The following is a 57,671-nucleotide window of genomic DNA, read 5'->3' as shown; positions in this document are numbered from 1 at the left end:
TTTTAGCTGGAAGGTATATCGTCAGTATTACCTCCAAACTTCTATGCAAGAAATCCCTGTGATCAAGTTTTTTACAGCTTCAAAAGACAGCGTAATCCTTCGAACAATCGATAGGCAAACTTCTGCAAAACGACTTTATCGTTATGTAATTGTTCCTTATGACGCCTTTGGGAATGAGGGTACTCCTAGTGATACTATTTTAGTAAAAAATGTAAAACCTTATAGTGATATTCCCATTCTTGAGCACTTTACTGCTGATAGTGATAATCAGCGTAGAGGTATTTTGTTAAAATGGAGTTTTGATAAAGCCACTGCCTTAAAAGACCTCCAGCTTTATCGAAGCAAAAGCTTCGAAGGTCCATATCAGTCAATTGCCACTTTACAACCAACCGACACAACGTACTTGGACAGCAAAGTTGAGCCAATTGAAACCTATTTTTATTACCTCAAAATGAATTCTCTTTATAACCAAGGTTACCCTTCGGTAAAAGTTGCGGGTATGTTACAAGGAATTGAACAGGCAGTATTATCTCCTAAAAACCTAACTATTAAACAACAAGGTACTACAGTGACACTTTCTTGGACTCGTTCAGAACGCAATACTCGTGGCTACTATGTATACCGAGGCGAAGGATACAAAGGCAAGCAGGTACAAGTATCCGACCTTGTTTATAGTAAAGATTCTTTAGTGTCCTATACCGACAATATTCAAAATCTTGATTCTACACAGGTTTATTCGTATTCTGTAGTATCTTTTAATACTAGCTATAATACGAGCCCAAATTCTAGTTCAGTTTATACAGTACCTTCGGCAGCATTGTCATTACCAACTCCTATTGGATTAGCAGCTTACCGACAAGCAAACAATAAGGTATTACTCATTTGGAAAGACATGACTGTTATTAGCCCTTATGTAGTTGGGTATGAATTATATCGACGAGAAGTAAACCCAACAAGTAACAAAGCGCTAGATGATTACAAAATCATCTTTCAAAATTCAGTGGCAAATATCCAAAACTCCTTCGTTGATTCGCTTGGCATAGCCGGCAAAAGTTATGAATATGCGGTAAAATCTATTGGTCACCACAACTTCCAAAGCGCCATGAGTGCATCCACTACGATTTTACTCAATAAGGTATTACCACCTCCCCCTGCAGGTCTAAAAGTAATCACTGATAATCAATCTATTATTGTAGAATGGGACAATCCAGCGATCAAAAATCTCAAGAATTATAAGGTCTACCGATTCGATTCTCAAAGCAGAACCCCCCTTTTAGTCCAAACTTTACCTGTAGGTATAAACACTTATAAAGATTCGGGATTACCTAAGGGAAAAGACTACTTCTATAAAGTTTCGGTCGTTGATTCACAAAACCAAGAAAGCATTCTTAGCGACGAAGTTGGAATAAGTTGGCAGTAGCGAATAGGGGCTTATCGTAAATATGAAGAAAAAATAATTATAAACAATTGAATAATAATACATTAAAAATCATTTAGATAAAAAAAATACCATTTTTATTTGAAGGTCAATAGCACTTTTCTAAGAAAAACTCCGTACCTTTGCACCCTCATTCAAGAGCTACGTTAATAGTTATTCGTGTTACAAAAGCAAAATGGCGATTAACGATTAGTAAATAACAGATAACATTCATCGAAGATGCAAAGCATTCGTAACATTGCAATTATAGCGCACGTTGACCACGGTAAAACGACCCTTGTTGACAAAATCATCCACGCATCGAAATTATTTCGTGATAACCAAGAATTCGGAGATTTGATTCTTGATAACAATGACTTGGAACGTGAACGTGGTATCACAATTGTATCTAAAAACGTATCAGTTCGCTACAAAGGCGTAAAAATTAATATCATTGATACTCCTGGTCACTCCGACTTTGGAGGAGAAGTGGAACGTGTATTGAAATTGGCTGATGGTGTTTGCCTTTTGGTGGATGCTTTCGAAGGTCCAATGCCTCAAACTCGTTTCGTATTAGGAAAAGCAATTGACTTAGGTCTTAAGCCAATCGTAATTATCAACAAAGTTGATAAAGAAAACTGTCGCCCTGACGAAGTACACGAGCAAGTATTTGACTTGATGTTCAACTTAGGTGCAACAGAAGATCAATTAGACTTCCAAACACTTTACGGTTCATCTAAACAAGGATGGATGAGTACTGACTGGAAACGCAAAACTGAAGATATTACTGAATTATTAGATGTAATCATCGATAATATCCCTGCTGCTCCAATCAATGAAGGTCCTGCTCAAATGCAAATCACTTCATTAGACTACTCTTCATTTGTTGGTCGTATTGCTATTGGTCGTGTTCACCGTGGTACTTTCAAAGAAGGACAACAAGTTGCTTTGATGAAGTCTGACGGTACTGTGAAGAAAATGAAAATCAAAGAACTTCAAACATTTGAAGGTCTTGGTAGAGCAAAAGCTGAGGAAGTTTCTTCTGGCGAAATTTGTGCAATGATGGGTATTGATGACTTCGAAATTGGTGATACTATTTCGGATGTTGAAGTTCAAGAAGCATTGCCACGTATTTCGATTGATGAGCCAACAATGAACATGTTGTTTACAATCAACAACTCTCCATTCTTTGGTAAAGAAGGTAAATTTGTAACATCTCGTCACTTACGTGATCGTTTGTTCAAAGAAACAGAGAAGAACTTAGCTCTACGTGTTGTTACAACAGATTCAGAAGATAAATTCTTAGTATTTGGTCGTGGTATCCTTCACTTGTCTGTATTAATCGAAACGATGCGTCGTGAAGGTTATGAATTACAAGTAGGACAACCTCAAGTAATTTTTAAAGAAGGCGAAAATGGTGAGCGTTTAGAACCAATCGAAACATTGGTAGTAGACGTTCCAGATGAGTCTGCAGGTAAAGTAATCGAATTAGCTACACAAGGTAAAGGTGAGTTATTGATTATGGAACCAAAAGGTGACTTACAACACTTAGAATTCAACATTCCTTCACGTGGTTTGATTGGTATGCGTTCTAAAGTATTGACTGCTACTTTTGGTGAGGCTATCATGGCACACCGTTTCAAAGCGTATGAGCCTTACAAAGGTCCAATCCCTGGTCGTATCAACGGTTCATTGATTTCGATGAACTCAGGTTCGGTTACCGCTTATGCAGTAGATAAATTACAAGACAGAGGGGTATTCTTTATCGATCCAGGTGAGGAGGTTTATGCAGGTATGGTAGTTGGAGAGCATAACCGTCAAAATGACATTGAAGTAAACCTTCAAAATGCGAAACAATTAACGAACATGCGTGCTTCTGGTACGGATACTAACGTTAAAATTGCTCCGAAAATCCAGTTCTCATTAGAAGAGTCAATGGAATATATCCAGAAAGATGAGTACTTAGAAGTAACTCCTCAATCGATTCGTATGCGTAAAATCTATTTAGATCCAAGTGTACGTAAACGTATGGAACAAAAAATGGAAATGGCTTAGTCATAAAAAACAAAACCCCTCTGATTCAAGTCGGAGGGGTTGTCCTTTTACCACTAATTGCTTTATAATTTCTATATATATAGACAGTAGTTTCTACAAAAGGGTTGTATGCCCAGTAAGATTTTTTTAATATTTTTTCAAAAAAATCTATTTCTTCTTGATAATCAAGGCAATAAAAAAACTCCCAGAAAAATTCCGAGAGCTTTCTAAATTCTCCATAAGCTTTGATAATTCCTTTATTACTTTCTTGAGTCTTTCTAAATCAATCATTAGGCTGCTTGCATTCTAATAATTGTAATGCCCTTTTCGCTCTTTGTCATTCCACTTCATCTGTATTAGGAATCCAAGATATTTGTGTTAATGTTTTGTTTAATCTATTCCATTCCCTTATAATTCAAGATGCTCACGTAGGCTCAATTCTCAAATAACATTTGAGGGTATTTCATAAACCTAAAATGGCAATAGTATTTCCTACTAGGAATTAGTAGCGTACAAAGGAATACAATTACCCATCCATTTCGGGTATCGGATGTTGGGTTTCGGAATTGTAATCTACTATTTTTTGTAAAAACAGGTATTTCCAATATTTCCGAAATCAGAAATCAGAAATCCCAAATCTGCAATACCTTCGTTACATTCCCTATTCCCTATTCCCTATTCCCTATTCCCTATTCCCTATTAAAGATATTATTAATCGTAAAAAGGTTGTAACGTATAAAAAATAAAAAGCCCCTGATTTTTCAATCAGGGGCTTTAATAATAATCCTTAGAAACTATTTTCTTTTTGGAGAATCAGGAATAATTCTGATATCATTTGGTTTCTTAGGATCAATATAGAATTTATATTTCGCTACTTGTCCAGTTGGCTTACAATCACCCGCACTCAAACGTTGAACTTCGTATTCATAAACCGCTGGCGATTTAGGAAGAGGAAGATCTTCTGGCCATTTGATATTTGGATTGGTAGCTACGTTTTCGTAGTTAACCACTGTACTGTATTTTTTCACACCTGTAGCTGTTCCAGCACTAGCTTTTTTACGTCTTGGAATAAGTTTTTTAGCAGGAGCAGCTGTTACTGTAGCTGGAGCTGCAGCTTTAGCAATCTTGCGAGGCTTACGCACTGGCTTACCTGTTCCGAAGTATTTAGTAGCAGTTGAACCACCGAAGATTTTAAAGATATATTGATCTTCTGTTTTTGCAACTGGAGCTATTGGAGCAGGTTTTGCTTTGTAGCCAAAACTAGCTGCATTAGCTTCAGACAAACACTTACCTTGTACACTTGATTGAATTGTATAGTAATAGAAGCTACACTCATCACCGTTTACAAGCGAAACATTATTAGGTAAATTTAACGTTGTAGACTTAGTAGTTTGCTGATACACTGGAATACCTGAGCCATCAGCTTTATACAACTTGAAAATATACTCTTCGTTTTCTGGAGTACCAGAAGTACTTTTCCAACGGAAAGTGGGTTTTTCAGTCGAACCATAGTCATACATTCTTCCACTTTCAGATTCAAGCGTTGGAACTGCACAAACTACTGGAGCTGGAGGAGGAGGCAACAATTCATAAACTGTTTGAGCACTACAAGTACCAAATGTGTGCGCTAATGCCAAACCAAAGTTACAACCACCATGAGTTCTTGTATCTTCTTTAGTCAACAAGATATTACCAGGAGCAGCATCTTGACCAATTGTCGTAAATGGAGTTTTTGTCACAAATCCAATCGCATTTAACCCTAGCGACCAATTTTTTGACAAATTATACAATAAATCAACACTTAAAACTCCACCCAACTGATTTTTTGATGCTGATGGAGTTAAACGAAATATTATCTGATCTACTCCTAAATTTGCAGGCATCGTAGCACCAAAACGAGGAGCAGAAGTATTCATTAAACCTCCTTTAGCATCGATATCTAGTGAGAATTTTGTTCCTAATGGCAAAGATACAGCTGGTCCAATCATTAAAAGGAAGTCTTCATAGCTACCTATTTTATCATAGTTTAAGGCGCTTGTAGGAATACCTCTTGTTGCAGCATTACGAGCAATCAAACCTTGCGGGCCTTTGTAGTCATCACTAACACCAAAATTTTGATAACCACCAAGGATACCAAAACCAACCTTTCCCCAGAAATGATTAACTGTTAAATAGTTATATGCACCTGGCTTAAGGAACATGGTAATATCTTCACCCTCTTTACAGAACGGAGTTGCAATACCTATACGATCAGTAATTTTCCAATATTGCTTTTGTTTAGTAGAAAGAACTACATTACTATTTTTATAAAAAGCAGTATCAAGATGATAACCATCTGCTACTGATTTTACAATTTTACCGTTAGAGTAGGTAGTAGTAGTAATTCCACTTTCTGTCACTGAACTAACAATCGACGGCTTGCTTTCGGTCTGTGCAGTTGCTACTTGACTAGCTAAAAGGCATGAAATAACCCCCATAGACAGTCGCTTAGAAACATTGACAGCGAAACTGGATGTTGAAAAACTTTGTTTCATAACTGCTTGTTTTATAATTATTAATATAGGATTTACTGGTAATGCTTTAGTTTAGACAAAAATATAGCCAAAAAGTCACTAACAGAAACAATATAAAGTAAAAAAGTCATATTGCCAAATTGCTAAACATTGGATTATCAAACCCTCTGCTAGAGTTTTTTGACAAGAATCCTGTAAATTTGCACAATTGAAATTTTACAAGCAAAGATACGTCTCATTATTTAATATTGAATACCGCTTAATAAACGGTTTTTAAGAAGAATTTCTTATTCGTATAATTAATCATTTGTTTTACAATGATTTAATTTTTGTTATTTCATCAATTCTTGATCTCAATTTTGAAATAAGTACCATTCGTTAGATAGAACTACCATGTCTGTACATAGTGAAATTAAGAGAATCACCACCCACATTTTGCAAGAAATGAAAAATCGTGGTGAAAAAATTAGTTGTTTGACTGCCTACGATTACTCGATGGCTCGTATTGTCGATGCAGCAGGTGTTGACCTGATTTTAGTTGGAGATTCAGCCTCCAATGTAATGGCAGGACACGAAACAACGCTCCCTATTACCCTCGACCAAATGATTTACCATGCCTCATCGGTTGTCAAAGGTGTTAAAAGAGCACTTGTAGTTGTTGACATTCCCTTTGGCTCTTACCAAGGAAATTCTTCGGAAGCACTTCGTTCGGCTATTCGAATAATGAAGGAATCGGGAGCGCATGCTGTTAAAATGGAGGGTGGTGCAGAAATCAAAGAATCGATTATTCGTGTGCTAAGTGCGGGTATTCCAGTAATGGGGCACTTGGGATTAACCCCACAATCTATTTACAAATTTGGTACTTACTCTGTACGTGCCAAAGAAGACGATGAAGCCACCAAACTCATCGAAGACGCTAAGATGCTTGAGCAATGTGGAGCATTTAGTGTTGTTCTTGAAAAAATTCCTGCGGCACTTACTAAAAAAGTGTCTGAACAACTCACTATTCCAACTGTAGGTATTGGAGCAGGTCCTGATGCTGATGGTCAAATTCTGGTGGTACACGATATGCTCGGTATCAATAAGGAATTTAAACCGCGCTTTTTGAGAAGATATGCCGACTTAGATACTATTATGCACGAAGCCATAGGGCAATACGTAGCAGATGTCAAAGCCGTCGACTTCCCTAATGCCAAAGAAAGTTATTAATCTTCAGGAGCTAACGCTCCTATTAATCAATTATTATTATGAAAGATTTCCATGTAGTTTACGAGGATAATCATATCATCATTGTAAGCAAAAGAGCTGGGATTCTCGTACAAGGAGACTCTACTGGCGACCGTACACTTACAGATGCTGTAAAAGAATATATCAAAAAGAAATATGATAAACCTGGTGATGTTTTCTTACATCCAGTTCATAGACTAGACCGTCCTGTAAGTGGATTGGTTATTTTTGCACGTACCTCAAAAGGTTTGGAGCGTATGATGGAAGTTTTCCGTAAACGTGAAATTCAAAAGACCTATTGGGCTGTAGTAAGAAAAAAACCAGCCAATGAGAAAGGCAAACTTACTCACTGGCTGGTTAAAGATGAAAAGCGTAATGTTGTAACAGCTCACGATACCGAAGTCAATGGTTCTCAAAAAGCTGAACTATATTATAAAGTTTTAGGTACGATTAATAAACATTATTTGCTTGAAGTTGAGCCTATCTCAGGACGTCCACATCAAATTCGAGTACAACTAGCAAGCATGGGGTGCCCAATCAGGGGTGACCTTAAATATGGTTACGATAGACCAAACGCTGATGGCAGTATTAACTTACATGCACGTCGTCTCTATTTTACCCATCCTATCAAAAAAGAGCCTATTATTTGTAAGGCTGCTGTGCCTCCGATTCCATTCTGGGAAGAGTTCTTAGAATTAGACCCTGAGGATATTAAGCAAAAAAATCTGGGTTTTCTTCATGAATAATCGGTGACGACACATCGGACCAAATTTGTAGTATCAGACTTGACACTGCTTGTTTGACTCCTTGCAAAATTCCGGATGCGATACTCAATGGAAGTATTAATGGTAAAAACACAAGCCATTGTAGAAGCATAAATTGATTTACCTTTTTCATAACTTTTAGATTTTAATGGTTGTAAACGATTTTATTGTACTTTAAGTGGTTAATTTTTGATTTAAGTGATATAAAGGTAATTTCTTTTAGCAAAGCATACAAATTAATTTTGTTAAAATTTTACAATTTTTTATTATTAAATTCACAAACTACATAACGTAGAAATCCAATAAAATATTTATAACACAATAAAAAAGCCTTTGCAAATCTATTGCAAAGGCTTTTTTATATATAAATTTCTGATTATTAAGCTAATTCAGCAATTACTGTTTCTCCTCCTACCGGACGGTCATCAAGATTGACTAATACCTTTGCATCTAAAGGCAAAAAGATATCAACACGTGAACCAAATTTAATAAAACCGAATTCAGAACCTTGTTCTACTTGCTTTCCTTCTTCTACATACCAACAAATACGTCTTGCTAAAGCACCTGCAATCTGACGGAACATTACCTCTGTGCCACTTTCATGACGAACAACAATAGTGGTGCGTTCATTTTCAGTACTTGCTTTTGGATGCCAAGCTACCAAATATTTTCCAGGATGATATTTAAAGAAAGAAACAATCCCTGAAAGTGGGTTAAAATTGATATGCACATTCACTGGAGACATGAAAATCGAAATCTGGCGACGACGACCTTTGAAGTATTCAGGTTCTTCTACTTCTTCAATTACCACAACCTTCCCATCGGCTGGAGCGATGATATGCTTTGGATTCTTTACAGTTACTCTTTTAGGAACTCTAAAAAACTGTAAGATAATGATTGAAAATAAGACGCTAAAAACTACCGCAATCTTACGAATTAGATCATTGTCTGGAAAGAAATAATAAACAGCTGAATTCAGTACAGCTAAAAAAACAACTGTTACCAAAATGGTACCTGTACCTTCTTTGTGAATTGTCATACTTTGCTTTAGGGAAATATGGTTTCTACAAAGGTAAGGATTTTTTTGATTGGTAAAGACCTGTCGTATTAGGAATCCGTGATATTTGTTGTGGGGAGAATGCAGAAGAACTCACTAAATAATATGCATAACTTGTTATTTGCAAAGTCTAAGAAGTCTTAAAAGACAAACTGTTTTACTTTTAAACCTTTGACTAGGTTATAGCTTGAATAACAAGTTATGCACATTAGATTAATAAACTACTTAGGACGAATTGGTAAAGGCTCTTTAATCGTAAGATGAATGAAATAATGACATCAACTTAGATATGGACAGTAAACTACTTAACTAGCCCATGAAATAAACATATTAGCTATAAGCTAAATGTCGAAAGTTTCAAGAAAGTCAGCTTGGGAAAAACAACCCCTGCCTGCGTTCAATAATTAAACTACTTATTAGCACATCAATAACTCTCATCAGAGTTGCATAGATGATTCATAGTAGGATATTCAATATATTTCGACGGCGGTTGTCTTATAAAGAGGGGCGGTAATTGAAAAAGACAAATGTTATAATTGAGCTCCTAAATAGACTCATAGGAATCTATGAATCTATAGCAAAACTAATCTTTTTTGGTTACTAGATGAAGTTAAGATATGAATGTTTTATAATCGATGAAAAACATATCTAAACGCCCATTTTTGCTATTAAAGACTCTACTGTCAATCCTGGACCAAAAGCACAACTTAAAATTCTACAGCCTTTATTTTCTTCATTTACCTGCCCTAAAATCTTATTTAACACAAAGAGGATTGTGGTGGAAGACATATTACCATAATCCCGTAAGACCTCATAAGCATATTGATTATCCAATGAACTTATCCCTAACGCTAGCTCTACGGACTCCAAGATTGCTCTTCCCCCTGGATGAATAGCATAATATTGTATTTCATCCCGACGGGTGCCGTTCGCTTCGAGAAGGCTCTCTACTAACTGATTGATACCATTTTTTATTAATTGAGGAACATAAGAAGTTAAGGTCATTTCAAAACCAAAATCAGCAATGTGCCACGCCATATCTGACTGTCCTTCAGTGAATAAGTCACAATAAAAAGATTCTAATTTCAAAACCTTTTCATGAGGAGCCTTAGGTTCAATAATCACGGCTGCTGCTCCATCAGAGAATAGTGCATTGGAAAGTAAAAAATCTAAATCTTTTTTCTTCTGAAAATGAAGCGTACACAGCTCGACACTAACTAATAAAACTTTGGCATCAGGATTGGCTAGACATATATCATTAGCGACTTTCAAGCCATTAAAAGCGCCATAACAACCCATAAAATTAATGGCAGTTCTTTTCGTATAGGTTGGCAACCCCAAGGCTTGTACTAACTCAATATCTAACCCAGGTGCATACATACCTGTACAACTTACTGTGATTAGGTGAGTAATCCCCTCAAGAGATAAGCCTTTCGTAGCCTCCACACAAAGTGGCAGAGCAGTTTGCTTATATACCTGCATTCGCTGGGCAACCGAAGGGAATGGTTCTAAATTTTGAGCATGAGGATAAAATTGATAAGCTTCAACAGGAAGGCCATAATCTGGTAAAACAGAGTGGCGATATTGGATTTTGGTACTTCTATAAAGCGCTATGAGCTTATGCTTTTCTATTTCGTCCAACTCTAATGACCGTGCCATGAAATCAGCGATTTCGAGTTGTGCAAAACGATTAGAAGGAACTGCTGTTCCGATAGCAGTAATATAGCTCATAGATTTTCGGTATAATGTGTGAATTACCTTTGTAGATTAAAGTAGACTTATTGGGTATAGTTACTTAATCATTCTATATACGATTATATCAACACAATTGTTCAGTTTTTTGAAGAAAAACCTTCTTTCTTTAAATAGGCTACAACCTTGTCAACCAATTTGGTATGGCCTGTATCAAGCAAAATAGTTTGTTGTTTCTGTAGATATTTACTTAAGGGTAAAATTTGTTGAGGAGGAAGTAGTTGATCATACTTTCCTACAAAAAAGCTAAACTTGGTCTGAAACCTTTGTGCAAGTTGTATCAACTTAGGGATGTCAAATTGTAGCTCTTTAAATCCTACCCAAGCATGGTAAATTTGCTTTTGTTTGAGTGGCGTACCTAACATAAAATCGGCCATACGAACCGTACTTTTAGATACTATTCCCAATTTTTGAAGAGAATTACCCATTTTCAAAAAAGTTGGCTGATGTGCAATGACTCGTCTAAAGCCCCATCTTCCCAATTTACTTCCTGTAGCCAGTCGATACAAAGGATTTACTTTTATACCATCTGGTGCTAAAAGCAGTACTTGATTTATTTTTTCAGCAAATGCTTCAAAAGTAGCTAGCACAAAACGCCCCCCTATGCTAAAACCTATTACATCAAATTCTTGAATATTTTCATTTTCAAAAAATTGAACTAGACTATCTTTCCATAGCTGCTTTGTCACCATAAACGGCGTTTGATGGATATTGCTTCCATGAAAAGGCAGGTCGAAAAGATAGGTTGTATATCTATCTGCAAAAGTTTGAGCAAAGGTCATGAAACACGAAAAATCCTGCCCGATTCCGTGGAATGCGAGCAGGATTTTAGGGCCATTTCCTATTTTATGATAATTCAACATCATGAGGAAGATTTGGCGATGAGTTAATAAATATAATTCTATGTAACACTTCTGTTTAAAACCAAGTTATCTCGCAAAATTATATTTAATCAATTTTAAATATAAGATATTGATAATTAAAATTTTACATTCACAATTCACAACTCATAATTCTACATTAATACCTAGTGTCCTTTACCTGTGTTTTTAACTACTTCTTTATCAAAGTCGATATTCTGTTTGCGCAATACGGCTTGAACACGAATACCAAAGAAGAATAAGTAACCAAAACAAGCTACCGCCAACAAATATGATAACTGGATACCAATGCTATCTGCTAGAATACCTTGAACAACTGGAATAACAGCACCACCCAAAATCATCATAATCAAGAAGGCTGCACCTTGGTTAGTGTATTTACCCAAACCAGCAGTGCCCAATGAGAAAATCGAAGGCCACAATACAGAACAGAATAAACCTCCGCTAATCAATAAGAACAAAGCAATTTTTCCTGTAAAAATTACACCTAATAACGATGTTACTGCGCCACAAGCTGTGTAAATCAACAAAGTTTTTACTGGTTTTTCTTGACTAGCAAAGAATGCAGCAATCATCATAACAACACAAAAACCATAAGGTAATAAGTCTTGAACAGCACTACCACCCAAGGCATTTACTCCTAACACTATGGCAAATGCGACGAACGGAACGATTACTTTTAGAATCGTTTGAGTGCTTTGGCTAAAATTAAAGTTTCCGATTGAAGCAGTCCAGCGACCTACCATCATACTTCCCCAGAAAAGAGATACGTATTTAGCAATTTGTGAAGACTCTAAGTTTTCGGTTACTTTCAAATATTCACCCAAGTTACTACCAATAGTCACCTCAACGCCTACGTATACGAAGATAGCCGACATACCCAACAACAATTGTGGATATTTCAAGGCACCCGTTCCAATTTCTACGTCTTCGTCATTGGTGATACGTGGAAGTTTTGAAAGTTTGAAAAATACTGCAAATAAGGCAAATACAACTCCTAATATCAAGTAAGGAGCTTTTACCGAATCAATCGAAGCATTTTTGGCAGCGTCAGCCGAAATCGAACCAAAGATAGCATAGCTAATCAAAGCTGGCCCAATGGTACCACCAAGGTTATTAACAGCACCTCCTAAGTTGATACGTTGTGCACCTGTGGCAGGGTCACCCAAAGCAATCATAAATGGCTGGGTAGCGGTCTGTTGTAATGAAAAGCCTAAGCCTACAATAAATAGTGCTGAAAGTAGAATTGGAAATGATTTTAGTTCGGCAGCTGGATAAAACAAAATTGTACCTACAGCCGAAATAATCAAGCCATAAATGATACCATTTTTGTATCCAATTCTGTTAAGCACATCACCTTTAATGATGCCAGAAACCACAAAATAGAGGATAGAACCTACGAAATAAGCAGCGTAAAAGGCAAAGTCTACTAATTGAGCTTGCCATTGTTGCAATTCGAATTTGTCTTTGAATAGTGGGATAAGAATACCGTTTGAAGCAGCTACAAAACTCCAAAAGAACCACACTGTTACCAGCGTGTAGAGCGCAGACTGATTACTTTGCGTTGAGGAATTAGACATAGTTTAGTACTTTTTAAAAAAGAGAATAGACAACTTTAGCTTAAAACTACTACTTTTTCTGGCAAAAATTATCTTTACTTTTTAAAATAACTTAAAAACTAAACCTCTGCTTTCATAATCAGCATTAAAATGCCGATTGTGTAGATTTATCACAATCGGCAAGTCTAAATATTTCTATTTTTAGCATAACCACACCTTGTGGCTATTTCCTCAAACTAGAGTGCTATTGAGTCATACACCACTACTTTTGACCACAAGTGTTTATGATCTTCAATAAATTTTTTGTGAAGCGGGTGCACTAAATATTTCTCCTCATCCTCTTTTGAAGCAAATAATAACAGTACTGAGAATGTATAGGAAGCATCCGTAACAGGTTTATCAAAATCATTGATTGATGCCTTTCCGATATGTGCTTGTTTGATTTGCTCAATCTTACCGAGTCCTTTCAAACCTGCAAGCAATTGGTCGTAAGCCTTTTTATCCTTGCTATCTTTCAACCAAAAAAATACGTGATGTGAAAAAATAGGAAGTGCTTTTGGTACAGCTGCTTCAGAATTGCTTTGTGTCATAACGGTTAGGGCTGTGCCAGCTGTGGCTACTTGGAGAGATTTTTCAATAAAATTTCTTCGAGATGTATTTTTCATTTTTGAATAGATTTTTGTGTTTGATTACAAGATAGCAAATCATTTGTAAGAATCTATGTCTTTATATCAGGCTTTGTAGTAGACATATATTTTTCATAAAAAACTACTTTTGTAAACTTATCCCTAGTGAGTTGAGTTACTTACTTAATAGTCAAAAATCTAACAATCAACTTTAATTTAACCTACAACCACGGTTATTGATAACTCATACAACCATGAATATTACGATTTTATCGACCTCACCCAGAAAAAACAGTAGTTCTCTTCGTTTTTCAAAATACTTAAAATCTCTTAGCCAAGAAGCAGGCTTTGACCAAATCGAAATTGTTGACTTCGAAAATTACGATGTACCATTTTTTGGTCAGGGTTTTATCAAAAAAGATAGCTTGAGTGCTTTTCAAGAAAAACTAATTGGCGCTTGGGCTAAAGCAGATTTAGTTTTTATAGTAATGCCCGAATACAACTGGTTTCCAGATGCAGAATTAATTAACTTATTGAATCAGTTGGGAGGAAAAGATTTTGCACATCTTTTTGGAGAAAAAACCTTTGCCTTAGCTGGCGTATCAAGTGGTCGTGGCGGTAAGCTACCAGCCATTGAAATGACGGTTATGTTGGGTAAACTCATCAATTTCTTGAATCAATACTCTGTGATTTCATCTCGTATTTATGAATCGCACGAGACACATATCAATCTCAACGAAAATGGCGAATTAGCCAATGACAATACGGTTTACGAAAATTCAGTAAAAGCTTTTGTAGATTATTCTATCCAAATAGCTCAGCGCTGGAATAGAGGGAAAGCATAATGTCGCGATTGAGTGGTTGAGTGAATGAGTGATTATTTTAAAATTTGTACTTAAATGCAAAGCATTGCGTCGCTACAAGTAAAATTCAAATCAAAATAATCACTCAATCACAAATCACACAATTAGTATTTGTACCTTAATAAAAACTCCGCATTCTACACTCCAAACTCAGCACTTAACTATATCTATCATTGCGCCAAGGATAAGCTGTATTTGAATATCCTCTTTCTTCCCAAAAACCTAGCTTATTAGCAGATAAAAATTCGATTCTTTTAATCCATTTTGACCCTTTCCAAGCATATAATTGTGGGGTAATCATACGCAAAGGCCCTCCATGTTCTAATGGTAGTGGTTCTCCTTCGACAGTATGTACGAGCATCACGTCGGGTTTGAGAGCCTCCTCCAACGATATATTGGTCGTATAGGTATCATAGCCATAACACATCAAATGCGTGGCAGTTTCTTTAGGTTGCACCAAAGCCGCCAAGTCCATCAAACGCACGCCACTCCAAGACATATCTAGTTTTGACCAAGTTGTCACACAATGAAAATCAGAAATATCGTCTGTTTGAGGAAGTGCCAAAAAGTCCTCCCATTTCAAGACCACAGGGTTTTCTACTTCGCCATCAATAATTAAGCGCCACTTGTCCATCGGAATTTGTGGATGATAACCCAAGTCAAGCACAGGCCACTTTTGTGTGATAGTTTGTCCTATGGGTGTTTGAGGCATTCCATGGCGATTGATTGGTCCTCGTCCCATCGGATTTGGATCAGCCATAGATGGAGTTTCCTTCATTTTCTCTTCAAAACGAGCTTTGAGTTTCATTCTCGCTTCAATGATTTTATCTAATTTTTCAGGATTTTGTTCGCCTGTCATACGCTTTGTTGGCTATAGGTAAAAATAGTTATCAGTTAATAGTGTATTCGTTATTAGAGGATATTTATCATCAAAAAATAACGTTTTAATATAACATAGAAAAAGTTATGTTTGGAGGATTCTTATTGACTGATTAGACTAATCAGCTCTTCGAGGATAAATTTATTCAATTGAAAAACAGAATCAAACTCAAAAAGTTTTTAAATTAAGTCAAAAAGAAAAGCAATATGTCCTTAATACGAAGCATAGGACTTCTTTTTCATTAATCTCTTCCTTTAAGTCACGACAGTCTTACGATATGTTTCAACAAACGATTAAATACAAAACCTATCAATTTGCCGACCTCAAAACGCTTATGGCAAAAGCTACCCCCAAAAGGTCGGGAGACGAACTGGCTGGTGTGGCTGCCAACAGTGCGGAAGAAAGAGTAGCCGCCCAAATGGCCTTGGCAGAAGTTCCATTGAAGGTTTTTCTCAACGAAGCACTTGTTCCCTACGAAAAAGATGAAGTTACTCGTCTGATTATCGATACACATGATCTATCAGCCTTCTCCCCTATAAGTCATTTGACGGTCGGTGATTTTCGAAATTTCCTTTTATCCGAAAATACCACGACGGAGGTTTTACAACAAATCAGTAAAGGCATAACTCCCGAAATGGCAGCAGCAGTATCTAAGCTGATGCGAGTACAAGATTTAATCAATGTTGCCTCCAAATGTAGTGTCGTTACCAAATTTAGAAATACCATTGGCCTGAAAGGGCATTTTTCGACTCGTTTACAGCCCAATCACCCCACCGACGATTATCGTGGCATAGCAGCCAGTATGATTGATGGTTTGTTTTATGGTAATGGCGATGCCGTCATTGGCATTAATCCTGCTACCGATAGCGTGCCTACCGTTATACAACTGGTTTCGATGCTGGATAGTGTCCGTCAAAAATTTGATATTCCTATTCAAACCTGTATTTTGAGCCATATTACCACAACGATAAAAGCCATAGAAAGAGGTGCCCCAATTGATTTGGTATTTCAATCTATTGGAGGTACAGAAGCAACCAATACTTCTTTTGGAATAAATCTAGACATACTAAAAGAAGGTTATGAAGCAGGTTTATCGCTCAATCGTGGCACAGTCGGTAATAATCTCATGTATTTTGAAACAGGGCAAGGCTCAGCCTTATCGGCCAATGCACACTGGGGGCTAGATCAGCAAACTTGCGAAACAAGAGCTTATGCGGTGGCTCGTCACTTTAATCCACTACTGGTAAATACTGTGGTGGGATTCATTGGACCTGAGTATTTATTTGATGGAAAACAGATTATTCGAGCAGGCTTGGAAGATCACTTTTGTGCCAAATTATTGGGCTTACCTATGGGTGTGGATGTTTGCTATACCAACCACGCCGAAGCCGACCAAGATGATATGGATTCGCTATTGACATTACTCGGTACGGCAGGTTGTAACTTTATTATGGGTGTTCCTGGTGCTGACGATGTGATGTTACATTACCAAAGTACATCATTTCACGATGCTCTCTATATTCGTCATTTATTAGGACTAAAACCAGCTCCAGAGTTTGAAGAATGGCTACTCAATATGAATATCGTTGATGATAATTTTAGATTAAAAAGTATCTCTAACGAACACCGTCTTTTACAACAATCAATATCTTAAGTTGTGTAAATTAGGCAACAGGCACTAGGCAAAGAGTTTTAATTCGGCAACCCAATGAATTCAAAAAAGCTTTGGGACTTAAAGCTTAAAGCGTATTAATGCAATTTTATGTGGCGAATTTACTTATGTTGATAATATTCTTCTGATTACGAACACTTTCCACTAACAGTTACACCAGTAACTTTTAACTTTATCTCATATTAGAATACTATTAGAATAGGGTAATCCACGGAGTTATTATTCCAAAATCAGTGTTAACAATATACGTTAAGCAGTCAAAATCTTTACATTGTATGAAAAGTCTCATTTCAAAAAGTCTTCTTGTGTTACTTAGCTTAGCTACTTTAAGCTGTGATCAAATTCAGGAAAAATCTTTAGAAAATGTCAAGAAAATGAAAGAATCCGTTCCTGAATACACCGTTGTGGTGATTGACGGATGCGAGTATCTTCGACTTGAACATACACATGGGTATGCCAGCTTAACGCATAAAGGAAACTGTAAAAACCCTATTCACATCTACAATGGTACAAAAAATTCTCCTCAAAACCCTAGGCATTAATGAATATAACCCTGCACAAAGCGTCAAGAACGTTTCTCTGATTGCCTTAGGTGTGTTACTCGCAGGAATTGGTCTCAAAGGATTTTTACTTCCCAATAGCTTTTTGGATGGGGGCGTAATGGGTATGTCTTTGTTGATTAACATCACAACCGACATTCCGCTTCCTTATTTAATTGTTATCGTAAACCTTCCGTTTATATTTTTGGCGTACAGCCAAGTATCTAAATTTTTTGCCATCAAAACACTTTTAGGCATTGTTGGGCTTGCGATCTGTATCGCTTTTATCGAAATCCCTCTCGTTACTTCTGACAAACTCCTGATTGCGATATTTGGAGGGTTCTTCCTAGGGGCTGGTATTGGTATGTCTATCAGAGGTGGTGGCGTATTGGACGGAACCGAAGTATTAGCCTTGTATATTAGCCGTAAAACGGTTTTATCGGTAGGTGACGTCATTATTATTATCAACGTGTTGATTTTCTCAGTTGCTGCTTTCTTAATTAATATCGAAACAGCTTTGTATGCCATGCTTACTTATTTATCGGCTTCAAAAACGATTGACTTTTTGATTCATGGTATTGAGGAATACACGGGTGTGACAATTATTTCTGAAAAAAGTGAAGAAATCAGAGTGATGATTATCGAACAACTCGGACGTGGTGTAACGATTTTTAAAGCGAAAAGAGGTTTTGGTAAAAGAGGGCGTAAAGATGAAGACTTGGATGTAGTTTATACGGTATTGACTCGTTTGGAAATCCAAAAACTCACCAACGAAATCGAAAATATTGACCCAACTGCCTTCGTCGTACAGCAAAGTCTCAACGACGTAAAAGGTGGTATGATTAAGAAATTACCATTGCATTAATTGAGTGAGTTGGTGATTTGTGACTGAGTGGTCAGAGCTTTTCAAACTATTGTAGATTGGGGATTTCTGATTTCGGAAATATAGAAAGATACCTTTATTTTTCACAAAATCTAACTACAAAAGTAAGTGCCACTTGTGAAACCCAATTCTCAAATATAAATAACCTATATTTATTGACGTTTCACTCTCGAAATCACTCATTCACAAATCACTAAATGAATTATGACAACAGAAAAACAACTGGTTCAGACTGATATTTGGGATTTTTTGCAAAGCTATACCTCTGCTCGTATCGCTCGCGGACGTGCTGGACATAGCTTACCTACCAAAGAACTCCTCCAGTTTCAGGCTGACCATGCTCAGGCGCGTGATGCTGTGTATTCTTCTTTAGACATACAAAATATTCAAGATAGAATTTTGCATGAGACTGTTGTATTACAAAGCAAGGCTAATACTCGTGCACAATATTTACAGCGTCCAGATTGGGGAAGGCAATTGTCTGAGCCGTCTAAACAAATATTAAAGGACATAATTGATACGCCTCAGGATATTGCTATTGTCGTGGCTGATGGTTTATCTGCCAATGCCGTAAATACTCATGCCATACCTGTGGTAAATGGTTTATTGAATGTATTGATTCAGCATCATTGGCGTATTGCTCCTATTGCTTTGGTAGAACAAGGCAGAGTAGCCGTGGCTGATGAAATAGCGAGTGCCTTCAAAGCTGAAATAGTACTTATTTTGATTGGTGAGCGCCCCGGACTGAGTTCTCCAGATAGTATGGGAGCTTATTTGACATATCAGCCGAGTGTAGGCATTACCGATGAAAGAAGAAACTGTGTATCTAATATTCGTCCTGAAGGGTTGAATTATCCTGCGGCTATCGAAAAAATACTCTATTTACTCACCGAAATGAAGACCCAACAAATCAGTGGGGTAAATTTGAAAGACGAAATGCAAGGGAAGCTTTTATATTGAGTGATTTAGTGGTTGAGCGAATGAGTGATTGTTTCATTAGAATTTTACTGGTAGAGACACAATGCTTTACGTCTTTACTGATAGTAATATAATTTTTAACATAATCGCTCGTTCACTCAACCACTAAATCACTCAATTCTCAATGTCTCATGTTTTATTTTACCACCTTTACCAAAAGGTTTTTAGCTACTTCATGACTCATAAATTGTGGATTGGCTTGGGCTATTTGTACAGATAAAGATTTATCAAAATCATTGATTTCTAAAATGTACAATTCCGAACCTAGACTTATGCCTAATTTGGCTACATACTGCAAAAACGCAGAAGAGTGCTCCGAAACACCCATCATCAACACGCGCTCTCCTTGTTTGACTTCCGATAAATTTTGATAAGTTAGTTTTGGCATTCTTCCATTAGGATCTGGAATAGGGTCGCCATGTGGGTCAAACTTAGGAAAACCCAAAAACTCATCTAACTTTTCAACTAACTCCTCTGAGTCTATATGCTCTAATTGCTCAGCAATATCGTGTACTTCATCCCAATTGAAACCCAATTTTTCTACCAGAAATACTTCCCATAAACGATGCTTACGAATCACTTTGAGTGCCACCTGTTCGCCAGCTTCTGTTAAACGCACCCCTTGGTATTTTTGATAATTAACCAAATGCTTTTCTGACAATTTACGAAGCATATCTGATACCGACGCCGCTTTAGTCTGTGTGAGTTCAGCTACAGCATTGGTACTAATATCTGCATCGGTTTCGGCAGAAAGTTTATAGATTATTTTCAGGTAGTTTTCTTCTGTGAACGAAGTGATTTGCATGAATTTTATAGTTATACTTCTTTGAAAAGGGTTCGTTGATGCGTTTTCCAAAGAAATGAGTAGTTGTCAAATAACAAAATTTAAAATTTAAGTAAAAAGTTAATAGTATATCAGTTATTGGAATGCACGCATAATTAGAAAGATACTGTCAAAGTATGCTACAGATATATCATTAATTTAATCCTTCCTTTTACTTGTAACACAGATACAATTACTTGATTTATGAAAAACAAATCCTTCTTTCAGTAAACTAAGCCTTTAACTATGCTTTTAATTTATGCAAAGGTAATTTTTTACTTGAACAAAAGTAAATTTTAGACTAATCTAAAAATTTGTTTTGAATTATAAAAAATACATTTTAAGTTTGTTAAGCATTTAGTAATAGCTTGGAGCTCAAAGTTTAGGATAACTACTTAGCCCTTGATTCAAAAGTAAGAAACAGTTTTCTGAAAGCTTAAAAGCCTCAAATGGATTGTAAAAACCCAATAGCTGTTTTTTTGAGATTTTAATCTTAGAAATCAGCTACTCAATACATAAACACTCTCAAAGATTAAAACCTAATATTACCAAAACTATGAGTTGGAAAAATGAACAAGTAACACCTTCTCTCCCTGAAGTATATGCCTCGATAGATGTACCCAAAACGGGTTCGTTCTGGCGTAAGCTTTGGGCATTTACAGGACCAGGATTAATGGTCGCCGTTGGCTATATGGACCCAGGCAACTGGGCTACTGACATAGCTGGTGGCTCCAAATTTGGATATACTCTTCTTTCAGTTATTCTCATTTCTAATTTGTTTGCGATGCTTTTACAACATTTATCGCTCAAATTAGGAATTGCCACAGGCAAAGATCTTGCTCAAGCGTGTCGTGATGCTTACTCAAAACCCACGGTTATCGCCTTGTGGTTACTGTGTGAAATTGCCATTGCTGCTTGTGACTTAGCCGAGGTAATTGGCTCTGCCATTGCTCTAAATCTGCTATTCGGAATGCCTCTAAGTATTGGAGTTGTAGTGACGGTATTAGACGTTTTAGTATTGTTATATTTCCAAAACAAAGGGTTCAGAATGCTGGAAAGTATTGTAGCGGCCTTGATATTCATGATTTTCCTTTGTTTTTCTTACGAAATAGCCGTTTCACATCCTTCGTTTTCTCAGATTGTAGGTAATCTTGTTCCAAAAAAGGAAATCATTTTAAACCCAGATATGCTCTATGTGGCCATTGGGATTTTGGGTGCTACGGTCATGCCACACAATTTGTACTTGCATTCAAGTATTGTACAAACACGTGATTTTGAAAAATCGGCTGAAGGAAAGCGTTCTGCAATCAAATTTGCTACGATTGATTCTACTATTTCACTTGGATTTGCCTTTTTTATCAACGCTGCTATTCTGATTGTATCGGCAGCTGCTTTTCATACTTCTGGCAACCAACAAGTGGCAGATATACATGATGCCTATCACTTACTTGACCCTGTATTGGGTGTAAAAATGGCAGGTATTTGTTTTGCCGTAGCCTTATTAGCCTCAGGACAAAATTCTACTTTGACAGGTACCTTGGCTGGACAAATTGTGATGGAAGGATTTTTGAATCTGCACTTAAAACCTTGGTTACGTCGCCTAATCACTCGTTTACTAGCAGTCATTCCAGCATTGATTGTCACCTTGATTTACGGAGAAAAAGGAACGGGAGAGTTATTGGTTTTGAGTCAGGTAATCCTATCGCTTCAATTGAGTTTTGCGGTAGTCCCACTTGTGATGTTTACAAGTTCTAAGAAGAAAATGGGAGAATTTGCCAACTCGAAATTGGTACAAATCACTTCGTGGGTAGTATCGATTATTATTATTGCTTTTAATATGTATTTACTTTGGGATACATTGATGTAATCAATGTTATTGTGTGAATGAGTGGTTGAGTGATTAATTTTCAATTTGTATTCACAGCAGAGACGCAATGCTTTGCGTCTTAAGCCGAGTCTGACATAGCATTTTAGCATGAAAAAAGGCGGTCGAAAATTGTTTTTCGACCGCCTTTTTTCATGCTAAAATTAGTTTGGAATTCAAGATATGGCATCTATACTGGCAATAACCACTCAATTAGCCATCATAATAAAATATACCTAACTCATTAAAGCACATTTAACCTAAACTGAAAATAGGTTTTTGCAAGCAAAGCAACCTTCTGAAAATCAGGCACTCTAATTCTTTCGTTTTGGATTTTTGAGGCTGGACAACCTTTTATTTTATCAAACAAACGAAGATAATATTTGTAAGCTAAGTACACGCCTGCTTTGGCACCTTTAGGCAAATTCATGATACCTCTGTAAGCAGCATCAAAATCGGCCTGAATATCATCCTCAATAAGTTGTTTATCCTTAAGAGTAAAATTGGTAAAATCTACATTAGGAAAATAAGTTCTACCTCTTTCCTGAAAATCTGATTTAATATCACGCAAGAAATTTACCTTTTGAAAAGCCGAACCTAGACTTCTGGCATCATCCTTCAGCGCTTGGTACATCTCGTTGTTTCCTTCACAAAATACTCTTAAACACATCAAACCCACCACCTCGGCTGAGCCGTAAATATACTCCTCGTAGCCCACTTGATTATATTCTGATTGATACAAATCCATTTCCATAGAGTGTAAGAACGCCTTAATCAAATCATGGTCTATTTGATATTCATTTACCACCATTTGAAACGAATGTATTACTGGATTAAGGCTAATTTTATCTTCAATTGCCTTAAAAGTATCATCTCTAAAAGTGCTCAACAACGTTTTTTTATCAAAACCATGGAAAGTATCCACAATCTCGTCGGCATAGCGTACGAAGCCATAAATCGCATAAATAGGGAAATGAAAACGCTTATCGAGCGTTTTGATACCTAGTGTAAACGAAGTACTGTAATACTCAGTGATGAGCTTACTACATTCGAAAGTCGTGGTGTTATACAAATCCATCATGTCCTTAAAGCATCATTGCATCAAAGCCAAAGCCTTTTTGCCGTTAAAGGTTTAAAAGTGATTTAGTAATGTTTAGTAAGTATGTGGTTGGGTGATTTTTCTATCTCATCTCCTTATCCAATTCGTTCGCTACTAATAAGCCTGATATCAGAGAGGGGGGAACTCCAGGACCTGGAACTGTCAGCTGACCTGTATAATAAAAGTTTTGTATCTTTTTATTTTTCAAGGTTGGCTTCAACAAAGCTGTTTGCATTAGTGTGTTTGCCAAACCATACGCATTACCTTTGAAAGCATGATAATCTTGTTTGAAATCATGATGTGCATAGCTTCTTTTATACACCACGGCATCTCGAATCGAGGTACCGCAGTATTTTTCAAGACGCTCCATCAAAATATCATAATATTTTTCTCTCATTTCGTCTGTATCTTCCAAATCTGGAGCTACAGGAATTAATAAAAATATATTTTCACAACCCTCAGGGGCAACACTACTATCTGTTACTGATGGTGCTGAAGCATAAAATAAGGGCTTCGAAGGCCATTTCGGTTCAGTATAAATTTCGTGTGCATGAAGACTAAAATCTTCGTCAAAAAATAAATTATGGTGTAACAACTTTGGAATACGCTTGTTGACCCCCAAATAAAACAATAAAGATGATGGAGCCATCACTCGTTTATCCCAATACTCTTCATCGTAGTTTCGATAATTTTGTCCTAAAATTTTATCTTCAACATGATGATAGTCGGCACTAGCCACTACGGCATCAGCATCAAAAGTTCCTTGATTAGTAATAACTTGTTTGGCTATGCCATTGTTTATCACTACTTTTTCAACTTCTTGATTATAAAGTATTTTTACGCCTTTCTCTTCTGCCAATGCAACCATTCCTTGTACAATTTTGTGCATACCTCCCATCGGGTACCATGTGCCTAATTGCATTTCGGCGTAGTTCATCAAGCTATACATTGCTGGAGTATTTTCGGGCGTAGCTCCCAAAAACAGAATAGGAAACTCCATCAATTTTAATATTTTATCGTCTGTAAAAAACTTACGAATATGCTTAGCAAAAGACTGAAATACGTCTAATCGAACTACATCATATAATAATTTTACACTTACAAATTCTGAAATACTGCGAGAAGGTTTCCAAACAAACTTATTGATCCCTACTTCGTATTTGTATTCGGCTTGTCGAAGAAACTCTCTAAACTTTGCACCACTACCAGACTCCATTTCTTCAAATAACGCTTCAAGCTTATCGACTCCAGCAGGTAATGCAATAGTTTCGTTTCCTTCCAAAATCACAGCGTACGAAGGGTCAAGACGCACTAAATCATAATAATCAGAAGTTTTTTTGTTGAACTTGGCAAAATAGTTGTCAAAAATATCAGGCATCCAATACCAACTTGGTCCCATATCAAATGTAAAACCCTCTGCCTCAAAAACTCTTGCACGACCACCCGCCATGCTATTTTTTTCTAGAATCGTAACGTCATAACCTTTATCGGCCAAGCCAGTTGCGGCGGCTAAACCCGAAAATCCCGCTCCAATTACAATTACTTTTTTCATGTATAGTTTTGTTTAAGTATCCAAATCAGCGATTATTCTGTTTGTGGTTTTGAGATAGATACTTTTAGGTAGTTAAAGTTCTTAAGAGTGATTGAGATAGAAAGTGTCTAGTCAAACTAATGCCATACGATACAATTTTACCTTTTACGTCTAAATCTACGTAGGAATTTTATTTCGTTGTGCAATTCTTGTAAAATGGTATTGAGAAATCTTAGAATAGAAACTTTATACTGTAATAAACTGAGAAGCCTAAAGAATGTTTTGTAAAAGGTTTAGTTTTTAAAAATTAAACAAAAACAAAAAAGTCGAGCAAGCGCTCGACCCTTTGCAACTTTCTTCTGTTAACCAAAAAACTAATCAATTATTTCACAATTGTCGTTTTTGGAGTCAATACTTTTGGTGTTGATGAAGTGTAACTCCAGCTGGAACGACTTGTCCTAATTAATTTTAGGCACCAAGTTACAACGTTTAAGCCTTAATTCCAATAAGCATACATGTGAAGCTTATCTTTTAATTCCTTTCTGGCTATATGGATACGATTCTTAACAGTACCAATTGGGATGTTCAATTTGTCGGCTATTTCATGGTATTTAAAGCCTCTGAAATACATGACAAAAGGCATACGATATGCCTCATCTAACGATTTAACGGCATTTTCTATATCATTAAGAGCAAAAGCACTTGCTGCACTGTTGTCGGTGCTTGATTCTAAAGAGTTGATATAATGCAAGTTATCAGAAGTATCAATGAAGGTATTTTTACGAACCATTTTTTGATAATTCGTAATAAAAGTATTTTTCATGATAGTGTACAACCATGCTTTCAAGTTGGTACCTTCTGTATATTTATCTCTGTTGGTGAATGCCTTCAACAAAGTGTCCTGTAACAAATCATTTGCATCTTCGTAATCTCTAGTCAACTTCATAGCAAACGGTTTCAATGACTTTGAAACTCTACCTATGTGGAATGAAAATTCAATAGCAGTCATAATCGTGTTGAGTTTATTTGTTGATTTGTTTAACAAATATATTACAACATTAAACAAACTTCAAAACTTTTTCGAATAAATTTTATATTAAAATTAAATTAGAATTAATAGCCAATAAGGCTTAAATCAAGTATTTATCAAAAAAATATAAGTTTCTTATTTGTTTAAAAAAGTTCAAAAATTTAGAAAAAAGTTTAACAGCAAGCCAATTTTGTTAAACAAAGCATTTTGTTTAAGTTTATACCCTTAAAAAGTTAAACAAAAATTCCCCCTCTCCTTAAAAATATCCAAATTTTAGAACCTCCTTAATTGCAACTTTGTTGCAATTATTAGCCTGTCAATTATTATCTTTGTTTACCAACAATTATCGACAAACGTGAAAAAACTTTTTTTTATACTTACGGTATTACTCAGCTTTGGGTTGAACACTATTGCACAAAATACAACTAATTGTAACTGTACTCTCAAAGGTGTCGTACACGAAACCAATGCGCACAATCCAATTCCAGGAGCTGTGGTGTATTTGAAAGGCACAAAATATGCTGTATTCACCGATGCCAAAGGTGAGTATCAATTTCCAAAACTTTGTCAGGGTGCTTACACGCTTGTATGTCAGGCGGTGGGTTTCCAAAAGATAGAAGTGCCCATTAACTTAACTCAAGAGCATTCTAAAGAGCTTACCCTTGCCAACGATGATGAGCATTTGCAAGAGGTAGTAGTTTCAGGGAAAAAAACTGAGAATCAAACCAAAGCCAAATCAATCATTGAAGGTAGCGATCTTGCCGAAACTCGTGGACAAAGTCTTGGCGAAGCCCTCAAAGCTGCAACAGGCGTAACCACGCTTCAAACAGGCAGTAGTATTGCCAAACCCGTGATTCATGGGATGCACTCAAATCGTGTATTGATTCTTAATAACGGGATTCGTCAGGAAGGACAACAGTGGGGTAGCGAGCATGCACCAGAAATTGACCCGTTTATGGCACAAAAACTTACGGTCATTAAAGGCGCTGCGGGTGTTCGCTATGGCTCTGATGCTATTGCTGGCGTTATTATGGTAGAACCAAATCCCCTACCCGATTCGGCAGCGATTCATGGTGAAGCAAATTTGGTAGGCTTTTCGAATGGTCAGCAAGGGATTGCCTCTGGGATTATTGAGGGAGGTTTGCTGAAGAAAAAAGGCTGGGCTTGGCGTTTGCAAGGCACTTACAAAAGAGGTGCCGACATCAAAACTGCCGATTATTATTTAGCCAATACAGGTATTCAAGAACGAAATTTTTCGGCAACAGTTGGTTATAATACCGCTCACTGGGGTACAGAAGCCTATTTTAGCTACTTTGATACTCAATTAGGAATCTTTTCTGGTTCGCATATCGGCAATATTACAGACTTACTCACTGCCATTAATAGTTCACGCCCCAATAGTGACTACACGCCTACTTCGGCGAGTTATACCATCAATCGTCCTAATCAGGATTTGGCGCATAATCTCTTTAAAGTAAAATCTTTTTTAGTAAATGAAAATCTTGGAAAGTGGCAACTGACTCTTTCTCGTCAATACGACTGGCGTTTGGAATATGATGTACCAAGAGGAAATCGTACATTGAATACCCTCAATTTTAAACTCACGACTTACCAAGCAGAGTTATTACTCGACCACAAACCGCTTTGGAATACACTAAGTGGTACAGTTGGAGCAAGTGGTATGTATCAGGAAAACCTTTCTTCTTCATACGAACTCACCAAACCGCTTATCAATACCGTATTAATTCCAAACTATCAGACTAAAAGTGGTGGCATATTTTTGATTGAACGTTGGGTTAAAAATCGTTGGGAACTCGAAGGTGGTTTGCGTTATGATATTCGTTCTTCTGATGCTTATGGGTTAGATGCCTCTAGCAAACTTTTCAATTATTCTTTTACTTTTAATAATGCCTCCTCAACAATTGGCTTTGCATGGAATAGTTCGGAGTCATTATCGATTAAAGGAAATGCGGCTATTGCTTGGCGTGCACCCAATATGAATGAATTGTTCTCTAATGGAGTACACCATGGTGCAGCAGCTTACGAAAAAGGCAATATCAATCTACAGCCTGAAGTAGCACATAACTTTTCAGTTTCTGCCGAATACTCTGGAAGCAAGTGGGCATGGGAGATTAGTCCGTATTTGAACTTAATCAACGACTTTATTTACCTAAAACCTCGTGTAGAAAATGGCGAAATCCAAACAGTATTGTCGGTAAGAGGTGCATTTCCAGCTTTTGATTACACGCAGGTGGACGCTCGTTTTGCAGGTATAGATGCATCTGTCAAATATTTGATTTCAAAACATTTTACCATTACTGAAAAATACTCAATGGTAAGAGCCAAAGATACTCGCAACGATGTTTATATGGTCAATATTCCTGCCGACCGTTTGGAGAGTAGTCTGCGTTATACTTTTGGGAAAAATCAGGCTTACGTGAGTCTAACCAATTTATTAGTAGCTCGTCAAACTCGTGTAGAAGCCAATAGCGATTTCTTGGCACCTCCTTCTGGTTATAGTTTGTGGAGTATGAATGCTTCGTATCCTTACAAAAATTTCACCTTTGGTCTGGGTGTAAGCAATCTGCTCAACAAATCTTATCGAGACTATATGAATCGCTTCAGATATTTTACCGACGAAATGGGAAGAAATATTTCGTTGAGAGTGCAGTATAGATTTTAAGTTAGGGGTTAGGGGTTAGGGGTTAGGGGTTAGGGGTTAGGGGTTAGGGGTTAGGGGTTAGGGGTTAGGGGTTAGGGGTTAGGGCAAAACGCTTCCACATCCTATCTACTCGCTTTTTCAACTTTTTTCGAAAAAACTAAACCCTATACCCTCACCCCTATACCCTAAAAACACTTTGTGCCTCTGTGCCTGTTCACTCTAAAGGAACCCCTAACCTTTCAATACCTCCTCCACATACCACTCTGCTTTGGCTGCGGCGTCGGCATCTCTGAGGGCAAGCCCTAGTCTTCTGAAAAGGACGTCTTCTTTTGTACAAGCCATTTCGTCACGTACTGCATACACTACTTCAGCTTTGATAAACGGATGCCCTACTACTAATAGGCTTTTGAGATCGGTATCTTCGTTAGATAACTCAAGGACTTTTCCTGCATTGTTACCATATTTTTTCATTAAATGCTGTGCAACTTCAGTCGAAACTTGGTATTTATTTACTAGCACTTTCCAATCATCAAACTGATAACCCTCACCTCCAAATAATATTTGCCTATCGGTAGAACATTCCGCAACAGGTTGTTTAAGTATATTTTCTTGTACCATATCCACTGTGTCTTTCGCCATCAAACGATAGGTTGTCCACTTTCCACCCATGATACTAACCAATTTCGAACGCTTATCGATTTCTACCTCATGGTCACGCACAAGCGATTTGGTTTCAGAATCCAGTGCTGTATGAAGCTTAGCCTCCAACAAAGGACGTTGTCCCGCAAAACCTGAAGTAACATCTTTTTCTGTCACAGGTGTTTCCAAATAGCGGTTCACATAATCAATCAGATATGTACGTTCGTAATCCTCTAGTTTAGGGTTTTCGCTCAGTTGGTCTTCTTCATCTGTTGTACCTACCAAAAGATGGTCTTGCCAAGGTATCATAAAAATTACCCTACCGTCATCGGTTTTCGGAACCAAGATAGCTGCATCACCTTGAAGATACTTTTTAGGCAAAACAATATGTGCACCACGGCTTACCTTGATACGTGGCTTCATTTTGCTATTGGCCATTTTACGAATATGATCGGCAAAAGGTCCAGTGGCATTGACAAATGCTTTTGCATGAATCTGAATTTCATCTCCCGAAAGCAAGTCTTGCGCATGTAGCGTTTTGATACGACCTGTATCTTCGTTTTTAACAAACTTATTTGCCTGTACATAATTGAATGCCAAAGCACCCTTTTCTACCGCTGTTTGCATAAGGGCTAAACAGTAGCGAGCATCGTCGAGCTGTCCATCATAGTATAACACCGCCGAGTTCAAACGCTTTTTCTTTAGCTCAGGTATTAATTCCAAAGCCTCTTTTTTCGAAAGTCTTTCACTGGACGAAATATTTTGCGAACCAGCAATCCACTCATACATTTTGAGTCCGATGGTATAGTAAATGCTTTCGATAAAACTAAAACAAGGCGTTAGCAAAGCTAAAGGACGAGAAAGATGTGGGGCATTTTTCAACAATATCTCACGCTCTTTCAATGCCTTTTTTACCATCTTATATTGTTCCCAATCCAGTTTTTTGACTGCTTGTTCCAAATATCGAACACCTCCATGAATAAGTTTAGTGGATTTGGAAGAAGTTTGTGAAGCAAAATCATTTTTATCAATGATTACCACTTTCAAACCTCGCAGTACTGCATCGAGGGCAATCCCTGCGCCCGTAGCACCTGCCCCGATGATACACAAATCAAATTGCTCAGTTTGACGTAGTTTTTGGAGTTGAGAATTTCTATTCATTTTATAAATTTGATTAGGGATATAAAGAAGCTGAGTACTTCGATATGGGGAAATTATTATTAGAAAATCGTCTGAATTTAATAATCTCTTACATGCCTTTCAAAGGAAAAAGCCACTGAGATTGTTTTGAGTATAAAGTACTATAAATAAACAAGCTACTTAAAAAATAGTTACAAATCTTGATAAGTTCACGAAGAAGTCAAAAACTAGCTTTTTTTCCCAAACATTTGTTACAATTATATCTTGTATAAACCTGTGTAAGGGCATAAAAAAAGTCCCACTAAACTAGCGAGACTTTCTTAATATATCCAGAATTTATTCTACTCTTATTCCACTAAGTCAGCGTCTTCAAGAATGTAATTCATTTCGTAAATATCATCTGCATTCAGTTTCAATTTACCTGTGAAAGTGTGCATTTCGTCTGTTTTGTATTTTTTTGAACCTCCTTTTTTAGGTTTCAAAGACATTACAGATTCAGGGCCAGCGCCACCACAAAAGAAACATTGGCTGTAAGGGAATGCCGACAAGACATACACGTTGGTAGCGGCATCTACAGGAATCACATATCCTTTGATGGTAACTTCCTTATGCTCTAACTTTTTTATTGATGCCCCAAAGGTTGGGTACAACATATAAATAGATTCTTGTGGGTACCATTTCTTTTTGAATACTACATCCTTCAAAATTTCCCAAGTCAGTTTTTCGCCTGGTGCTACCATGCGCAATGCAGGATGCTCATGAGCCAAGACGCTCGTGCTGATTAATAAGCTAGCAAATACAAAAGATAGAAAGCTCTTTTTCATTGATACAAAATTTAGTTTTTAGTGTTGAAATCGTAAATTCAAGTTTGCCTGTAGGATTTTCGCTCTTAACTCAGTACTCCTACTTAATCATCAGCCAGAGTTCTTGATATATCTATTTTGTAAATACCTAAAGAAGGAATCGCTGCCGCTAATAAACCGATTACCAATGCTCCTGCTAATAGCCAAACCTCTTCGGTCAACAAAGATAAAACGCCAAAGTCATAATGAAAGTTTTGTTCGACATTCTGCGCCATAATTCCTAAGCCTAATCGACTTAGTAAGATACCCACAACATACCCTATCACACTGATAATCAAACCTTCTGACAACAAAAGTAAAAATAATTTTGTACGGCTTGCTCCCATCGATAGCATTAAAGCCATTTCATATTTTCGCTCTTTTAACGAATTATATAAGGAAACGAATACACTAATGCCCGAAACAATGATAATGACTAGAGCGATTAGCTTGAGTGTATCAATACCAACACCCATCAAAGCAAACAAGCGGTTCATTTCAATAGCAGGCGTAGCAGTCTGCATCGTAGAGTTTTCGTTGATACTTCTCGAAATCATCATACCCATGGCTGGGTTTCTGAATTTTACGAGCATCGCCGTGATTTCCTTAGTATCCTCGTGGTGTTCTTCGCCTTGTTCACTGTGTTCGTCTTCGGTAAGCAATTTCAAGGCATTGGCTCCTTTTCCTGCTTCTTCTGCTTCATGATGCTCGTGTACGGCCCACACACTTTCAAGTGGGGTTATCAATACTTGATCCAGAACGGAGTTGCTTTGCTTCAGAACTCCCACCACTTTGAATTTACTTTCTTCGTGATGGTCACCCTCGCCATCGTAGCCATGCTGACTTGCAAAAGAATCACCTACTTTGAGACCTAGGTTACGAGCAACTTTGGCTCCGACTACGATTTCTAAGGCATTTTCGAATGCTTTTCCTTGCTCAAACTCGCCCTGAAAATGTTCAATATATTTGGGAGTTGTGCCAATAATACGATAGCCTTGATAGCTATCGCCCATCGAAAGTGGAATCGCTGACTGTACCATTGGGTTACGGGTAAAACGCATCGCCTCATCCATATTGATATTACCTGTTGGCGAGTCTATCTGATATACTGCTGCCAAAATCAATTGTAGAGGACTTCCTTTGGCGCCCAATACCATATCTATTCCTTGAATATTTCGGGTAAATTTTTCTTCTAATTGTTTGCCAACCAGTAACAACAAAGAGATAATAGCTATCCCTAACGACATCAGTAAGATACTCAGGAAACTGGTTAGGGGTTTATCTTTTAGGTTTTTCCAAGAAATATGTAATAAGTTCATTTTTAGTCGATTTAGTAATTTGTCACAAGATTTATTCAAAACTCTATAAGTACAAGTGCTTCTCGAAAACATCTTTGAGACGCTGATCATGGGTTACCACCACTAGACTTGCTCCTATTTCAGAAGTTTGAGTTTTTAGTAAATCTATTACGCGCAAACAGTTATCGTCATCGAGATTGGACGTAGGCTCATCTGCCAAAATTACAGAAGCATTATTCATCAACGCTCTGGCAATACTCACACGTTGTTGTTCACCTTGTGACAATTGTGTTGTTTTTTTAGCAAGATGGTCTGCAAAGCCTAGACTTTCGGCTAAGTGTTGAGCTTTTTCTTTAGCTAAAGACTTGTTTGCCAAATAGTTAGCCAACAGCAAATTGTCTAATACGCTTAGTGAATGTACAAAATGAGGTTTTTGATAAATAATCCCCACATTGGCAGCACGAAACGCCGCTGCTTGAGCACTATCAAAATGACTTATTTCTTGATTGTGAATTTGAATAGAACCACCCGTTGGCTTCAATAAAAGCGCCATTAGGTGCAAAAAAGTAGTTTTACCACGACCAGATTTCCCCAAAATCAACATAGTTTCGCCATCAGCACAACTGAAATCGGGAAACGTAAATTGTTTGGTCGGAACATTAGATTGAGTCGGATACGCAAAAGTTAATTGTTGAGTAGCTATCACAGTTGATGAATATGTTTTGGGTTGATAGATAATTGAGCGAGTAAGCCTTTGTAATTCATCAAATGCTATGATCAAGCAAAATATCTGCTTGATAAGAATCGGTTTTTAGGGATTGGTATAATTTTCAGTTCCAAAAGCTAATACCTTCATTCATTTCGCACAATACAATATTTTCTGTCTGTAAATGAGTCAGTTTTTATTACAAATATAAACACTAAGCTCATCAAAACGTACCGAACTGTGGGTTATTCAGAGGATTTAAAGATATTTTAAAGATGGGGTTTTACATGGCTAGCAATATCTCGGCAGGGATTCCTAAATGATGATAGAGGTTTTTAATGACCTTTAGCGTAAGCGGTCTTTTTCTATTAAGTAGTAAGGTAGAATTGTGAGTGATAAATTGTGAATGTAAATTATTAATACCCCATATTTAAAATTGATTCAATCTTACTCTTTACTATTATTTTTTCCTGAAAACTGAATCAACGAAGATGCGAATGGTAGGTTGGTAGAATTTCATGATGTAGCTATTTTCAATTATTATAATCAAATATATAGTTTTGAGTTGCTTTCTCCTAATTCGCTTACTTTCTTGTTTATTCATCGCCTATAATGCGATTATAAGAGATTATCTAATAATTAGTTAGATACTTTAAACCTTGGCTTTTGTCTTGTTTCTAAGTTTTTTACTTTAGAGTAGAAAGTTCTTAACATTGGCTTTATCATTCTATCATAAACACCCAATGTATAGTTATCATTTGTTAATTATGCGTTTCTCAAAGTCCAATTTTGGTAAAATTTAGCATGTTTTTGCTAATTTATTATAGAAGTTTTCAAATTTAGAATAGCATAGAACAGCTAATTTGCTAAATTTGCGTCCACTTTTGAGGAACAGCAATTTTTGAGTAGAAAGCTATGAGTAACAACGTATTATATTTTGAACTAACCACCCCAGTTGAAGACGACCGCCCAATTTATATATCTGGCAATTTTAACGGGTGGCTCCCCGACAAGGAAGATTTCCGCTTGAAGAAAACAGAGGAAGGACGATATGTGTTGAAGTTTCCACACTCTGTACCACTTCCTGAAAAACTTGAATACAAGTACACCAAAGGTGGCTGGAATCAAGTTGAGTTGGATGAGTTTGGTAACGCTACTTATAATAGAGTAGTTACCAAAAAACTAGGTGTCATGCACGACTTTGTGCCACACTGGCGCTTAGACGGTTCCAACTTGCAACAAGACTTAATGCCTGAAATCCGCTTGATTTCTGATTCATTCGATATGCCTCAGTTTGATACCAAACGTGCGGTATATATCTTGTTGCCTCATGATTATGACAAAACCGACAAAAAATACCCTGTTATGTATTTGCAAGATGCTCAAAACCTTTTCCAAGAAGGTTCTGAATTTGGCAACTGGGGTATCGACAAGCAATTGGCGGTATTGGCATCTCGTGGTCATGGCGATGTGATTATTGTGGCTATTGCACACGGTGGCGAAAATCGTTACAAAGAGTATTCTCCATACAATAACCCTAAATTGGGTAAAGGTGAAGGTCGTAAGTATGTACAATTTATTAGCCGTACTTTGAAGCCTTATATCGATGCCAACTTCCGTACCCTCACCGATCGTGAGCATACAGGTATTGGTGGTAGCTCGTTGGGTGGTTTGGTGAGTATTTATGCAGGATTGATGTATCCAGAGGTATTTGGAAGATTAATGCTGTTTTCGCCGTCGTTATGGATTTCTCCAAATATTTATTTCGATGCGATTGACTTTTTGAGTCATTTGCCTGCTAAGATTTATGCTTATGCGGGTGGTGGCGAAGGTCATTCTATGATTCCCAATGTTGAAAAGCTCAAACAAACACTTACTCGTCAAGGTAACAAGAAGATTGAAATCAATCTTTCTCTCGACCCTGAAGGTAAACATAACGAATCACAATGGGGCAAAGAATTCCCTAAAGCCATCGAATGGTTATTCTTTTAATCAGAAGTCATCTTGACTTTTTAATTTTCTTAATTGCCATGATAATGAATGCTATAAAGTTAAACCCCATCCAACTTGAAATCGTTGTGTCGAAGCGATTTAACAAAGATCTATAACTATCTATTCATGCGTTAGTTCTTTCAATTGAATACCTCTCTTTGTAGAGTTCTTCGTCCATGATACCAGACCTATTATCGTCAGTAGTGTTCCTTTTGTTGGGAGCAATATTGGCGATAATTTGTTTTTGATGACATAATTGATGTAAGTTTTCCGAATCGAAACCTCCGTCTGCATTCATAAATAACCCATCCACTGAAATAGTAGCATCCTCTAATATCGTAGTGAGTTCTTCAAAAGTGTTCTCAATGTTAAATAAATCATTGTGATTACCAGAAACAGGCGTTGACATAGCTAACACAAGTCCTTGTTTATCTGTCAAGTAAAGAGCATTGGTTGTCTTTCGCTTCTTTCTACCTTGATAGGCAACTTCTTCACCACCACGAATAGATGAGGTATGACTTCCATCCATATTTACCACTGAAAGGTCAAATGAAGACTTGTATTTTTTCAATAGTTCTACCCAGCATTTTTGCCAAACTCCCTCTTTGCACCATCGACGATAATGCCCAAAAACAGTTTTATAATGGAGGACATGAGTACTGAATAAACTCTCGACAGGTAATAAATGCCATTGAATACCCGTTTTGAGCTTGTAGAGAATACAGTTAATTATTTCACAAGTCGGTACTTGGGGCTTAAAACCTCGTTTTCTTAGAGGTAAATGGCAAATTATTTCTGATTCTATTATATCTTTGCTGAGTACGTAGTACATAAAAAGGTTGCTTTGGTATGGTTCGCAAAACAAATATCAGCAACCTTTTTTATTTTTTAAGCAAGTCTAGAAAAAGTCAAGATGACTTCTCATTGAGTAATTTGTAAATGAGTGATTTAGTGATTTTTTATCCCATAAAAAAGCCATCTCCCACGGGAAGATGGCTTTTTGCATCACACTACCTTTATATAAAATTTTTGTATTTCAAAAATTACTAGTCCTAGACCAAGTCGCTCACTAGATAACAATACAAGCGCATATTCACTAATTCACAAATCACTCATTCACAATTATTTAAAACACAGGAAATGGATCCTCAAACTTTTTCTTGGCTTCCATTTGTTTGATTTCTTCTTCAGTACAAAGACAATCTTGTAATTCCTTTATCAGTAATTCTTTGTCTAAATCTTGCCCAATAATCACTAATTCATTGATACGGTCGCCAAATCGTTCATCCCAACGCTTCATAATTTCGTCTTTTGAGTCTTTCCAAGCAGGATAAAAAGAACGCTCCCACTTGGGTACGCCAGCCCACCATTTCCCTGCGTAATCTGCACGAAGCGAACCACCCGCCTGTCCCCAATTTAGAGCATCTTTAGGTCTTGAAGCTAACCAAAATAAGCCTTTAGAACGAATAATTCCTGTATGCCAATGTTGATTAATGTAATTCCAAAAACGTGTAGGATGGAATGGACGGACGTCTCTAAAGACAAAAGAGCTAATGCCATATTCCTCCGTTTCGGGCGTATGACTCCCCTTTTCTAATTCTTGAATCCAGCCTGCCGATTGCGAGGATTTTTCGAAATCAAACAAGCCTGTATTGAGAATATGGGAGGTTTCAATTTTTCCAAAAGTCGATTCTACAACTTTAGCCTCAGGGTTCAGCTTCTGAATAATGGTCTTTAACTCCGCAACCCTTTCACGAGGAAGCAAATCCGTTTTGTTCAAAACAATGACATTGGCAAATTCTATTTGGTCTGTCAATAGGTTTACGATGGTGCGTTGGTCATTAGGATCTTCGTCATTGAGGCCGCGAGTCCAGACAGTATCAATAGAGCCAAAGTCTTTGGCAAAATTAAAACAGTCAACCACCGTCACCATCGTGTCTAGTTGGGCAAAACGAGAAAGGTCAATTCCGCTGTTTTCATCAACATACGAAAAAGTTTGAGCCACAGGTAAAGGCTCCGATATACCCGTGGACTCTATGAGCAAATAATCAAAACGCTGGTCTTTGGCGAGTTTTTCAACCTCCACCATCAAATCTTCACGAAGTGTACAGCAGATACAACCATTGGACATTTCGACCAGCTTTTCTTCTGTTCTTGAAAGTACATTTTCTTGTTTGACCAACTGAGCATCTATATTGACTTCACTCATATCGTTGACAATCACTGCTACTTTCAGATCTTCTTTATTATGTAAAATATGATTGAGTAAAGAGGTTTTTCCAGCACCCAAAAAGCCACTCAATACTGTTACTGGTAATTTTCTGTTTGACATTTTTTACAAAATTTTATGTTAAAATAATGTGTCGTAATCAACCCCAAAGAGGCAATCCACCCCAAATACTGCGCAAACCAGACTTGGTCTTCATAAAGTAAAGCCCAAACAAAAACGAGATATGCCACCCAAAGTCCTATGCGGATGCCTTTGGGCGTATGTTTGTGTGAACTCATCCAAACGGCTATCAAGCCCAAGCCTATAAATAAATAATCCCAACTAGGATGATGCGCAAACCCCAAGCTCTCCAACTGAACCTCCCATTTAAACAATAGTATAATCGGCATCAGCATACAATGTATGAGGCATATCCCCGAACTAACTATGCCTACATAATCAAAAGTGTTTTTTCTCAAATTTTCCATAAATGCAACATTGTTGCAAATATAGAATATCAAAATTCATTTTTGCAACATTATTGCGAATATTTAAAATATGTTTTTATATTTGCAACATTATTGCATTAATTAAAACAAACAAAAATCAACGAAAACACTTTGTCAGGCACTCTCAAATTACCTTTTGCTACAACTGACATTCGTAGTCCTTTTTTTAATACACTCATTTATGAAAAACTTACGTAAACCCCTCACAATTTTGGCTTTAGCCATTGCTGTCATTACCGTTAGTAGTTGTAAAAAAGACGCTCCTGACCCTGTACAGGATAGCGAAAACCTTACGACGTTAAAGCTCAACTTTACATCGGGAGGTGTCACCAAAACATTTGCATTTAAGGATATTGATGGTATCGGTGGTAATGCTCCTGTAGTAGATAATATCAGTTTAGATGCCAACAAAACCTACAGTGTAACGGTACAGGTATTGGACGAAAGTAAAAGTCCAGCAGAGGATATTACATCAGAAATAGAAACCGAAAGCTTTGAGCACCTGTTCGTGTACACGCCAACGCCAAGTAATTTGTTGACCATTACTCGTACTGATAAAGACAATAGAAATCTGGAAGTGGGCTTAAAAGCTTCGGCTGTGACTACCAATGCAGGCACAGGAACATTGAGAGTCGTATTGTATCACCAACCACCACAAAACGGTGTGCCAATCAAAGATGGTACAGCTAAAGGAAGTACAGACTTTGACGCACAATTCAATGTAACAATCAAATAATTTGCCTAGTAAAATGTGGTGGTGATAAAATACTTTTGGCATTTCATCCATTTTATCAACACTTTGTACCTATACCTCTTAGTATCGAATCTGCAAAAACCTCTATATTTGTGTGTTTTTGCAGATTTTTTTATGCTTATAACTCCTAAAGTTAAGTTTTTCAAGAATTTACAAAAAGGGTTATAAAAGCTCATATACCAACCAATCTCGATGATTTCAGTAGCGCTTTGCACCTACAATGGTGCCAAATATCTAGGTGAACAATTAGAAAGTATTCTGAACCAAACTCGCTCGGTCAATGAAATCGTAATTTGCGACGACCGCTCTACCGATGCAACTGCTGATATTGTTAAAGCTTTTCAAGACAAAGCTCCTTTTCCGATATATTTTTATAGAAATGACTCACAACTAGGCTCAACCAAAAACTTTGAAAAATGTCTTCAATTGTGCCAAGGAGATATTATTTTCTTATGTGATCAAGATGATTATTGGATGCCCGAAAAGGTTGAAAAATTAGTAGACTATCTCGAAAAAAATCCTCAGCAACAAATGGTATTCAGTAATGCTGGTATGATGGATGAAAAATCAGAGCGCATAGCAGGAAATATTTGGCAGGAAGTCATGTTTGATGATAATATGCAAAAAATCTGGCAAGCAGGTGGCGCTGCTCAGATTTTATACAAAGGCTATGTGGTAACAGGTGCTACGGTAGCATTACGTAAAAGTGCATTGTCCAAAATGTTGCCTTTCCCTACTTTGGTAAAAGACTTGATTCATGATGCGTGGATGTCTATTTCATTGGCGCTCAAAAATCAGATTGGTTTCGTCAATGAGGAACTCATTTTGTATCGTCGTCATAGTGCTCAGCAAGTAGGTTTTGGCGGTGGTGGCGAAACTGTTAGTTTCAAACAACGTTTTTCGAGACCTCGAGCCGAAAAACTCCTTCCCATTCAGGAAGAATTATATCGTTTAGAATCTACTTTGGCTTTACTCAAACAACATTATCCAGAAGTACCTGCTAGTCAATTCGCCAAATTGGAATCACATCGAGATTTTGTCAAATTTAGGCTTGAATTACCTGAAAATCGTTTGTTAAGAATATTCCCTGTTACACTTAAGTTTTTGACAGGCAAATACTACGACCCTCAAAAACATTGGTGGAAAACTTTATTGGGGGATATAGTGGAATGAAGGGACAAAGTAAAAAAGGTACAAAGGCACAAAGTGTTTAATTCTATTTACATAAAATATACCTTACACTTTGTGCCTGTTCGCTCTGTGCCTGTTCACTTTTAATTTTATACACTCAACCAGCAAACATAATGTCCAAACATATAAAAGCTACTCCAAAGAAAAATCAGGTTGCAGTGGTGATACCAATGTATAAACCTGATATGACACCGTTTGAGCAAAAGGCTTTTGAACAGTGTATCAAAATTTTGGGGCATTATCCTATCGTAATTATCAAACCCGAGTCTTTGGATTTAGAGCATTTGAAGCAACAGCACACCGCTATTCAATTTCAAAACTTTGAGGATAAATATTTTAAAGGCATAGAAGGCTATAATGCCTTACTAACGACTGTGCATTTTTATGAAGCATTTACGGCTTACGAATATATGCTGATTTATCAGTTGGATGCTTTTATTTTTAGTGATCAACTCACAGAGTGGTGCAATGCAGGTTTTGATTATGTGGGCTCACCTCATATCGAACCTGAACGATGGAATATCGGAAGCAAACTTCCTGGGAATTATCACCAATTTCGTAGAATTTTTATGAATGGAGGTTTTTCTTTGAGAAGGGTCAAAGCTATGATTCGCTTCTTAAAGGTTTTGAAGTTTTTCAAAAAAGAGTGGATTTCAAATGAAGATGGTTTGTTTTCGCTTCACTTTATTCAGCTTCGTCCATACAGACCATTACTAAAGCTTCCTAATTGGCAACAAGCATTAAAATTTGGATTTGAACAACATCCTCAACTCTGCTATGAACTCAATAACCAACAACTCCCCTTCGGTTGCCATGCTTGGGAAAAATATGATTATGAGTTTTGGGAAAAATATATGTAAAAAGGCAATATGCCGTAGGCATTAAGCAATTTTAAGAATAGCTTAATGCCTACGGCATATTGCCTTTTTTAATTTGTTGGCTTATCGGGTACTGGGGCTGAAGCATGATAGCCCGAAAATACCACTTGGGCATATTTGTCTAAAAGTTCTTTTACACGCTCCTGCGATTCAGACTTTACAATTACGCCTACGTGAAACTCTTCGTCCATACGCCAACAAACTTCCGAATCATCAAAAATCATAGGATCGGTATATCGCTGACGAGTCAAGGAAATCAAGATACCAGCATACGTATTTTGCACTTCGGGTAAAGTATATTCCAGGTTACGAGCCATAGCTGTTTCGATATTTGCCCATTCGCGCCATAGGTTAATACCCGTAGCAGCCTCAACCATTTCGGCCAAATGTGCCCCTCCTACTCTTGAGGCTGTTTCTAAAAAGATAAACTTTCCTGTCTCGTGGTCACGAATAAACTCGGTATGGCTTGCACTAAATTTCATTCCGAAGGCTTTCAATACCTGTTCATTCATTTCTTTTAAAGCCAAATCTTCCTCCGAGCCAACTTCCACGGTCATAGAGCGAAACACTCCACCACCATGCGCTACTTCCATTGGAGTTGATAAATAGCGACTACAGCGTGTAAAAATCGGCTGACCACCCACCGTCAAGGAATCTACGTGGTAAACATCCCCAGGACGAAACTGCTCCACCAGATATTCAGGACGACGTTCGCCTAAGTAATGCACCACCTCCCACAGTTGTTCTGAGTTATGGACTTTACGAATACCTGTAGCCGAAGCCTCTGAGCGAGGTTTTACCACACAAGGAAACTGCACTTTTTGGGTAAACTCAAATACGTCATTATCATTAAACAAAGATGAAAACATTGGCACGTTGATTCCTGCCTCCTCTGCCTTCATACGCATCGCCAATTTATCTCTAAACAACCGTCCTGTGGTTTGTCCCATGCCAGGAATACGAAAATGCTCGCGGAGATGAGCTGCTTTTTCTACATCAAAATCATCGAGTGCGACAATACGATCTATTTTTCGGGAGCGCATCGCATAACCTAACCCAAGAATAATCTCTTGAATATCTATACTTCCATCGGGTTTCTCTTCTACGTAAAAAAACTCATCGACGGCTTCACGTGCCCACGGACGATGCTCTAGTTTTTTATTGGTCAACAAGAAAACCCTATTTCCTGCTTGCTTACAAGCACGCAAAAACTCATTGCCTTTGAAATAGGTTGAGATACATAAAAAGGTTAATTCTTTTGTCATAAAGTAAAGGGCTATATCTGTTTTGGTTAGAGTGTCTTAGAGGTACACTAAAAGAAGATACCAGAACTAAAAGGGCAGAAAGTCTCAATGCTATGCAACAACACGACTTTATTGATTAAAGCCTTTGATACCTTTCTTAAATATAGCAAAAAAGATGGGGATTGAAAGAAAAACAGAAAGGAAAATATTTAGGGAACAGGCATAAAGTGAGAAATAATCTTGTTACTAGACAAAACGAATAAAAGCGATTCAAGCGTTGCGACACCTTCAGATAAAGAGTGATGGGTTCAGTTTCAAAACTATTAAAAAAGCTAGTCCAAGACTTAGTCTTGAACTAGCCATTCAATCAAACACTCTTTGCCTTATGCCTCGTTGCCTGTTGTCTTCTTTTACAAAACTCCTTCAATAAAATCAATCAACAAACGAATACCATAGGCAGTGCCCGCTCGGCTTGGAACGAATTCTGTATCACCAAAGGCTGTACCTGCAATATCGAGGTGTGCCCAGTTATTATGATTTTCGGTAAATACTTCCAAAAATTTAGCCGCAGAGATAGCTCCTGCCATAGGTTTTCCCGAATAATTTTTCACATCGGCAATGTCAGAGGCTATATCTTCTTTATACAAATCCCACAAAGGCAGTCTCCACAAACGTTCTCCTGTACGTGAACCTGCGTTACTGAGACGAGTTGCCAATTGGTCATTGTTGGTAAATAAGCCTGCCGCATGATAGCCCAATGTCGAAATGCAACTTCCTGTCAAAGTAGCCAAATCGATTAGATAATCGGTTTTATAATTTTTGACCATATACCCCAATCCATCCGCCAAAATCACGCGTCCCTCAGCATCAGTGTCGATTATTTCGATGGTTTTTCCTAAATAAGAACCAATAACATCGCTTGGCTTAAAAGATTTGGCGTCTACAGCATTTTCACAAGTAGGCACAACCCCTATAATATGCACAGGAAGTTTGAGTTTGGCTGCTAATTCTACCGTACCTAACACTGCGGCAGCTCCTCCCATATCCGATTTCATAAGGTGCATATTCGTAGAGGATTTGATAGAAATACCTCCTGTATCAAAAGTTACCCCTTTACCTACCAACCCAATTGTTTTTTGTGGCAAAGGAAAACGATATTCGACCACAATCATAGCAGGGTCATGCTCGCTTCCTTGACCTACCGCTAATAACGCCTCAAAACCATCTTTCTCTAAGGCAGGTCGGTCGATGATATGAGCAGAATAACCAAATTTTTGTGCAGAAGCTACAGCCCAGTCACATAAGACCTGGGGCGTTTTCTTGTTGGCCGGAGCATTCATCAAATCAAAAATCTCCATCTGAGTTTCGGCTGTGGCAATGCCTTTATCAACTAAATTTTTGGCATTTTCACCGAATAATTCACCAGCGACTAGGTTAATCTGACCATTTTGACCAAATACCTCTGAAACAGTTTCACTTTCTGTTTTGTAGAGTTTGCTGTTGTATTGTCCCAACACAATACCATTGGCAACCCATTCGAGTTGTTCAAGGTTAAGGGACGAAACAACAACATTTATTTGGGTAGCTATTCTCGTTTTTTGATGGTGGAAGAAATAGCGTAAAGCCTTGATCACTTGCGCAGAATCAGCATTTTTTCCTAGTCCTAAGAAAAATACTTTTTGGGCTTGAGTGGTATAAAACGAAAACGTTTCCTTTAACTCTGCCTTAAATTCTTTTGCCAAAACCTCCGCATCAAAAGCTTCTTGATTGGCTATAACTTGTAATTGTGTCAATAAATCATCACTTTGATTTAGGACATATAAACGGCTTTGCGCCTGAGTATCGAAAGAAGAAGAAAGAATAAGAGACATAGTTTTGAAAGCTTACGGCAATCGGGTAGCAGTGTTGATTGCCAATGTATATCAACCAAAAATGCCACCTTGGGGGTGGCATTTTATGGGGATTAATTAATATTCGTCTTCATTAAAGAAGAAGTCGTCTTTTGTAGGATAATCTGGCCAGATTTCTTCGATACTCTCGTAAGGTTGACCATCATCTTCCAATTCTTGTAGGTTTTCGACTACTTCTAACGGCGAACCTGTACGGATCGCATAGTCAATTAATTCATCTTTTGTTGCTGGCCAAGGAGCATCTTCTAGGTATGATGCAAGTTCTAGTGTCCAATACATATTCTTTCTCTAAATTTGGTTACTGATTAAACGAAGGTAATAGAGCAAACAACTGACTATAAATTAATTATGTCTTTTATAAATGCTTATTTTACCCCTATTTTTTTGATTGATTTAATAGGACTGCAAAAGTACAAGTTTTTTGAAATTACCAACATTACTGGTTTGTAATTATTTAGATAATTCAAATAAATTTTCAAAATGATAAATATGGGGTTATTTGCCTACCTTTTTTCTCTATTTCTACAAAAAAAGCCCAAATACTATCTCTATTTTGATTTTCTCATGCGTAATTAACTAATTTTTCTATAAAAAAGTATATTCAAAACCCTGTTTTTTTCTGAAAAGTGCCTTTAATTTTTGGGTTTTTACGAAAAAGACACATAACTAATTGATTATGAATCTATAGATACCTATATCCTAACAAAATCTTCTCCCAACGATTTTACTTAAATAAGATTCTGGATATTGTCTTGAAGAATATTCTATCACAACTATATTTGCAGCATATTTTACACTACATTAATTCTTCACACTCTATGAAACATTTCAGTCTAAAAAAACTCCTTTACTACGCACTATTCTTATTATTCTCTCCTACGGCTCAAGCTACAGCATTATGTTTACCCTAGGTTACCGTATCTAAGCTATTCAAACATGAAACTTTGGTATTTTTTTACCGTTAAATAAAATCTTGTTAAGTACTTATTAAATTTTTTTATTAAATGATTCATCAAAAGTCACGTGAAATGATACCTTTACATATATTTTAAAAATCCCTTTTTTCTGGTAATATTTTATGAAAATTGAAATTTGCGCTTACTCGCTCGAATCATGTATCGCTGCCGAGCAAGGAGGCGCCAATCGTATCGAACTGTGTGCGTCGCCTTACGAAGGTGGCACAACTCCATCAGCAGGACTTATTCAACTAGCCAAACAACATACTTCTATCGAGGTGCATGTCATGATTCGTCCACGTGGTAGCGATTTTTGCTACTCAGCATTGGAAATTGAGCAAATGAAACAAGATATGCTCTCTGCCAAACAACTCGGAGCAGATGGTTTTGTTTTAGGTATTTTAGAAAAAAATGGTCGTGTCAACGTTGAACAGACAAAGGCATTCGTCGAAATAGCTCATCCTCTGCCAGTTACTTTTCACCGTGCCATCGACATGACTCCTGATTATCTTCAAGCACTCGAAGATATTATTGAAGCAGGTTGTAAACGTATCCTAACTTCAGGACAAAAAAATCTAGCAGAAGAAGGAGCTGACAATCTTAAAGCGTTAATTGAGCAAGCCAATGGACGTATTGAGGTGATGATTGGAAGTGGGGTAAATGTTCGTAATGCTTTGAAATTAGCAGAATTAAAACCTAATGCATTACATTTTACGGGCAAATCAACCAGAGATTCCGAAATGGAGTATAGAAAAGAAGATATTGTCATGGGCGGTCTTTCGGAAGTACCCGAATATGGTGTGATGTATTCAAATGTCGAAAAAATTCGTGCTGTGGTAGCACTATTCAAATCTGCTTAGCATTTTTGAATTCTATTTTTATAGATTGAGTAACAACTTATTTGAATAACTGAACATACCTCCACCGTACCCCAAACATCCAATTTTTCAGATATGAAACGTCGTACCTTTATTCAACAAACCTCTGCTCTGGCTGGTCTTTCTGCCTTAGCAGCTCATCAAACACAAGCTCAAAATTCAGCTCCTGCTGAGTTTCCGATTATTATTTCTACTTGGAACAACGTCAAAGCTAATGAAGCAGCTTGGGCGATGGTTCAAAAAACAGGTCGTGCACTCGATGCTGTAGAGGCTGGCGCATGGGTTCCTGAAGCAGACCCCAATGAAATTACGGTAGGTTATGGCGGTTTGCCCGACCGTGATGGTCATGTTACCTTGGATGCTTGCATCATGGACGAAAAGGGTAACGCTGGCTCGGTAACTTTTCTTGAGGGCATTATGCACCCTATTTCGGTAGCACGTGCTGTGATGGAAAAAACTCCACACGTAATGTTATCGGGTGAAGGAGCCTTGCAATTTGCTCTTTCGCAAGGTTTCAAAAAGCAAAACTTACTAACCGAAAGTTCTAAAAAGGCTTGGTTGAAATGGAAAAAGGAATCTAAATACGAGCCAAAAATTAATATCGAACGCCACGATACCATTGGACTTTTGGCATTAGGCAAAAAAGGTGAAGTATCTGGAGCTTGTACCACTAGCGGTATGGCTTACAAAATGCACGGTCGAGTGGGTGACTCTCCAGTAATTGGTGCCGCAGTATTTTGCGATGATGAAGTAGGTGGTGCTTGTGCCACAGGCTTAGGAGAGTTTGTATTGAAAACCCTAGGTTCATTCCTTATTGTAGAGTTAATGCGCAATGGACATACACCACAACAAGCTTGTGAAGCTGCGATTATGCGTATTGTTAAAAGATATAACTACAAAGAATTCCAGATTGGTTATTTGGCTGTTAATAAAAAAGGCGAATATGGTGCATATTCAATTCAAAAAGGTTTTAGCTATACGCTTACCAAAGAAGGTGTCACCAAAGTTTACGATTCAGATTATTACATGAAGTAAAAAGAATAACACAGCGTTTAAAGACATAAAATAGCGTTGACGATATTTTATTAATTCTATTCTTTAATTCCTGTAGATGCAACAAATCCCTTCAAGCTTTCATTTGTAGTTTGAAGGGATTTTTTATGAGCCAAAAAATAATAACTTATTATTCGGGAAAAGATTTTCCGCCTACGACTTAAAGAACTATTCAAAGAAATAATTGTACATACCTTATTCTATACAACTAAATAGGCGTACTTATAAAATGGTAAAAATAGTATATATTAAAGTCATTATATTTACCTCAAGACATATATCAAACATAACAATCTGACTATTAATTAATTACAACAAAAGCACTTCGGTAAGGCTTTTGTATTTAGCGGATTTGAGGGCTTTTATCTATATTTTTTGATAATTAGATTTTATTAAGAAATGCCTCAAATTGCCCATTTTGAGCCAAAATAGAAATATGGCATTAAGTTTCCTATTCATTGAATATACTTATATATTAGCAACCTAATAGCTTGGTACAAGCAGCCAAACCTTATAACTAAGAGCCGATGGAAATACAAAATCCTTTACAATCTGCTACCCAAAAACAAAAGATATTAATAGAAATTGCCTGGGAAACCTGCAACCAAGTAGGTGGTATTTATACTGTAATTCGTACAAAGGTCCCTTCAATGGTGGAGAAATGGGGCGATGACTATTTCTTACTAGGTCCATATTTCCCACAAACAGCTTCTGCCGAGTTTGAACCTATTCATGATTTGGATGACTCTGTTTTAGGCAAAACGGTTCAGAAAATGCGCTCGATGGGCTATGCTGTGCATTATGGTTACTGGCTCGTAACTGGAAAACCACGCATTGTCCTATTTGATTTTTGGTCAATCTACAACAATATCAATGCTCTCAAAGCTGGACTATGGGAGCGTCATCAGGTTTCGACCTTAAATACTGAGGAGTTAGTAAGTCATGTGATTGCTTTTGGTGAAATGGTTCGTGTATTTTTGACCGAATTAGCCAAAGAACAACAAAATAAGATTGACATTGTAGCGCATTTCCACGAATGGATGGCAGCTTCGGCTATCCCTGATTTGCGCAAAGACCAAATTAAAGTAGCAACAGTTTTCACTACTCATGCTACCATGTTGGGTCGTTATCTGGCTGGAAACGTACCAAATTTTTACGATAAAATAGATACTTTCGACTGGCTCAAAGAAGCTCGTCATTATGGTATTGAAGCTCAAGCCACGTTAGAACGTTTGGCAGCATTACAGGCACATGTTACCACCACGGTGAGTGATGTCACTGCCAAAGAATGTGAGTTTTTATTAGGAAAAGTCCCTGACTTGATTTTACCTAATGGTCTGAATATCACAAGATTCTCGGCTATGCACGAGCATCAAAATTTACATACCAAATACAAAGACCGTATCAATGAGTTTGTAATGGGGCACTTCTTCCAAAGTCAACCATTCAATCTTGAGAAAACTTTATACTTCTTTACCTCAGGGCGTTATGAGTATAGCAACAAAGGTTATGATTTGACCCTTGAAGCGTTGGCTCGCTTAAACTGGAAAATGAAGCAAGCTAAGATTGATAAGACGGTCGTAATGTTCTTTATTACAAAACAACCTTATCACTCTATCGACCCAGAAGTATTGCATTCACGTGCGGTAATGGATGAAATTCGTGAAACTTGTAATTCTATCGAAAAACAAGTGGGCGAGCAGCTTTTCAAAGCATCTGCATCGTCGAGCGATTTACAAATGCCAGACTTGAATAATTTTGTGGATGAATATTGGCGTTTGCGTTTGAGAAGAACGATTCAGACTTGGAAAAACAACAAACGTCCAAAAGTCGTAACGCACTTGCTTAAACAAAATGACGGTATTACAGATTTTGTTCAAAAATCTAACTTGATGAACAATCCTGAGGATAAGGTAAAAATTGTTTATCACCCAGACTTTATTGTTTCGACTAATCCACTATTTGGTCTTGATTACGGACAATTTGTACGTGGTTGTAATCTTGGAGTTTTCCCAAGTTATTATGAACCTTGGGGCTACACGCCGCTCGAATGTATAGCTCGTGGCGTACCAACTATTACTTCTGACTTGTCAGGTTTTGGAGATTATATGATGCAAATCATGCGTGATTACGAACATTGGGGCGTTATGGTAGTAAATCGTAAAACGCAAGACTTCTATAAAGCGGCAGAACAGTTGTCGGAAATGTTATTGAAGTTTGTCAAACAAAGTTTACGTGAACGCATCACCCAGCGTAACCGTGTCGAAAGCATTTCGGATACTTTCGACTGGTCGAATCTAAGAACGTATTATGATACGTCTCATGATTTGGCATTGAAAAGAAGAAAATAAAACGATTCTTATGTCAAAATAAAAGAATAAGATTTAAGTTACTAGGCAAAAGGCATCAGGCAAATAGTTTTTAAATAACCACAGCCTTATTTCGTTATAAGCTAAAAAATAAAGGTGTGTTTATACAATTATGAAAACCTGTTGCCTAGAGCCTAAAGCGCATCACTTAAATCTTATTTTTGCACTAATACTTAAGTAATCGTGCAGAATAAGATTTAATAAATTTTAAATGTAAGATATTGATAATTAAAGTTTTATATTCACAATTTACAACTCATAATTCAGCACTCATACTTATCTTGCTTGTCTTTTGTGCATTATCCTTATTCAACCTCTAACTCTGACATTTACCGCCTCATTCAGTCTTCAAACAACATTTTGCACACTTCTTTTGAATTGTTTTCTGAATAAAAAATAAATCTGCATTTGTGCAGAAATACCTACGAGTTAGTTTTCTGATATTGACACAATCAATTTATTCTGTTAAGTTTGTTTAGAACACTTATAAGATTTGTTAGCGAATGGATTTTCTAAATGAAACGCTAGTTTGGCTCATGAAAAAGCGTCTTCCTCGTATTCAGGCTTTTATGGATAGGCCTATGGATACGCAAGAGACGATGTTTTGGCAATTAATCCAAACTGCTAAGAATACAGAGTGGGGTAAAAAATACGATTTTCGTAGTATTTCTTCTATTCGGGACTTTCAGCAACGTGTTCCTATTTCTTCTTATGAAGATTTGTTTCCTTTTATTGAACGAATCATGAAAGGAGAACAGAATATTCTTTGGCCTTCGAATATCCAACATTTTGCCAAATCTTCTGGAACTACCAATGCCCGTAGTAAGTTTATTCCTGTGTCAAAAGAATGTCTCGATGATTGCCATTTTATGGGTGGCAAAGACATGATGACGCTTTTGGTAGAAAACAAACCAGATACCGAAGTCTTTAGTGGCAAAGGTTTATCAATTGGTGGAAGTTTATCGTCCAATCAATTGAATTCACGTAGTGTCATGGGCGATGTATCGGCGGTAGTGATGAAAAACTTGCCTATCTGGGCTCAGATTATTCGTACGCCTTCCTTGGATGTAGCTTTGATGGATGTTTGGGAGGAGAAAATCCAAAAAATGGCGGAAGTTACCTCTCAAGAAAATGTCACAAGTATATTGGGAGTTCCTACATGGACATTGGTGTTAATTGACAAAATTTTAGAAATTACAGGTAAAGACAATATTCTTGAAGTGTGGCCCAACTTTGAATTTTTCATTCATGGAGCAGTAGCATTTCATCCTTATCGGGATATGTTCCGAAATAAAGTTTTTCCTTCTGAAAGTGTTAATTATCTAGAGATTTATAATGCTTCTGAAGGATTCTTTGGTGTACAAGATGATATTTCACGCAAAGACGAAATGATGTTGATGCTTGATTATGGTATCTTTTATGAATTTATTCCCATGGAAGAAATCGAAAAAGAATACCCCAAAGCAGTTTCATTAGATGAAGTAGAAATAGGAAAAAATTACGCTATTATCATTTCTACGAATGCAGGATTATGGCGCTATAAAATCGGCGATACGATTCGATTTACGACTAAATATCCTTATCGTTTCAAAATTTCAGGGCGTACCAAGCAATTTATCAATGCCTTTGGCGAAGAAATCATTGTTGAAAACTCAGATATAGCTATCACCAAAGCGTGTGAAGCTACAGGGGCGATTATCAATGATTATACTGCGGGACCAGTGTATATGGATGGTGGTAAAAGTGGTTGCCACGAATGGATTATTGAGTTTGACCAAGAACCTGATAACCAAGTGGTATTCAATCAGGTTTTAGACCAGACACTACGTTCTATCAATTCAGATTATGATGCCAAGCGCTATAAAGATATGGTACTAACTCCTCCCAAAATTAACGTGGTGCAGAAAGATACTTTTTATTCATGGATGCGTAGTAAAGGTAAATTGGGTGGACAACACAAAGTGCCACGATTGTGCAACTCACGAGAATATTTAGATAGCGTTTTAGCAGTAGTTAATCAGAATAATACGGCTAATGTTAATTAGGGAATAGTGTAATTGTGAGAGAAGAGTATGTTTGAAAATTTTATTTGGCATTTGTAGAAGAAACAATATTTCCTTTCGCCACTCCTTACTTTTCTTGTCTTGACACAAGAAAAGTAACCGCGCGGCGGCCGCAAAAGAAAGTCAAGAAATCCTAAACTCGCCTGCGGCTCAAACAACAGGATTTCAGAAAAGTAAATACGTATCGTTTCAATGACTTATGAAATTTAAACATACTCTAAAGCATTCCATCTATACTAGAAAATGTAGATTAAAAATAATCACTCATCCGCTCAATCACTAAATCACTCAATTACGGATGACTCATGTTTTATTATATCTGATTTTCTAAAAGTAGCTTATGGATCTCCTAAAACTTCAATCCAAAATCAATCACTAATTGGTTGGTTTTGGTAATCATATCTGCAAATGAACTTCCTCTGTTGATTTCTGAAAGTCCTCTTTGATATTGTAATCCAAAGAAAAAGGCATCTGTTCCAGTACCTAATTTTTTCTCAAATCCAACTCCTAATAGCAAATTGGCTTCTCCAAAACCAAAAATTCCTGAATTAGGAGATACTCTGTCACGGTATTGCACTAAAGCATTTTTGGCATAATTGACAGGCTTTTCGGCAATATTAATGTCCAAGGTTCCTCCAAACTGGATATAAAAAGGCATTCCTGGGGTTACTTGGTCACTAAAGATTTTAAGCGAAACAGGTATTTGTAGATATTGAAGATTAAACTCTGCGGCATTGGCTTTAATTTCATCTTTGGTCAAAGGCTTTTGGACAAAGACATCTGTATCATAAAAGCTATTGTAAATATTATATGAGACACCTTTTACTGTGTACCACAAACCAGTACTAAAAGCATATTTCTGAGCAAAATAAAAATCGGCTACTGGTCCTACGGTCATATTTATTTTGGCTGCACCATCTGACATTCCTTTAAAGTTTTTGACGCCTTCGAAAGAAACAAAAGTAATAGCTGGCGAAAATTTAAAGCCGATTGACATGTTATTGAATCGCCCGCCCCAATATTCACGAGAGGCCGACGACAAACTCGATGACCATAATTGATTCTGGGCTAGCACATTTGTAACAGTAGCCAGAATAAAAAGGGTTATTAATACGTTTTTCTTCATAATTTTGCAGGTACTTACCTGATATATTTTGATTGACTAAGTAAGTTTTTAAGGAGTGTTGTATGATTATACTTTTGATTTTCAAACTATAAAACAGACAATCATTCAATTTATTTTGTCGATAGTGTTGGTTTGAACATTTCAATATCTCGTTTTAACAAATAAGTAAAAAAGTTATTAGCTAATAGTATATCCGTTATTGGATTACACTCATCATCAGAAGGATACTATTGAAGTGTACCACAGATATATGATTAATTTAATCTTTCCTATTACTTAAAAAGCTCAAAAGTAACTTAAAATATCCCTGCGATATTTTGTTTCGATAAATCAACTCATTCATTTGAACCCTGATTGCTTTCAACAGCTACCACAAGCATGAAAATTTTTGCAAAAATAGGACTTCTCTTTTTAGTTTCAGTATGCCTTTGGGCTTGTAACAACAATACAGATGGCGAACCCGATGTAAGTAATGTTAAAGTCGACGTTAAGATTCAGCATTTAGACAAAGAACTTTTTGCCTGTAAAACAGAAGAAGACGTTTTGGTTTTCTTGAAAAAATACGAAGACTTTGCTAGTCAATATTTCAACACAACGCCTGCTTCTTTTCCTGCGTTGGCAAACAAACTATTTCCACAAATTAGTAATCCAGCTTTACAAGAATTTTACCAACAGTCTCAAGAAAAGGAGTTTTTTGGCAATCAAAATCTTGAAAACGACTTCAAAGAAGCCTTTCAGCATATCAAGTACTATTATCCAGACTTTAAAGAACCTAAAATTTATACTATTTTTACAGGCTTTTTCGGTCAAGGAACAATCCTTAATCCAGAGCTGCGCGTAAATGATTCGACAATTGTTGTTGGCATAGATTATTTTATGGGTGAAAAAGGCAAATATCTACCTGATGTATATGATTATCAAATCAAAAAGATGTCACCATCAGTCATAGCGCCACAAGCTGTACTACAACTTTCGAGCCGATATAACGCTACCAATACACAAGATAGAACACTCCTAGCCGAAATGGTTTGGTATGGGAAAAGTTATGTTTTTGGAAAAGTAATGATGCCCTCTAAAGCAGATAGCGTATTTTTGGGTTATTCTGACGAACAGCAGAATGCGACCTATGCTAATCAAGAAGTAGTATGGGCCTATTTTATTGATAACAAACTTTTGTATTCGACTCAAGACCCCGTTAAAGGAAAGTATATTGGCGAACGTCCTTCAACACCCGAAATTGGTCCTGCCTGCCCTGGCGGTATTGGTAGATGGGTAGGCTTCAGAATAGTTTCGAAATACTATTATGATGACGAAAAACTCACTATTCAGGATTTGATGAAAGAGCCTGATGCACAGCGTATTTTTGAGGCATCTAAGTACAAAGGACTACCTGACGAAGAATAATATCAAGGAGTCAACCATTTGGCTCGATTTTATGTTATAATTTCGAGATTGATTAAAGAAATTTAAGACTATTAAACTAATAGTCAAACCAACTAATAATTCATTTAATATCAACTGTTTTCAACCAATTGAAGACAGTGTTATTCAAATATGGCAAAGCGAAGCGATAGATTTGGAGACAGTGCTTCTCCACAGGATAAAAAGAAAATTACCAAAGAAGGATTAAGTAAAGCGTTATCGATTTTTAGATTTACAGCACCTTACAAAGGAACATTTGCGATCGGATTTATCTTTTTAATTTTATCACAAATCACCTCCATGAGTGTGCCTTTGTTGATGGGACAAATGGTGGCTTCAATCCTTTCGCCCAATGACGCTCAACAAATGCAGGCGATGTCGAGTAACCCTATGATGCAGCAAATGCAAAGTAGCTCGGTCATGAACTTGCCAAAGCTAACACTCGACCAAATGACACTGTTGTTTTTAGCAATTTTGGCAGCACAAGCGTTGTTTTCATTTTTTAGAGTTTACACTTTTTCGAGAGTAACAGAGCGCTCGATTCGAGATATTCGTAAGGAGCTTTATGGCAAAATGATTTCTTTGCCTGTAACGTTCTTCGAAAAAAACCGTGTAGGCGAACTAATGAGCCGTATTACTTCGGATGTAACTCAATTACAGGATATTCTTTCGGTTACATTAGCTGAGTTTTTCCGCCAAATCTTTACGTTGATTGGAGGTATTTGTTTGATTATTTATTTCTCAGGAAAACTTACGTTATTCATGCTTTCTACCTTCCCGATTTTGGTAGTAGCAGCATTCTTTTTTGGAAAGTTTATTCGTAAAAACTCTAAAAAAGTACAAGATGAATTAGCACAAACCAATGTAATCGTAGAAGAAACCCTTCAATCTGTCAATGTCGTAAAAGCATTTACCAACGAAGCTTTTGAAGTAAATCGTTATACAACTTCACTCGAAAAAGTATTAAACTGGGCACTTCGCACTGCCACTTTTAGAGGTAGCTTTATTTCATTTATCATTTTTGTTTTGTTTGGAGCTATTGTAGGAGTCGTTTGGTATGGTGGTCATTTGGTACAAAATCATGAATTGACATTCGATAAATTATTGACATTTATTATCTATACTGGCTTTATTGGTGGTTCTGTAGGTGGTTTAGGTGATATTTATGCCCAAATCCAAAGAACAATTGGCGCTTCAGAGCGTATCCTTGAAATCTTGGACGAAGAAGGGGAAGTATCTACCAGCGAGCCAGTAACACCTGTACATGTAAAAGGTGAAATTGTGTATGATAATGTTGCTTTTGCATACCCATCTCGCCCAGATGTGCAAGTATTGAAAAATATTTCACTGAAGGTAGAAGCTGGTAAAAAAATTGCTTTAGTTGGCTATTCAGGTGGTGGGAAATCGACAATTGTAGGTTTATTACTTCGCTACTATCGATTGAATAGTGGTAAGATTTTGGTAGATGGTCAAGATGTTCAATCATATAACCTAACGGCTTTACGTCAAAATATTGCTGTTGTGCCACAAGAAGTGATGTTGTTTGGAGGTACCATTCGTGAAAACATTGCTTATGGTAAACCTAATGCTACCGAAGCCGAAATTACGGAGGCAGCTCGCAAAGCCAATGCTTTAGATTTTATTGAGTCTTTCCCTGAAAAATTTGATACTATCGTTGGCGAAAGAGGTGTAAAATTATCGGGTGGACAACGTCAGCGTATTGCTATTGCAAGAGCTATTTTGAAAGATCCTGCAATTTTGGTACTTGACGAAGCAACTAGTGCGTTGGATTCTGAATCAGAAAAATTGGTACAGGATGCGCTTGATAAGCTAATGCAAAATCGTACAACGATTATCATTGCACACCGTTTGGCAACTATCAGAAATGTTGATACGATTTATGTATTGAGAGACGGAGAGATAGCCGAATCAGGAAGTCATGAGGCATTGCTTTCGCAAGAAGAAGGTATTTATGCCAACCTTGTGAAACTACAATATGAGTCTAGTATTTTAAGCGAGTAAACGTATGAATGCGAGCGCAATTAAAAGTACCTTGAAGGCCTATAGCCTTCGCCAAACAGAATGTCGCGAAGAGATTCTAGATATATTCTTAACAAAAGCCTACGCATTGGCTCATGCTGATGTGGAAACTCAAATGTCTGAAAAGTTTGATCGTGTAACGGTTTATCGTACACTCAAAACATTTCTAGACAAAGGACTAATCCATAAAGTACTCGACGATGAGGGGGGGATCAAATATGCCCTTTGTAAAGACAATTGTCATGCCGACGACCACAAGCATCATCATGATCATGTGCATTTTAAATGCACTAAGTGTGGGCTTACCACTTGTCTCGACCACGTAACTATTCCGCAAGTTGCCTTGCCCGAAGGTTATCAACGTGTCGAAACCAATTTATTGGTACAAGGCGTTTGTAAAACTTGTAATCAGATACTTTAGGTTTTTTTAAATATATTTAACACAACCTAACACTAGGCATATCTCAAACCTCTCTGAAAATGAGAGGTTTTTTATTTAGCTTTGTAAAAAAATCCATAGCTCGTTCGTTCTTCGACTATATACCAACCTTTGCTTAGGCATGAAGATTTTAGATTTATATATATTAAAAAAATTCCTCAAGACATACGTTTTTGCTGTTTTGATTATTGTTGCTATTATTTTGGTGATTGACTACACCGAAAAGGTTGACAACTTTATCAAAAAACAAGCGCCTACTTCAGAAATTCTTTTTAGCTATTACCTCAACTTTGTACCGTATTGGGCCAATTATATTAGTCCCTTAATGGTATTTATTTCGACGGTATTTTTTACGGCAAACTTAGCAGCTCGAACCGAACTTATTGCAATTTTGAGTACTGGGGTGAGTTTTCTGAGATTAATGCGACCATATTTGATGGGTTCGGCACTGGTTGCGGTTATTACCTTTTTCATGGTAGCTTGGATTATTCCGATTGCGAACAAAACTCGTATCAAATTTGAACGAAAATATGTCATTGATACCTACTATTTCAGTGGAAGAGATGTCCATATCAAAGTTGCACCAGATACGTACGCCTATATGGAAACGTACGACAACAACTCGAATACAGGCTATAGATTTACCCTAGAAAAAATTCAGAATAATCAGCTTATGAGTAAGTTGATGGCAGAAAGAATTACTTGGGATACCACTCGTCACAAATGGACAATCCATGATTATCGTATTCGTGCCTTTGAGGGAGAAGGTAAAGAAAAGTTGACCTATGGCACCAAAATCGACTCCACGATTAATCTTTCACCAAAAGATTTTGATAGTAATTATCAACTTCATGAAACCTTTACGCTGCCAGAGTTAAATGCGCATATTGCCAAGTTAAAATCTCGTGGTGCCGACGGTGTTGAGGTTTTTGTAGTAGAAAAATATGTGCGATTTGCCAACCCTTTTGCGATTATCATCCTAACGATGATTGGTTTGATTGTATCGGCACGAAAATCGCGTGGGGGCGTTGGATTTCAGATTGCTTTGGGCTTTATGCTAGCCTTTGTTTATATCATGTTTTTTATGATGAGTAAAGGCATGGCTGAGTCAGGAACGATGCCTCCTCTCCTAGCAGTATGGTTACCTAATATTATTTTTAGCGGTATTGGAGTGTTACTGTACTATACAATTCCACGATAATAAAGGTAAATAATGAGTTGCGAATTGCGAGTTAAGACATGTCCTTGCCTAAAATAGGTTGCCCTCAAAAATCAACTAATGATGGCAACTTCAAAATCTAAAACTGGAAAAAGTACAAAATACGAGATTCGTCAAAGTCGTATTTTTAGTGAGTCGTT

General features: G+C 37.1%; 44 protein-coding genes and 1 pseudogene (1 of these 45 running past the window's edge). 23 read left to right on the top strand and 22 right to left on the bottom strand.

Translation table 11 applies throughout. The annotated features are described in order from the left end of the window. Together QM481_RS23675 and typA are read left to right on the top strand one after the other, a co-directional pair. Nucleotides 1-1,420: the 3' portion of a fibronectin type III domain-containing protein gene (locus tag QM481_RS23675; RefSeq protein ID WP_283383613.1), read on the top strand. 542 nt of this gene lie to the left of the window's left edge; 1,420 of the gene's 1,962 nt are visible here — the last part of the coding sequence; the start codon falls outside the window, past its left edge; the stop codon is at nt 1,418-1,420. Between the two features lie 237 nt (nt 1,421-1,657). Then, nucleotides 1,658-3,472, top strand: coding sequence for a translational GTPase TypA (gene typA, locus QM481_RS23670; RefSeq protein WP_283383612.1), 1,815 nt, complete (start codon nt 1,658-1,660; stop codon nt 3,470-3,472). 773 nt (nt 3,473-4,245) lie between these two features. On the opposite strand, the gene QM481_RS23665 is transcribed toward typA, so the two are convergent. After that, nucleotides 4,246-5,985, bottom strand: a complete 1,740-nt coding sequence (locus tag QM481_RS23665; RefSeq protein WP_283383611.1) for a hypothetical protein — start codon at nt 5,983-5,985, stop codon at nt 4,246-4,248. 372 nt (nt 5,986-6,357) lie between these two features. Here QM481_RS23665 and panB point away from each other — a divergent pair, with 372 nt between their 5' ends. Beyond that, the gene (gene panB / locus QM481_RS23660; protein ID WP_166552275.1) at nt 6,358-7,173 is read left to right on the top strand and encodes a 3-methyl-2-oxobutanoate hydroxymethyltransferase; all 816 of its coding nucleotides are present in this window, start codon (nt 6,358-6,360) and stop codon (nt 7,171-7,173) included. A gap of 38 nt (nt 7,174-7,211) precedes the next feature. Next, the gene (locus tag QM481_RS23655) at nt 7,212-7,937 is read left to right on the top strand and encodes an RluA family pseudouridine synthase (protein ID WP_176464323.1); all 726 of its coding nucleotides are present in this window, start codon (nt 7,212-7,214) and stop codon (nt 7,935-7,937) included. 397 nt (nt 7,938-8,334) lie between these two features. Here the strand turns inward: QM481_RS23655 and QM481_RS23650 are convergent, their stop codons facing one another. The 5 genes from QM481_RS23650 to QM481_RS23630 all read right to left on the bottom strand — a co-directional run bounded on the left by QM481_RS23650 (nt 8,335) and on the right by QM481_RS23630 (nt 13,869). Continuing rightward, complete coding sequence (locus QM481_RS23650; protein WP_166552274.1) at nt 8,335-8,994, bottom strand: phosphatidylserine decarboxylase family protein; 660 nt, start codon at nt 8,992-8,994, stop codon at nt 8,335-8,337. Between the two features lie 666 nt (nt 8,995-9,660). Beyond that, the gene (locus QM481_RS23645; protein ID WP_283383610.1) at nt 9,661-10,743 is read right to left on the bottom strand and encodes a type III polyketide synthase; all 1,083 of its coding nucleotides are present in this window, start codon (nt 10,741-10,743) and stop codon (nt 9,661-9,663) included. Nucleotides 10,744-10,844: 101 nt separating this feature from the next. Beyond that, a complete protein-coding gene (locus QM481_RS23640) occupies nt 10,845-11,630 on the bottom strand; it encodes an alpha/beta fold hydrolase (RefSeq protein ID WP_283383609.1) in 786 nt (261 codons plus the stop codon). Between the two features lie 161 nt (nt 11,631-11,791). Then, the gene (locus QM481_RS23635; protein WP_283383608.1) at nt 11,792-13,225 is read right to left on the bottom strand and encodes an MFS transporter; all 1,434 of its coding nucleotides are present in this window, start codon (nt 13,223-13,225) and stop codon (nt 11,792-11,794) included. 215 nt (nt 13,226-13,440) lie between these two features. Beyond that, complete coding sequence (locus tag QM481_RS23630; protein WP_166552270.1) at nt 13,441-13,869, bottom strand: Dabb family protein; 429 nt, start codon at nt 13,867-13,869, stop codon at nt 13,441-13,443. A gap of 215 nt (nt 13,870-14,084) precedes the next feature. On the opposite strand from QM481_RS23630, the gene QM481_RS23625 reads away from it, so the two are divergent. Further along, nucleotides 14,085-14,675 (top strand): NADPH-dependent FMN reductase, encoded by a 591-nt coding sequence (locus QM481_RS23625; RefSeq protein ID WP_166552269.1) that lies wholly within the window; start codon nt 14,085-14,087, stop codon nt 14,673-14,675. 175 nt (nt 14,676-14,850) lie between these two features. Here the strand turns inward: QM481_RS23625 and QM481_RS23620 are convergent, their stop codons facing one another. Then, nucleotides 14,851-15,552 (bottom strand): molybdopterin-dependent oxidoreductase, encoded by a 702-nt coding sequence (locus QM481_RS23620; RefSeq protein WP_283383607.1) that lies wholly within the window; start codon nt 15,550-15,552, stop codon nt 14,851-14,853. Nucleotides 15,553-15,850: 298 nt separating this feature from the next. On the opposite strand from QM481_RS23620, the gene QM481_RS23615 reads away from it, so the two are divergent. From QM481_RS23615 to eutC, 4 genes are all read left to right on the top strand, one after another. Then, a complete protein-coding gene (locus QM481_RS23615; RefSeq protein WP_283383606.1) occupies nt 15,851-17,227 on the top strand; it encodes an ethanolamine ammonia-lyase subunit EutB in 1,377 nt (458 codons plus the stop codon). A 293-nt stretch (nt 17,228-17,520) separates the two neighbouring features. Further along, nucleotides 17,521-17,787 carry a hypothetical protein gene (locus tag QM481_RS23610; protein WP_283345208.1) on the top strand — a complete coding sequence of 89 codons (267 nt, stop codon included), beginning with the start codon at nt 17,521-17,523 and terminating at the stop codon, nt 17,785-17,787. Next, a complete protein-coding gene (locus QM481_RS23605; RefSeq protein ID WP_166552265.1) occupies nt 17,750-18,649 on the top strand; it encodes a YitT family protein in 900 nt (299 codons plus the stop codon). The genes QM481_RS23610 and QM481_RS23605 overlap by 38 nt, the downstream gene beginning before the upstream one ends. A 222-nt stretch (nt 18,650-18,871) precedes the next feature. Further along, nucleotides 18,872-19,627: an ethanolamine ammonia-lyase subunit EutC gene (gene eutC / locus QM481_RS23600; RefSeq protein ID WP_283383605.1), complete on the top strand. Its 756-nt coding sequence runs from the start codon at nt 18,872-18,874 to the stop codon at nt 19,625-19,627. Between the two features lie 154 nt (nt 19,628-19,781). Here eutC and QM481_RS23595 read toward each other — a convergent pair whose 3' ends face one another. Next, nucleotides 19,782-20,450, bottom strand: coding sequence for a metal-dependent transcriptional regulator (locus tag QM481_RS23595; RefSeq protein WP_205690939.1), 669 nt, complete (start codon nt 20,448-20,450; stop codon nt 19,782-19,784). A 574-nt stretch (nt 20,451-21,024) separates the two neighbouring features. On the opposite strand from QM481_RS23595, the gene QM481_RS23590 reads away from it, so the two are divergent. Then, nucleotides 21,025-22,335, top strand: a complete 1,311-nt coding sequence (locus tag QM481_RS23590; protein WP_166552263.1) for an Nramp family divalent metal transporter — start codon at nt 21,025-21,027, stop codon at nt 22,333-22,335. A gap of 241 nt (nt 22,336-22,576) precedes the next feature. On the opposite strand, the gene QM481_RS23585 is transcribed toward QM481_RS23590, so the two are convergent. From QM481_RS23585 to QM481_RS23575, 3 genes are all read right to left on the bottom strand, one after another. Continuing rightward, a complete protein-coding gene (locus tag QM481_RS23585) occupies nt 22,577-23,413 on the bottom strand; it encodes a phytoene/squalene synthase family protein (protein ID WP_166552262.1) in 837 nt (278 codons plus the stop codon). 100 nt (nt 23,414-23,513) lie between these two features. Then, nucleotides 23,514-24,983: a bifunctional phytoene desaturase/3,4-desaturase gene (crtID, locus tag QM481_RS23580; RefSeq protein ID WP_283383604.1), complete on the bottom strand. Its 1,470-nt coding sequence runs from the start codon at nt 24,981-24,983 to the stop codon at nt 23,514-23,516. 475 nt (nt 24,984-25,458) lie between these two features. Next, a complete protein-coding gene (locus QM481_RS23575; protein ID WP_166552260.1) occupies nt 25,459-25,971 on the bottom strand; it encodes an RNA polymerase sigma factor in 513 nt (170 codons plus the stop codon). Between the two features lie 376 nt (nt 25,972-26,347). Between QM481_RS23575 and QM481_RS23570 the strand changes: the two genes are divergently transcribed. After that, nucleotides 26,348-28,675: a TonB-dependent receptor gene (locus tag QM481_RS23570; protein ID WP_283383603.1), complete on the top strand. Its 2,328-nt coding sequence runs from the start codon at nt 26,348-26,350 to the stop codon at nt 28,673-28,675. Nucleotides 28,676-28,885: 210 nt separating this feature from the next. Here the strand turns inward: QM481_RS23570 and QM481_RS23565 are convergent, their stop codons facing one another. The 4 genes from QM481_RS23565 to QM481_RS23550 form a co-directional block, all read right to left on the bottom strand. Further along, nucleotides 28,886-30,454: a glycerol-3-phosphate dehydrogenase/oxidase gene (locus QM481_RS23565; protein ID WP_283383602.1), complete on the bottom strand. Its 1,569-nt coding sequence runs from the start codon at nt 30,452-30,454 to the stop codon at nt 28,886-28,888. Nucleotides 30,455-30,780: 326 nt separating this feature from the next. Further along, the gene (locus QM481_RS23560; RefSeq protein WP_283370490.1) at nt 30,781-31,173 is read right to left on the bottom strand and encodes a DUF3299 domain-containing protein; all 393 of its coding nucleotides are present in this window, start codon (nt 31,171-31,173) and stop codon (nt 30,781-30,783) included. A gap of 167 nt (nt 31,174-31,340) precedes the next feature. Beyond that, nucleotides 31,341-32,594 (bottom strand): ABC transporter permease, encoded by a 1,254-nt coding sequence (locus QM481_RS23555; protein WP_283383601.1) that lies wholly within the window; start codon nt 32,592-32,594, stop codon nt 31,341-31,343. Between the two features lie 43 nt (nt 32,595-32,637). Then, nucleotides 32,638-33,279: an ABC transporter ATP-binding protein gene (locus QM481_RS23550; protein WP_166553548.1), complete on the bottom strand. Its 642-nt coding sequence runs from the start codon at nt 33,277-33,279 to the stop codon at nt 32,638-32,640. 915 nt (nt 33,280-34,194) lie between these two features. Between QM481_RS23550 and QM481_RS23545 the strand changes: the two genes are divergently transcribed. Continuing rightward, on the top strand, nt 34,195-35,271 hold the full coding sequence (locus QM481_RS23545) for an alpha/beta hydrolase (RefSeq protein WP_166553528.1): 1,077 nt from the start codon (nt 34,195-34,197) through the stop codon (nt 35,269-35,271). A 7-nt stretch (nt 35,272-35,278) separates the two neighbouring features. Here the strand turns inward: QM481_RS23545 and QM481_RS23540 are convergent. The 3 genes and pseudogenes from QM481_RS23540 to QM481_RS23530 all read right to left on the bottom strand — a co-directional run bounded on the left by QM481_RS23540 (nt 35,279) and on the right by QM481_RS23530 (nt 37,968). Next, nucleotides 35,279-36,103, bottom strand: a pseudogene (locus QM481_RS23540) (IS5 family transposase). Between the two features lie 294 nt (nt 36,104-36,397). Beyond that, the gene (locus QM481_RS23535; RefSeq protein ID WP_283383600.1) at nt 36,398-37,603 is read right to left on the bottom strand and encodes a GTP-binding protein; all 1,206 of its coding nucleotides are present in this window, start codon (nt 37,601-37,603) and stop codon (nt 36,398-36,400) included. Then, the gene (locus QM481_RS23530; protein WP_283383599.1) at nt 37,579-37,968 is read right to left on the bottom strand and encodes a MerC domain-containing protein; all 390 of its coding nucleotides are present in this window, start codon (nt 37,966-37,968) and stop codon (nt 37,579-37,581) included. Before QM481_RS23530 ends, QM481_RS23535 begins: the two co-directional genes overlap by 25 nt. A gap of 202 nt (nt 37,969-38,170) precedes the next feature. On the opposite strand from QM481_RS23530, the gene QM481_RS23525 reads away from it, so the two are divergent. The 3 genes from QM481_RS23525 (at nt 38,171) to QM481_RS23515 (ending at nt 40,794) form a co-directional block, all read left to right on the top strand. Then, nucleotides 38,171-38,725, top strand: coding sequence for a hypothetical protein (locus QM481_RS23525; protein ID WP_166553531.1), 555 nt, complete (start codon nt 38,171-38,173; stop codon nt 38,723-38,725). Nucleotides 38,726-38,935: 210 nt separating this feature from the next. Further along, nucleotides 38,936-39,916: a glycosyltransferase family 2 protein gene (locus tag QM481_RS23520; protein ID WP_283383598.1), complete on the top strand. Its 981-nt coding sequence runs from the start codon at nt 38,936-38,938 to the stop codon at nt 39,914-39,916. 131 nt (nt 39,917-40,047) lie between these two features. After that, nucleotides 40,048-40,794 (top strand): DUF5672 family protein, encoded by a 747-nt coding sequence (locus tag QM481_RS23515; protein ID WP_283383597.1) that lies wholly within the window; start codon nt 40,048-40,050, stop codon nt 40,792-40,794. 68 nt (nt 40,795-40,862) lie between these two features. Here the strand turns inward: QM481_RS23515 and QM481_RS23510 are convergent, their stop codons facing one another. The 3 genes from QM481_RS23510 to QM481_RS23500 form a co-directional block, all read right to left on the bottom strand. Continuing rightward, a complete protein-coding gene (locus QM481_RS23510; RefSeq protein ID WP_283329302.1) occupies nt 40,863-42,077 on the bottom strand; it encodes an ATP-grasp domain-containing protein in 1,215 nt (404 codons plus the stop codon). Between the two features lie 389 nt (nt 42,078-42,466). Further along, nucleotides 42,467-43,927, bottom strand: coding sequence for a leucyl aminopeptidase family protein (locus tag QM481_RS23505; protein ID WP_283383596.1), 1,461 nt, complete (start codon nt 43,925-43,927; stop codon nt 42,467-42,469). Between the two features lie 96 nt (nt 43,928-44,023). Next, nucleotides 44,024-44,245: a DUF2795 domain-containing protein gene (locus QM481_RS23500; protein WP_026997867.1), complete on the bottom strand. Its 222-nt coding sequence runs from the start codon at nt 44,243-44,245 to the stop codon at nt 44,024-44,026. A 799-nt stretch (nt 44,246-45,044) separates the two neighbouring features. On the opposite strand from QM481_RS23500, the gene QM481_RS23495 reads away from it, so the two are divergent. The 4 genes from QM481_RS23495 to QM481_RS23480 all read left to right on the top strand — a co-directional run bounded on the left by QM481_RS23495 (nt 45,045) and on the right by QM481_RS23480 (nt 51,267). Then, complete coding sequence (locus tag QM481_RS23495; RefSeq protein WP_283383595.1) at nt 45,045-45,782, top strand: copper homeostasis protein CutC; 738 nt, start codon at nt 45,045-45,047, stop codon at nt 45,780-45,782. A gap of 93 nt (nt 45,783-45,875) precedes the next feature. Then, nucleotides 45,876-46,835, top strand: a complete 960-nt coding sequence (locus QM481_RS23490) for a glycosylasparaginase (RefSeq protein ID WP_283383594.1) — start codon at nt 45,876-45,878, stop codon at nt 46,833-46,835. A gap of 545 nt (nt 46,836-47,380) precedes the next feature. Further along, nucleotides 47,381-49,204: a glycosyltransferase gene (locus QM481_RS23485; protein ID WP_166553539.1), complete on the top strand. Its 1,824-nt coding sequence runs from the start codon at nt 47,381-47,383 to the stop codon at nt 49,202-49,204. A gap of 521 nt (nt 49,205-49,725) precedes the next feature. After that, entirely contained in the window at nt 49,726-51,267 is a 1,542-nt protein-coding gene (locus QM481_RS23480) for a GH3 auxin-responsive promoter family protein (protein ID WP_283383593.1), read from the top strand. 367 nt (nt 51,268-51,634) lie between these two features. On the opposite strand, the gene QM481_RS23475 is transcribed toward QM481_RS23480, so the two are convergent. Continuing rightward, on the bottom strand, nt 51,635-52,411 hold the full coding sequence (locus QM481_RS23475; RefSeq protein ID WP_283383592.1) for a porin family protein: 777 nt from the start codon (nt 52,409-52,411) through the stop codon (nt 51,635-51,637). 378 nt (nt 52,412-52,789) lie between these two features. Between QM481_RS23475 and gldB the strand changes: the two genes are divergently transcribed. From gldB to QM481_RS23455, 4 genes are all read left to right on the top strand, one after another. Beyond that, nucleotides 52,790-53,815: a gliding motility lipoprotein GldB gene (gldB, locus tag QM481_RS23470; RefSeq protein WP_283383591.1), complete on the top strand. Its 1,026-nt coding sequence runs from the start codon at nt 52,790-52,792 to the stop codon at nt 53,813-53,815. Between the two features lie 150 nt (nt 53,816-53,965). Beyond that, nucleotides 53,966-55,855 (top strand): ABC transporter ATP-binding protein, encoded by a 1,890-nt coding sequence (locus QM481_RS23465; protein WP_283383590.1) that lies wholly within the window; start codon nt 53,966-53,968, stop codon nt 55,853-55,855. A 4-nt stretch (nt 55,856-55,859) separates the two neighbouring features. Next, nucleotides 55,860-56,294, top strand: a complete 435-nt coding sequence (locus QM481_RS23460; RefSeq protein ID WP_095166376.1) for a Fur family transcriptional regulator — start codon at nt 55,860-55,862, stop codon at nt 56,292-56,294. 139 nt (nt 56,295-56,433) lie between these two features. Then, complete coding sequence (locus QM481_RS23455; RefSeq protein ID WP_166553544.1) at nt 56,434-57,513, top strand: LptF/LptG family permease; 1,080 nt, start codon at nt 56,434-56,436, stop codon at nt 57,511-57,513. Nucleotides 57,514-57,671 lie beyond the last annotated feature (158 nt).

This window comes from Flectobacillus rivi, assembly GCF_030056655.1.
In the GTDB taxonomy this organism is placed as follows: Bacteria; Bacteroidota; Bacteroidia; order Cytophagales; family Spirosomataceae; genus Flectobacillus; species Flectobacillus rivi.
The sequence above is the reverse complement of the archived record's forward strand: the minus strand, read 5'-3'. Positions and strand labels throughout refer to the sequence as shown.

Coding starts and splice junctions, on each gene's coding strand:
- typA (WP_283383612.1), top strand. CDS start 1,658: ATGCAAAGCATTCGTAACATTGCAATTATAGCGCACGTTGACCACGGT.
- QM481_RS23665 (WP_283383611.1), bottom strand. CDS start 5,985: ATGAAACAAAGTTTTTCAACATCCAGTTTCGCTGTCAATGTTTCTAAG.
- panB (WP_166552275.1), top strand. CDS start 6,358: ATGTCTGTACATAGTGAAATTAAGAGAATCACCACCCACATTTTGCAA.
- QM481_RS23655 (WP_176464323.1), top strand. CDS start 7,212: ATGAAAGATTTCCATGTAGTTTACGAGGATAATCATATCATCATTGTA.
- QM481_RS23650 (WP_166552274.1), bottom strand. CDS start 8,994: ATGACAATTCACAAAGAAGGTACAGGTACCATTTTGGTAACAGTTGTT.
- QM481_RS23645 (WP_283383610.1), bottom strand. CDS start 10,743: ATGAGCTATATTACTGCTATCGGAACAGCAGTTCCTTCTAATCGTTTT.
- QM481_RS23640 (WP_283383609.1), bottom strand. CDS start 11,630: ATGATGTTGAATTATCATAAAATAGGAAATGGCCCTAAAATCCTGCTC.
- QM481_RS23635 (WP_283383608.1), bottom strand. CDS start 13,225: ATGTCTAATTCCTCAACGCAAAGTAATCAGTCTGCGCTCTACACGCTG.
- QM481_RS23630 (WP_166552270.1), bottom strand. CDS start 13,869: ATGAAAAATACATCTCGAAGAAATTTTATTGAAAAATCTCTCCAAGTA.
- QM481_RS23625 (WP_166552269.1), top strand. CDS start 14,085: ATGAATATTACGATTTTATCGACCTCACCCAGAAAAAACAGTAGTTCT.
- QM481_RS23620 (WP_283383607.1), bottom strand. CDS start 15,552: ATGACAGGCGAACAAAATCCTGAAAAATTAGATAAAATCATTGAAGCG.
- QM481_RS23615 (WP_283383606.1), top strand. CDS start 15,851: ATGTTTCAACAAACGATTAAATACAAAACCTATCAATTTGCCGACCTC.
- QM481_RS23610 (WP_283345208.1), top strand. CDS start 17,521: ATGAAAAGTCTCATTTCAAAAAGTCTTCTTGTGTTACTTAGCTTAGCT.
- QM481_RS23605 (WP_166552265.1), top strand. CDS start 17,750: ATGGTACAAAAAATTCTCCTCAAAACCCTAGGCATTAATGAATATAAC.
- eutC (WP_283383605.1), top strand. CDS start 18,872: ATGACAACAGAAAAACAACTGGTTCAGACTGATATTTGGGATTTTTTG.
- QM481_RS23595 (WP_205690939.1), bottom strand. CDS start 20,450: ATGCAAATCACTTCGTTCACAGAAGAAAACTACCTGAAAATAATCTAT.
- QM481_RS23590 (WP_166552263.1), top strand. CDS start 21,025: ATGAGTTGGAAAAATGAACAAGTAACACCTTCTCTCCCTGAAGTATAT.
- QM481_RS23585 (WP_166552262.1), bottom strand. CDS start 23,413: ATGATGGATTTGTATAACACCACGACTTTCGAATGTAGTAAGCTCATC.
- crtID (WP_283383604.1), bottom strand. CDS start 24,983: ATGAAAAAAGTAATTGTAATTGGAGCGGGATTTTCGGGTTTAGCCGCC.
- QM481_RS23575 (WP_166552260.1), bottom strand. CDS start 25,971: ATGACTGCTATTGAATTTTCATTCCACATAGGTAGAGTTTCAAAGTCA.
- QM481_RS23565 (WP_283383602.1), bottom strand. CDS start 30,454: ATGAATAGAAATTCTCAACTCCAAAAACTACGTCAAACTGAGCAATTT.
- QM481_RS23560 (WP_283370490.1), bottom strand. CDS start 31,173: ATGGTAGCACCAGGCGAAAAACTGACTTGGGAAATTTTGAAGGATGTA.
- QM481_RS23555 (WP_283383601.1), bottom strand. CDS start 32,594: ATGAACTTATTACATATTTCTTGGAAAAACCTAAAAGATAAACCCCTA.
- QM481_RS23545 (WP_166553528.1), top strand. CDS start 34,195: ATGAGTAACAACGTATTATATTTTGAACTAACCACCCCAGTTGAAGAC.
- QM481_RS23535 (WP_283383600.1), bottom strand. CDS start 37,603: ATGTCAAACAGAAAATTACCAGTAACAGTATTGAGTGGCTTTTTGGGT.
- QM481_RS23530 (WP_283383599.1), bottom strand. CDS start 37,968: ATGGAAAATTTGAGAAAAAACACTTTTGATTATGTAGGCATAGTTAGT.
- QM481_RS23525 (WP_166553531.1), top strand. CDS start 38,171: ATGAAAAACTTACGTAAACCCCTCACAATTTTGGCTTTAGCCATTGCT.
- QM481_RS23520 (WP_283383598.1), top strand. CDS start 38,936: ATGATTTCAGTAGCGCTTTGCACCTACAATGGTGCCAAATATCTAGGT.
- QM481_RS23515 (WP_283383597.1), top strand. CDS start 40,048: ATGTCCAAACATATAAAAGCTACTCCAAAGAAAAATCAGGTTGCAGTG.
- QM481_RS23510 (WP_283329302.1), bottom strand. CDS start 42,077: ATGACAAAAGAATTAACCTTTTTATGTATCTCAACCTATTTCAAAGGC.
- QM481_RS23505 (WP_283383596.1), bottom strand. CDS start 43,927: ATGTCTCTTATTCTTTCTTCTTCTTTCGATACTCAGGCGCAAAGCCGT.
- QM481_RS23500 (WP_026997867.1), bottom strand. CDS start 44,245: ATGTATTGGACACTAGAACTTGCATCATACCTAGAAGATGCTCCTTGG.
- QM481_RS23495 (WP_283383595.1), top strand. CDS start 45,045: ATGAAAATTGAAATTTGCGCTTACTCGCTCGAATCATGTATCGCTGCC.
- QM481_RS23490 (WP_283383594.1), top strand. CDS start 45,876: ATGAAACGTCGTACCTTTATTCAACAAACCTCTGCTCTGGCTGGTCTT.
- QM481_RS23485 (WP_166553539.1), top strand. CDS start 47,381: ATGGAAATACAAAATCCTTTACAATCTGCTACCCAAAAACAAAAGATA.
- QM481_RS23480 (WP_283383593.1), top strand. CDS start 49,726: ATGGATTTTCTAAATGAAACGCTAGTTTGGCTCATGAAAAAGCGTCTT.
- QM481_RS23475 (WP_283383592.1), bottom strand. CDS start 52,411: ATGAAGAAAAACGTATTAATAACCCTTTTTATTCTGGCTACTGTTACA.
- gldB (WP_283383591.1), top strand. CDS start 52,790: ATGAAAATTTTTGCAAAAATAGGACTTCTCTTTTTAGTTTCAGTATGC.
- QM481_RS23465 (WP_283383590.1), top strand. CDS start 53,966: ATGGCAAAGCGAAGCGATAGATTTGGAGACAGTGCTTCTCCACAGGAT.
- QM481_RS23460 (WP_095166376.1), top strand. CDS start 55,860: ATGAATGCGAGCGCAATTAAAAGTACCTTGAAGGCCTATAGCCTTCGC.
- QM481_RS23455 (WP_166553544.1), top strand. CDS start 56,434: ATGAAGATTTTAGATTTATATATATTAAAAAAATTCCTCAAGACATAC.